Source organism: Micromonospora sp. NPDC050980 (genome assembly GCF_040653835.1).
GTDB lineage: Bacteria > Actinomycetota > Actinomycetes > Mycobacteriales > Micromonosporaceae > Micromonospora.
In genome coordinates this window covers 1-57,671 of sequence record NZ_JBFAGS010000026.1, presented here as the reverse complement: position 1 = coordinate 57,671, position 57,671 = coordinate 1, and the positions used below count along the sequence as shown (strand labels likewise).

General features: G+C 69.5%; 47 protein-coding genes (1 of these 47 running past the window's edge). 22 read left to right on the top strand and 25 right to left on the bottom strand.

The features are described from left to right. On the bottom strand, positions 1-455 hold the 5' end (the start) of the coding sequence (locus tag AB0H28_RS26650) for an LLM class F420-dependent oxidoreductase (protein ID WP_358045662.1). Its footprint begins 505 nt before the window's first position; 455 of the gene's 960 nt are visible here — the first part of the coding sequence; the start codon lies at positions 453-455; the stop codon falls past the left edge of the window. A 209-nt stretch (positions 456-664) separates the two neighbouring features. Between AB0H28_RS26650 and AB0H28_RS26645 the strand changes: the two genes are divergently transcribed. The 4 genes from AB0H28_RS26645 to AB0H28_RS26630 are packed head-to-tail and all read left to right on the top strand — an operon-like array spanning position 665 to position 3,835. Then, positions 665-1,084 carry a helix-turn-helix domain-containing protein gene (locus AB0H28_RS26645; protein WP_358045660.1) on the top strand — a complete coding sequence of 140 codons (420 nt, stop codon included), beginning with the start codon at positions 665-667 and terminating at the stop codon, positions 1,082-1,084. Positions 1,085-1,121: 37 nt separating this feature from the next. After that, entirely contained in the window at positions 1,122-1,922 is an 801-nt protein-coding gene (gene modA, locus AB0H28_RS26640; protein ID WP_358045657.1) for a molybdate ABC transporter substrate-binding protein, read from the top strand. A gap of 6 nt (positions 1,923-1,928) precedes the next feature. Continuing rightward, positions 1,929-2,780, top strand: a complete 852-nt coding sequence (locus AB0H28_RS26635) for an ABC transporter permease (protein ID WP_358045654.1) — start codon at positions 1,929-1,931, stop codon at positions 2,778-2,780. Beyond that, positions 2,777-3,835: an ABC transporter ATP-binding protein gene (locus AB0H28_RS26630; protein WP_358045651.1), complete on the top strand. Its 1,059-nt coding sequence runs from the start codon at positions 2,777-2,779 to the stop codon at positions 3,833-3,835. Before AB0H28_RS26635 ends, AB0H28_RS26630 begins: the two co-directional genes overlap by 4 nt. Positions 3,836-3,899: 64 nt before the next feature. Here the strand turns inward: AB0H28_RS26630 and AB0H28_RS26625 are convergent, their stop codons facing one another. The 3 genes from AB0H28_RS26625 to AB0H28_RS26615 form a co-directional block, all read right to left on the bottom strand. Continuing rightward, positions 3,900-5,438 (bottom strand): non-reducing end alpha-L-arabinofuranosidase family hydrolase, encoded by a 1,539-nt coding sequence (locus AB0H28_RS26625; protein ID WP_358045649.1) that lies wholly within the window; start codon positions 5,436-5,438, stop codon positions 3,900-3,902. A gap of 362 nt (positions 5,439-5,800) precedes the next feature. After that, entirely contained in the window at positions 5,801-8,071 is a 2,271-nt protein-coding gene (locus AB0H28_RS26620; protein ID WP_358045647.1) for a glycoside hydrolase family 44 protein, read from the bottom strand. Between the two features lie 143 nt (positions 8,072-8,214). Further along, the gene (locus AB0H28_RS26615; protein WP_358045644.1) at positions 8,215-8,442 is read right to left on the bottom strand and encodes a hypothetical protein; all 228 of its coding nucleotides are present in this window, start codon (positions 8,440-8,442) and stop codon (positions 8,215-8,217) included. 372 nt (positions 8,443-8,814) lie between these two features. Here AB0H28_RS26615 and AB0H28_RS26610 point away from each other — a divergent pair, with 372 nt between their 5' ends. Together AB0H28_RS26610 and AB0H28_RS26605 are read left to right on the top strand one after the other, a co-directional pair. After that, positions 8,815-9,795 (top strand): alpha/beta hydrolase, encoded by a 981-nt coding sequence (locus tag AB0H28_RS26610; protein ID WP_358045641.1) that lies wholly within the window; start codon positions 8,815-8,817, stop codon positions 9,793-9,795. A gap of 36 nt (positions 9,796-9,831) precedes the next feature. Then, a complete protein-coding gene (locus AB0H28_RS26605) occupies positions 9,832-9,975 on the top strand; it encodes a hypothetical protein (RefSeq protein WP_358045638.1) in 144 nt (47 codons plus the stop codon). Between the two features lie 114 nt (positions 9,976-10,089). Here AB0H28_RS26605 and AB0H28_RS26600 read toward each other — a convergent pair whose 3' ends face one another. The 9 genes from AB0H28_RS26600 to AB0H28_RS26560 form a co-directional block, all read right to left on the bottom strand. Next, positions 10,090-10,815 carry a DUF6008 family protein gene (locus AB0H28_RS26600; protein ID WP_358045635.1) on the bottom strand — a complete coding sequence of 242 codons (726 nt, stop codon included), beginning with the start codon at positions 10,813-10,815 and terminating at the stop codon, positions 10,090-10,092. A 52-nt stretch (positions 10,816-10,867) separates the two neighbouring features. Continuing rightward, entirely contained in the window at positions 10,868-11,116 is a 249-nt protein-coding gene (locus AB0H28_RS26595; RefSeq protein WP_358045632.1) for a hypothetical protein, read from the bottom strand. A gap of 11 nt (positions 11,117-11,127) precedes the next feature. After that, a complete protein-coding gene (locus AB0H28_RS26590) occupies positions 11,128-14,061 on the bottom strand; it encodes a CHAT domain-containing protein (protein WP_358045629.1) in 2,934 nt (977 codons plus the stop codon). A gap of 22 nt (positions 14,062-14,083) precedes the next feature. Continuing rightward, positions 14,084-16,486 carry a CHAT domain-containing protein gene (locus AB0H28_RS26585; protein WP_358045626.1) on the bottom strand — a complete coding sequence of 801 codons (2,403 nt, stop codon included), beginning with the start codon at positions 16,484-16,486 and terminating at the stop codon, positions 14,084-14,086. Between the two features lie 45 nt (positions 16,487-16,531). Next, positions 16,532-17,527: a hypothetical protein gene (locus AB0H28_RS26580; protein WP_358045623.1), complete on the bottom strand. Its 996-nt coding sequence runs from the start codon at positions 17,525-17,527 to the stop codon at positions 16,532-16,534. A 129-nt stretch (positions 17,528-17,656) separates the two neighbouring features. After that, positions 17,657-17,881, bottom strand: a complete 225-nt coding sequence (locus AB0H28_RS26575; RefSeq protein ID WP_358045621.1) for a hypothetical protein — start codon at positions 17,879-17,881, stop codon at positions 17,657-17,659. 38 nt (positions 17,882-17,919) lie between these two features. Beyond that, the gene (locus AB0H28_RS26570; protein ID WP_358045618.1) at positions 17,920-20,406 is read right to left on the bottom strand and encodes a caspase family protein; all 2,487 of its coding nucleotides are present in this window, start codon (positions 20,404-20,406) and stop codon (positions 17,920-17,922) included. Positions 20,407-20,433: 27 nt separating this feature from the next. Next, positions 20,434-23,295, bottom strand: a complete 2,862-nt coding sequence (locus AB0H28_RS26565; RefSeq protein WP_358045615.1) for an AAA family ATPase — start codon at positions 23,293-23,295, stop codon at positions 20,434-20,436. Then, on the bottom strand, positions 23,292-24,191 hold the full coding sequence (locus tag AB0H28_RS26560) for a hypothetical protein (RefSeq protein WP_358045612.1): 900 nt from the start codon (positions 24,189-24,191) through the stop codon (positions 23,292-23,294). The genes AB0H28_RS26565 and AB0H28_RS26560 overlap by 4 nt, the downstream gene beginning before the upstream one ends. A 419-nt stretch (positions 24,192-24,610) precedes the next feature. On the opposite strand from AB0H28_RS26560, the gene AB0H28_RS26555 reads away from it, so the two are divergent. After that, positions 24,611-24,805: a hypothetical protein gene (locus tag AB0H28_RS26555; RefSeq protein ID WP_358045609.1), complete on the top strand. Its 195-nt coding sequence runs from the start codon at positions 24,611-24,613 to the stop codon at positions 24,803-24,805. On the opposite strand, the gene AB0H28_RS26550 is transcribed toward AB0H28_RS26555, so the two are convergent. Genes AB0H28_RS26550 through AB0H28_RS26535 form a run of 4 tightly spaced genes read right to left on the bottom strand, consistent with a single transcriptional unit; the run spans position 24,768 to position 30,932 of the window. Continuing rightward, positions 24,768-25,343, bottom strand: a complete 576-nt coding sequence (locus tag AB0H28_RS26550) for an FHA domain-containing protein (protein ID WP_358045606.1) — start codon at positions 25,341-25,343, stop codon at positions 24,768-24,770. The genes AB0H28_RS26555 and AB0H28_RS26550 overlap by 38 nt on opposite strands. Next, positions 25,343-27,292, bottom strand: a complete 1,950-nt coding sequence (locus AB0H28_RS26545) for an AAA family ATPase (RefSeq protein ID WP_358045603.1) — start codon at positions 27,290-27,292, stop codon at positions 25,343-25,345. Before AB0H28_RS26545 ends, AB0H28_RS26550 begins: the two co-directional genes overlap by 1 nt. After that, complete coding sequence (locus AB0H28_RS26540) at positions 27,292-28,656, bottom strand: hypothetical protein (protein ID WP_358045600.1); 1,365 nt, start codon at positions 28,654-28,656, stop codon at positions 27,292-27,294. Before AB0H28_RS26540 ends, AB0H28_RS26545 begins: the two co-directional genes overlap by 1 nt. Next, the gene (locus tag AB0H28_RS26535) at positions 28,653-30,932 is read right to left on the bottom strand and encodes a protein kinase (RefSeq protein ID WP_358045597.1); all 2,280 of its coding nucleotides are present in this window, start codon (positions 30,930-30,932) and stop codon (positions 28,653-28,655) included. The genes AB0H28_RS26540 and AB0H28_RS26535 overlap by 4 nt, the downstream gene beginning before the upstream one ends. A gap of 81 nt (positions 30,933-31,013) precedes the next feature. On the opposite strand from AB0H28_RS26535, the gene AB0H28_RS26530 reads away from it, so the two are divergent. Beyond that, complete coding sequence (locus AB0H28_RS26530; protein ID WP_358045594.1) at positions 31,014-32,276, top strand: hypothetical protein; 1,263 nt, start codon at positions 31,014-31,016, stop codon at positions 32,274-32,276. Positions 32,277-32,307: 31 nt separating this feature from the next. Further along, positions 32,308-32,931 carry a 4Fe-4S single cluster domain-containing protein gene (locus AB0H28_RS26525; RefSeq protein ID WP_358045591.1) on the top strand — a complete coding sequence of 208 codons (624 nt, stop codon included), beginning with the start codon at positions 32,308-32,310 and terminating at the stop codon, positions 32,929-32,931. 127 nt (positions 32,932-33,058) lie between these two features. Here the strand turns inward: AB0H28_RS26525 and AB0H28_RS26520 are convergent, their stop codons facing one another. The 3 genes from AB0H28_RS26520 to AB0H28_RS26510 form a co-directional block, all read right to left on the bottom strand. Continuing rightward, positions 33,059-33,364, bottom strand: coding sequence for a transposase (locus AB0H28_RS26520; protein WP_358045588.1), 306 nt, complete (start codon positions 33,362-33,364; stop codon positions 33,059-33,061). Between the two features lie 283 nt (positions 33,365-33,647). Then, on the bottom strand, positions 33,648-34,931 hold the full coding sequence (locus tag AB0H28_RS26515) for a hypothetical protein (protein ID WP_358045585.1): 1,284 nt from the start codon (positions 34,929-34,931) through the stop codon (positions 33,648-33,650). Next, on the bottom strand, positions 34,928-35,677 hold the full coding sequence (locus AB0H28_RS26510) for a hypothetical protein (RefSeq protein ID WP_358045582.1): 750 nt from the start codon (positions 35,675-35,677) through the stop codon (positions 34,928-34,930). The genes AB0H28_RS26515 and AB0H28_RS26510 overlap by 4 nt, the downstream gene beginning before the upstream one ends. On the opposite strand from AB0H28_RS26510, the gene AB0H28_RS26505 reads away from it, so the two are divergent. From AB0H28_RS26505 to AB0H28_RS26490, 4 genes are all read left to right on the top strand, one after another. Further along, a complete protein-coding gene (locus AB0H28_RS26505) occupies positions 35,653-36,837 on the top strand; it encodes a hypothetical protein (protein ID WP_358045579.1) in 1,185 nt (394 codons plus the stop codon). The genes AB0H28_RS26510 and AB0H28_RS26505 overlap by 25 nt on opposite strands. A 461-nt stretch (positions 36,838-37,298) precedes the next feature. Next, on the top strand, positions 37,299-37,742 hold the full coding sequence (locus AB0H28_RS26500; protein WP_358045576.1) for a hypothetical protein: 444 nt from the start codon (positions 37,299-37,301) through the stop codon (positions 37,740-37,742). Then, complete coding sequence (locus tag AB0H28_RS26495; RefSeq protein ID WP_358045574.1) at positions 37,739-38,566, top strand: AAA family ATPase; 828 nt, start codon at positions 37,739-37,741, stop codon at positions 38,564-38,566. The genes AB0H28_RS26500 and AB0H28_RS26495 overlap by 4 nt, the downstream gene beginning before the upstream one ends. Before the next feature lie 53 nt (positions 38,567-38,619). Next, a complete protein-coding gene (locus tag AB0H28_RS26490; RefSeq protein ID WP_358045571.1) occupies positions 38,620-39,144 on the top strand; it encodes a hypothetical protein in 525 nt (174 codons plus the stop codon). Positions 39,145-39,385: 241 nt separating this feature from the next. On the opposite strand, the gene AB0H28_RS26485 is transcribed toward AB0H28_RS26490, so the two are convergent. Next, positions 39,386-39,697, bottom strand: coding sequence for a hypothetical protein (locus AB0H28_RS26485; protein ID WP_358045568.1), 312 nt, complete (start codon positions 39,695-39,697; stop codon positions 39,386-39,388). A gap of 150 nt (positions 39,698-39,847) precedes the next feature. On the opposite strand from AB0H28_RS26485, the gene AB0H28_RS26480 reads away from it, so the two are divergent. Together AB0H28_RS26480 and AB0H28_RS26475 are read left to right on the top strand one after the other, a co-directional pair. Then, entirely contained in the window at positions 39,848-40,072 is a 225-nt protein-coding gene (locus tag AB0H28_RS26480; protein WP_358045565.1) for a hypothetical protein, read from the top strand. Then, a complete protein-coding gene (locus AB0H28_RS26475) occupies positions 40,069-40,479 on the top strand; it encodes a PIN domain nuclease (RefSeq protein WP_358045562.1) in 411 nt (136 codons plus the stop codon). The genes AB0H28_RS26480 and AB0H28_RS26475 overlap by 4 nt, the downstream gene beginning before the upstream one ends. Before the next feature lie 145 nt (positions 40,480-40,624). Here the strand turns inward: AB0H28_RS26475 and AB0H28_RS26470 are convergent, their stop codons facing one another. Further along, entirely contained in the window at positions 40,625-40,867 is a 243-nt protein-coding gene (locus AB0H28_RS26470) for a hypothetical protein (RefSeq protein WP_358045559.1), read from the bottom strand. A gap of 96 nt (positions 40,868-40,963) precedes the next feature. On the opposite strand from AB0H28_RS26470, the gene AB0H28_RS26465 reads away from it, so the two are divergent. Both AB0H28_RS26465 and AB0H28_RS26460 read left to right on the top strand, forming a co-directional pair. After that, a complete protein-coding gene (locus tag AB0H28_RS26465; protein WP_358045556.1) occupies positions 40,964-41,623 on the top strand; it encodes a site-specific integrase in 660 nt (219 codons plus the stop codon). 733 nt (positions 41,624-42,356) lie between these two features. Continuing rightward, complete coding sequence (locus AB0H28_RS26460; protein WP_358045553.1) at positions 42,357-45,062, top strand: tetratricopeptide repeat protein; 2,706 nt, start codon at positions 42,357-42,359, stop codon at positions 45,060-45,062. A 14-nt stretch (positions 45,063-45,076) separates the two neighbouring features. On the opposite strand, the gene AB0H28_RS26455 is transcribed toward AB0H28_RS26460, so the two are convergent. Then, a complete protein-coding gene (locus AB0H28_RS26455) occupies positions 45,077-45,994 on the bottom strand; it encodes a serine/threonine-protein kinase (RefSeq protein ID WP_358045550.1) in 918 nt (305 codons plus the stop codon). Here AB0H28_RS26455 and AB0H28_RS26450 point away from each other — a divergent pair. From AB0H28_RS26450 to AB0H28_RS26430, 5 genes are all read left to right on the top strand, one after another. After that, positions 45,993-47,609, top strand: coding sequence for a PD-(D/E)XK nuclease family protein (locus AB0H28_RS26450; protein WP_358045547.1), 1,617 nt, complete (start codon positions 45,993-45,995; stop codon positions 47,607-47,609). The genes AB0H28_RS26455 and AB0H28_RS26450 overlap by 2 nt on opposite strands. Further along, positions 47,606-48,646, top strand: coding sequence for a hypothetical protein (locus tag AB0H28_RS26445; RefSeq protein WP_358045544.1), 1,041 nt, complete (start codon positions 47,606-47,608; stop codon positions 48,644-48,646). Before AB0H28_RS26450 ends, AB0H28_RS26445 begins: the two co-directional genes overlap by 4 nt. Next, on the top strand, positions 48,639-52,037 hold the full coding sequence (locus tag AB0H28_RS26440) for a signal recognition particle (RefSeq protein ID WP_358045541.1): 3,399 nt from the start codon (positions 48,639-48,641) through the stop codon (positions 52,035-52,037). Before AB0H28_RS26445 ends, AB0H28_RS26440 begins: the two co-directional genes overlap by 8 nt. Further along, positions 52,025-54,730, top strand: a complete 2,706-nt coding sequence (locus AB0H28_RS26435; protein WP_358045538.1) for a DUF3962 domain-containing protein — start codon at positions 52,025-52,027, stop codon at positions 54,728-54,730. The genes AB0H28_RS26440 and AB0H28_RS26435 overlap by 13 nt, the downstream gene beginning before the upstream one ends. A 124-nt stretch (positions 54,731-54,854) precedes the next feature. Further along, on the top strand, positions 54,855-55,334 hold the full coding sequence (locus AB0H28_RS26430; protein WP_358045535.1) for a hypothetical protein: 480 nt from the start codon (positions 54,855-54,857) through the stop codon (positions 55,332-55,334). A gap of 66 nt (positions 55,335-55,400) precedes the next feature. Here the strand turns inward: AB0H28_RS26430 and AB0H28_RS26425 are convergent, their stop codons facing one another. Together AB0H28_RS26425 and AB0H28_RS26420 are read right to left on the bottom strand one after the other, a co-directional pair. After that, a complete protein-coding gene (locus AB0H28_RS26425) occupies positions 55,401-56,318 on the bottom strand; it encodes a hypothetical protein (protein ID WP_358045533.1) in 918 nt (305 codons plus the stop codon). A 9-nt stretch (positions 56,319-56,327) separates the two neighbouring features. Further along, a complete protein-coding gene (locus tag AB0H28_RS26420; protein ID WP_358045530.1) occupies positions 56,328-57,413 on the bottom strand; it encodes a helix-turn-helix domain-containing protein in 1,086 nt (361 codons plus the stop codon). Between the last annotated feature and the right edge of the window lie 258 nt (positions 57,414-57,671).

The following is a 57,671-nucleotide window of genomic DNA, read 5'->3' as shown; positions in this document are numbered from 1 at the left end:
AGCTGCAGGTGTTTGCCCTCGTAGGACCGGTAGCCGCCCCGCCAGAGCAGCCGGATGATCTCCAGCGCCTCGCGCAGCCGCTCGTGCCGCACCCGCACGCCCGGGAAGCCCTGGCCGACCACGTGCTCGTTGAGCCGCTCCCCCGCGCCCACGCCGAGCGTGAACCGGCCGTCGGAGACGATGGCCAGGGTCGCGGCGGCCTGCGCGATGATCGCCGGGTGGTAGCGCACGCTCGGGCAGGTGACGCCGGTGGCGAGGCCGATCCGCTCGGTCTTCGCGGCGATCGCGCCGAACACGGTCCAGGTGAACGGCGAGTGGCCCTGCGTGTCGAGCCAGGGGTGGAAGTGGTCGCTCATCTCGACGAAGTCGAACCCGGCCTCTTCGGCCCGCACAGCCTGCCGGATGAGTTCCTGCGGCCCGAATCCCTCGCTGGACAGCTTGTAACCGATCTTCATGGTGTGTGTCCCGTCTCTGACAACGTGGCTCCTCGCTCCCACTTTCCCCCCAGGCCCGCCCGAAACCGGCGGAACGGAAAACCTGCCCGACAAGCCGGCCCGCCGCTCGGCTGCCACCGCAGGTGCGGCCCGGATCAGCATTCAGGCATTGCATCAGCAGTGACGAAGGGTAGCTTCTGATTGCAGATGCGTGCCGGTAGGCTGCCCGTGTGGCGGTGTTTCAGATCGGTGAGGCGGCGACTCTGCTCGGCGTCAGCACGGACACGGTGCGCCGCTGGGTGGACGCGGGCCGGTTGCCGGCCACCCGCGACGAGCAGGGTCACCGGGTGATCGACGGCGTCGAGCTGGCCGCGTTCGTCCGCGCGCAGGCGGCCGAGCCGGACGGCCGGTCGGAGGAGTCGTCGGCCCGCAACCGGCTCCGCGGGATCGTGACAGCGGTGGCCAAGGACACGGTGATGGCCCAGGTGGACATCCAGGCCGGGCCGTTCCGGATCGTCTCGCTGATGAGCCGCGAGGCGGTCGAGGAACTGGACCTGCGGGTCGGTTCGGTAGCGGTCGCGGTGATCAAGTCGACCACTGTGGTGGTCGAACGGTCCGCCCCGGCCCACCGGACACGTGCCGGCGGATGAATCCGGGCACCGGAACCCACGAGAAAGGAGTGAGCCGATGGGTGCACGTCTCGTGCGCGCCGCGCTGGCCGGGATGACGGCCCTGGCGATGGCGGGGACGGCCGGCTGCGGCGGCGGCACCGACGAGGCGGGTTCCGCGCCGGCCGGGTCGGCGTCCGGCGTGACCGGAACCGTGACGGTGTTCGCGGCGGCGTCGCTGACCGAGTCGTTCACCCGGATCGGCAGGGACTTCGAGGCGGCCAACCCGGGCGTGACGGTGACGTTCAACTTCGCCGGCAGTTCCGCGCTGGCCAACCAGATCGACCAGGGCGCACCGGCGGACGTGTTCGCCTCCGCCGCCCCGAAGAACATGCAGTCCGTGGTCGACGCCGGCAACGCCGACGGTTCCCCGACCACGTTCGCGCGCAACCAGCTCGTCATCGCGGTGCCGGAGGGCAACCCGAAGGGCGTCAAGGCGCTGGCGGACCTCACCCGGCCCGGCCTGAAGGTGGCGCTCTGCGCCGAGCAGGTGCCCTGCGGCGCGGCGGCGACCAAGGCGCTGACGAGCGCGGGCGTGAAGCTCACCCCGGTCACCCTGGAGCAGGACGTCAAGGGCGCCCTGTCGAAGGTGAAGCTGGGCGAGGTCGACGCCGCGCTGGTCTACCGCACCGACACCCGGGCCGCCGACGACGACGTCGACGGCGTCGAGTTCGCAGAATCCGCCGGCGCGATCAACGACTATCCCATCGTCGTGTTGCGGAACGCGCCGAACAAGCCCGCCGCCCGGGCCTTCGTCGCCCACGTCCGGTCCGACCGGGGCGCCGCCGCCCTGACCGCCGCCGGCTTCCAGGGACCCTGACCGGCGATGACCCCGACCGGCACACACGACCCGGCGGTACGCCCCGGACCGGGCGGGCCGCCGCGTCGCCGTCGGGCGCAACGGGTGCCGGCGGCCCTGCTGGCGCCGGCGCTGCTCGGCCTGCTGTTCCTGGTGCTGCCGCTGGCCGGCCTGGTGGCCCGGGCACCGTGGACCAGCCTGCCGCAGCGGCTCACCGAGCCCGGCGCGCTGACCGCGCTGCGACTGTCGTTGCAGACCGCCACCGTCGCCACCGGCGTGTGCCTGCTGCTGGGCGTACCCCTGGCCTGGCTGCTGGCCCGCGCCCGGTTTCCCGGCCGCCGGCTGGTCCGGGCGCTGGTCACGGTCCCGCTGGTGCTGCCGCCGGTGGTCGGCGGCGTGGCGCTGCTGTTGGTGTTCGGCCGCCGGGGCCTGCTCGGCGCTTGGCTGGACGGCACGTTCGGCTTCACGCTGCCGTTCACCACCACAGGCGTGGTGGTCGCGGAGGCGTTCGTCGCCATGCCGTTCCTGGTCATCGCCGTCGAAGGCGCGCTGCGCGGGGCCGACGCCCGCTTCGAGGAGGCCGCCGCCACCCTCGGTGCCAGCCGTTGGACCACGTTCACCCACGTCACGCTGCCCCTGGTGGCACCGGGTGTGGCCGCGGGAGCGGTGCTGTGCTGGGCGCGGGCGTTGGGCGAGTTCGGTGCCACGATCACGTTCGCCGGCAACTATCCCAGGGTCACCCAGACCATGCCCCTGGCGGTCTACCAGACGATCGAGGGCGGCGACCTGGACGGTGCGGTGGTGCTCAGCCTGGTCCTGCTGACCGTGTCGGTGGCCGTCCTCGCCGGCCTGCGGGACAAGTGGATCACCAGCGCATGAGCCCGGTCGTGGACGCCCACCTGGTCGTCGACCGGGCCACCTTCCGCCTGGACGTGTCGCTGCGCATCGGCGCCGGGGAGGTGGTCGCGCTGCTCGGTCCCAACGGCGCCGGCAAGACCACCGCGCTACGCGCCCTCGCCGGCCTGCAACCGCTGACCGCCGGCCACCTGGTCCTCGCCGGGCGGGACGTCGACCGACCCGACCAGCGCCGCTGGAGCCCACCCGAGCACCGGCCGATCGGTGTCGTCTTCCAGAACTACCTGCTCTTTCCGCACCTGAGCGCGCTGGACAACGTCGCGTTCGGGCCGCGGCGGCACGGCGCCGACCGGCGCGAGGCACGCCGTCGGGCCGCCGACTGGCTGGACCGGGTCGGCCTGGCCGCCCAGGCGCGCAGCCGGCCGGGACGGCTTTCCGGCGGGCAGGCCCAGCGGGTCGCGCTCGCCCGGGCCCTGGCCGTCGACCCGGTGCTGCTGCTGCTCGACGAGCCCCTCGCCGCCCTCGACGCCCGCACCCGGCTCGACACCCGCGCCGAACTGCACCGGCACCTGGCCGCCCATCCCGGCGCGACCCTGCTGGTCACCCACGATCCGCTGGACGCCCTGGTGCTGGCCGACCGGCTCGTCATCGTCGAGGAGGGCCGGGTCGTGCAGGAAGGCGACGCCGCCGCCGTCACCGCCCGGCCGCGCACCGACTACGTCGCCCGTCTCGTCGGCCTCAACCTCTACCGCGGCGTCGCCGACGGCGACGCCGTACGGGTCGACGGCCGGCTCACCCTGACCGTCGCCGACGCCCTGCACGGCGACGCGTTCGTCGCGTTCCCGCCGTCGGCCGTCGCCCTGCACCCACGTCGGCCGGACGGCAGTCCGCGCAACACCTGGCCCGCCGTCATCGCGGGGCTGCAACGCCACGGCGACAACCTGCGCGTGCAACTGGACGGCCCGGTCGCGGTCGCCGCGGACATCACCCCGGCCGCCGCCAGTCACCTGGACCTGGCCCCGGGCCGGGCCGTGTGGGCGGCCGTCAAGGCGGCCGAGACCCGCGCCTACCCCGCCTGAAGGGGCCGGCCTCCCCGAAGTGGGGAGGCCGGCTCGATCCGATCTCAGGTGTCGGGCGACGTCGTCAGCGCTGCAGGGTGAGCAGGCCGGGGCGGTAGGGCAGTTTGCCGTAGTCGCCGCCGGAGTTGGGGGAGCGGCCCTGGTAGAGCAGTTGCAGGTTGCAGGGGTCGACGGTGAAGGTCTGGTCGGCGGTGGTGCGGATGAGTTCGCCGTGGCTGATGTCGTTGGTCCAGGTGGCGCCGCTGTTGGCCTTGCCGGCGAAGGGGTTGCTCTCGGTGGCGGCGTTGGGGGTCCAGGAGCCGCTGAGGCTGGTGGCGGTGAAGGAGCGGAAGTAGCGGCCCTGGGAGCCGATGGCTTCGACGATCATGAGGTAGCGGGTTTGGCCCTGCAGTTTGTAGACCTGCACGGCTTCGAAGAGGTTGTTGGTGCTGTCGCTCATGATGGTGGTGTAGGTGGAGCCGAAGTTGCCGGGGAAATTGCCGATCGGCATGCTGGCTCGGTAGATCTTGCCGTTGTCGCCGGCGAAGAACAGGTACATGTTCTGGTCGTCGGCGATGAGGGTCTGGTCGATCGGGCCGGTGCCGGAGCCGGAGATGCTGCCGGTGAACAGGGGTTGCGCGGAGGACCAGCCGTTGGGGTTGGTGGGGTCGGTGGAGGTTTTGTAGGAGAACGCGGTGGGGCCCCACTGGTAGGCCAGGACCCAGATGTTGCGGGGGGCGAAGTAGAACAGCGTCGGCGCGACGGTGCCCTGGGACATGCCGTTCTGGCTGGCCGAGGCCATGTCCGACCAGTTGGAGAACAGGCCGAAGTTCATCGAGCCCCAGGACGAGCCGTTGTCGTGCGTGGTGGCGTAGACCAGGTGCCGGCCGTTGTACGGCGCGACGGTGAAGTCCTTCAGCGACACCCAGCCCGACTTCGGCTGGGCCAGCGCGCCGGTGGAGGACCACCGGTACGACGACGGCAGGTTGCACGTGCCACCCGGCGGCGGCGTGGTCGGCGGTGGGGTGGGGTTACCCCCGCCGTCGACGCGGACGAGCTGCCACTGCTGGTTGCTGCCGTTCCAGTCGTCGTACTGGACGATGCTGCCGCCGTCGGCGGTCGAGGCGCCCTGCACCTCCATCACCTTGTTGCTGTTCCGGTTGATCATCCGGACGTAGCCGCTGTCGGAGTCGGCCAGCCGGAACTGCTGGTTCGTCCCGTTGTGGTCGGCCCACTGCACGATGTTGGCGCCGTTGGCGGTGGAGAAGTTGTAGACGTCGAGCACCTTGCCGGAGAGCCGCGACCGCAGCCGGTAGTAGCCGCCGCCCGAGTCGACGAACTGCCACTGCTGCTGGTTGCCGTTGTTGCGCGCCCACTGCACGATCCGCGCGCCGTCGTTCGTGGCCAGGTTGTAGACGTCCAGCGCCTTGCCGCTGTTGCGGTTGACCAGCACGTACCAGGCGCTCGTGTCGACCGAGGCCGCGGCGGCCGGGGTGGACAGCACCGCCGTGGCGCCGACGCCGGCCACCACAGCCGTCACGCCGGCCGCGACGACCCGCGGCAACCAGGCCCGCCGCCGCGACGGCGGCGAGATGACCGATGGGGACCTACCGAAGCCAAACATGATCCTCCTCGAATGGCCTGAACCCGGACGGGGGGCCCGTCGGGTGTTAGCGCTAACAAGATGTCGTCCGCGCGGTCGCGCACAACATCTCGACAAGGCAGACCCGCCCGGTAAGCCGCAGCCTCGTCCTTGACCATCGAATGTGGGCGATAACATGGCGTTCGTCAAGTCGTAACTTTCCCGAATCATCGACCAGCTCGTTCCCCGACCCAACCTGCGGGTCGCCGACCCGGCTGCCGCGCGCCCAAACCGGGCCAGCCCCGGTGATGATGGCGCTAACATCGACAAGCATCGCCTGACCCGGAGGTTGACGCGGCTACGTCGCCGGGCCGGGGCGTCGCCGCCGCCGGCCCGGCGATGACTCAACCGCAGCGGCGGCCGTTGAGGCTGAACGCGGTGGGCGCCGGGTTGGTGCCGCTCCACGTGCCGTTGAAGCCGATGCTGGTGGACGCACCGGGGGCCAGCCGGCCGTTCCAGCTCAGGTTCGTCGCGGTCACCGCCGCCCCGTCCTGCTTCCAGGTGGCCGACCAGCCCTGACCGACCTTCTGGGTGCCGGTGGGGAAGTCGAAGGCCAACGTCCAGCCGTCGACAGCGGTGCTTCCGGTGTTCCTGATCGTCACGGTCGCGGTGAAGCCACCGGGCCAACTGTTCGCCGCCCAACCGACCGCGCAGCCGCCGGCCGGGGTGGTGGGCGCGGTCCGCACGGCCAGCCCGGGCGAGGCCGCCGAGACGTTGCCCGCCGCGTCCCGGGCGGTCACCACGAACGTGTACGGGGAGTCCGGGCTCAGCCCGGTCACCGTGTACGAGGTGCCGGTCGCGCTGCCCACCTTCACCGTGCCGCTGGCGTCGACCCGGTGCACGTCGTAGCCGGTCACGCCGGTGTCGTCGGTGGACGGTGCCCAGCTCAGCGCGACGCTGTCGGCGGTGACCGTGCCGGCGGTCGGCCGGCCCGGCGCGGTCGGCGGCTTCGTGTCACCGGGGGTGGTCCCGCGCGGCAGCACCAGGTGGGTGATGGAGTTGGCCGGGAAGATGGCGGTGAAGCCGTCGGCGGTGACCGGCTGGTCGGCCTCCCGGACGATCCCGGCCAGGTTCGCCGCGCTGTAGCGGTAGACCTCGGCGCTGCCAGCGGGGGCGCCGGTGAGCGACACCGGGCTGGTCAGGTCGTCGCCGCTCTTGTTGACCACGACCAGGGTCAACGCCTTGTCGGCGGCCCGCTCGGCCGCGTACACGGCCAGTTTGCCCTGGTCGGCGCTGGTGGCCCGGACGGAGGTCTCGCCGAACGCGCCGCCCGCGCCGTCGTAGTTCCGGTAGATCCGGAAGGCGTCGGCCACCGGCTGGTCGGCGGCCGGCGCGGTCCACAGGCTGGCCAGGTCGAGCCCTTCGCGGCCGAAGACGCCGAGCACATCCGCCTGGGCGAGCGCGCCGTTGAGCGAGCCGTACCCGCCCCAGCTGTACTCGGTCATCGCGATCTTCGTGCCCGGGTAGTGCTCGTCGGCCAGCTCCCGCATCCGCGGAATGAACCGGACCGGCTGGTTGATCCAACTCTCGTCGGTGTACGTCGGGTCCCAGAGCTGGCGCGTCGAGCGCAGCCGCAGCGCCTGGGTGGCGGCGTCGCCGGCGTCCGACCCGCTCACGCCGGACTGCTGGGGATAGAGGTGCACGTCGAAGTAGTCGAGGATCCTCCTGCCGTGCTGCTGCTCGTACTCGCGCATCCGGTCCAGATACCACGGGCCGAGGTCCTGACCGCCGTGCGCGGCCTTGTCCGGCGGGTTCGACCAGCAGCCGGTCCGGGAGCAGGTGTCCTGGTCGAGCCCGGAATAGAAGATCGAGTTCAGACCCCAGCCGACCGGGCCGAGCGTCTTCGCGCCGGGGTCGGCCGCCTTGATCGCGGCGGCGTACGCGTAGGTGCGGTCGCGCAGTTCGTCGTAGCCCAGCCCGACCGGGCGGACGTCGCGGTGGGTGGAGTGCCACAGGTCCGGCTCGTTGTCCAGGTTGTAGAACCGGACCCCACCGGCGCCGGCGGCACCGAACCGCTCCTTCAGGTGGGTGACGAAGTCGCCGGCGTACTCCGGCCCGGCCGCCACGCTGGTGTCCTCCGGGTCGTTGCCGGTGATCAGGCTGCCGTCCGGCTTCTTGCCGTTGCCGCAGTCCGGCGCCCACTGGTCGGTGGACTCCTGCGGCCCGTACTTGGCGACGCTGAAGCCGCACGCCCGGGCCCGGTCCTTGGCGACCCAGCCGATCATCGGCACCGTCATGATCGTGTCCGTGCCGGTGGCCTTGTTCCGCTGCACGAAGCGGTCACTCTCCGAGCCGTCCGGCAGGCTGGCCGGATCCGGGTTGTCGTTCGGGATGTTCTCGAAGTACCAGTCCGAGGCCCGGTTGGTGGTGTCGGTCCGGAAGTTGTAGCGGGTGGTGGCGTTGCCCCCGTACCGGTGCACCGGCAGCCGCAGCTCACGGGCGAGCGCCTCGTCGGCGAAGTTCATCCCGTAGACGTACGGGCTGATCGCGTGCCGGCCGGCGGTGACGTCGACGGCCAGCGCCGGACCGGCTGCGGCCTGGGCGGGCGTGGGCAGGGCCAGGCCGCCGAGGGTGGCGGCCAGCACGACCGGAAGCAGTGCTGTGGTGGGACGCACGAGCTCTTCCTTCCTGAGGAAATCGAAGCTCGCCGTTGGGAGCGCTGCCACAGCCTGCCCCGATTCGCGGACCGCGTCAACACACGGGGCGTCGGGACGCACCGCGTCGACCTCCCCACACCGCCGCCGGCGTCGGCAATGGGTTACGGGGTGACCACCCGGGCGAAGGACCAGCCGAGGGCGCCGGAGTACTGGGCGCACCGGGATCCGTTGCTGCCGGACCAGAACTGGTTCGAGCTGTCTGAGTTGCCGACGATCCGGTCGTTCGGGCCGCCGTAGCACGAGGTGTCGTTCCGGAACACCGAAGAACCGCCGTCGAAGGTGAAGTTGCGCTCGGTGTTGCCGAGGCTGGCGTTGTTCGGCACCGTCATCGAGCCGAAAAATGCGGCTCCGCCCACCTCGACCACGAACGCCGACCGGGTAGCGGCCAGTTATGCACCGACCTGCGCTGATGCCTGGTGCACCCAACGGCGGGCCGGCCACAACCGGACAACATCGACTCGGTGAATCAAGAGATCAACTCGAAGCACGTCCACGAATGTGGTTAAGATCGTCGTCTGTCCCGTTGACGGCATTCCCGTTGATGGCAATCCCGACCATCGGACGCAGGCGCAGGAAATTAGGTCTCATCAGTCATTTCCCATCGACCATCAGGCATGAGTGGCCTTGTCACGAGCCTGCACTTACCGAAGTCGGTAAAGATCCTTGGCACCGTCTAGAGAACTGGAGCATGCGTGTCTTCCATGAACAGAAGGAAGCTGATCGCGCTCGGGGCCGGCGCGGTCACCGCGGCGGCGACCGGCACCGCGGCACAGGCCGCACCGTCAACCGACGGCGCGCGGATCGCCGCTCCGTCCGCCGGCGACCTCGCAGCCGCCCTTCCCGGGGGGTTCACGAGCAGGTACGCGGACGTCAACGGAATCCGGCTGCACTACGTCGCCGGCGGGCGCGGGGAACCCCTGATCCTGCTGCACGGCTGGCCGCAGACGTGGTGGGAGTACCACAAGGTGATGCCCGCGCTGGCCACCCGGTACCGCGTGATCGCCGTCGACCTGCGCGGCGCCGGCAACTCCAGCAAGCCCGCGTCCGGGTACGACAAGAAGACCATGGCGGCGGACATCGCGGCGTTGGCCGGGGCGCTGGGTTACGCCAAGGTGAACGTCGTGGGTCACGACATGGGGTCGATGGTCGCCTACAGCATGGCGGCGAACCACCCCTCGGTCATCAACAAGATCGCCATGCTGGACGTGGCCCACCCGAACAGCAGCTACTACGAGTTCCGCATGCTGCCGGCGCCGGGTGCCCCGTTCCACCCCTGGTGGTTCGCCTTCAACCAGGTGTCGCAACTGCCGGAGCAGCTCATCACCGGCCGGTCCCGGTTCCTCATCGACTGGATGTTCGACAATCTCCTGGTCAACAAGGCCGCGATCAATGATTTCGACCGGGCCGTCTACGCCCTGGCCTATTCGACCCCGGACGCCATTCGGGGCGGCAACGGCTGGTACAAGGCGCTGGGTCAGGACATTCTCGATAACGAGACGTACTCGCCGATCACCGTCCCGGTCCTGGGTATCGCCCACGACATCTTCTACCCGGGCTTCGCCGCGACGCTGAGCCAGCAGGCCACCAACCCGCAACTGGTCCAGATCGACAACACCGGGCACTACTTCGTGGACGAGCAGCCCCAGGTGCTCGTCCAGCACCTGCGGGCGTTCTTCGGCTGAGCGGGTCGAACTGAGCCGGGCTGCGGCTCCGGCCGGGTGGGCGACGGACATCGCGCCGTCGCCCACCCGGCCTGTCAGCTCGCCGCGCAGGTCAACGACGGTACGCCGTGGGTGCCGCTCGACGAGTCCAGGAAGCCGAAGGTCGTGCTGCCGCCGGCACTGAGCGAGCGTCGTAGCTGACGTTGCGGGCGGTGACGGTCGAGCCATCCTGACCGGCACCACCGCGGTGCTGCTGATCATCGCCCTAGCGGCGTTCAACCGCCGCGACCTGACCAGCTGAACCGCTCCGGACTTTCACGACGAGGCAGCGCCGACCATCCGATCGTCGATCACCCTGGTCGCGGTCGGGTGGACGGCAGGCTGGTAGGCGGCTCGGACGACTTTTCGCTCACGCCACAGGTGATAGAGCGCGATCGCGAAGATGACCGAACCCACGAGGTTGGCAAGCGCATGCCACCAGATCCGGTACGTCCACAGGCCCGGCCCGGGTTGCAGCGTACCGAACCAGGTGGACAGGCCGATCGCCTGTTTGGCTCCGAACGCCACCGACAACGTCAGCAACAGGTGCTCAAGGCCGTGGATGCCCTGCATCCACACCCCCATCCGAGCCCACCTGCGCGACACCGTCGACGCCGCCCGCTTGGTTATCAACATGATCCCGGCCAGGCCGGCCAGGAAGATGAAGTTGCCGGTGAGATGCAGGACCTCCATGCCCAATGAGGGCTTTGTCGGGTCCACCTGCCCGAACCCATTGGCCAGTCCGTCGCCCCAGGGCGTCATCCACGGTTTCGCGTTCGGGTGGGCCACCCAGTAACCGGCCTGGGCGATGTGCTCCTGCACGTGGCCGATCTGCCCGAGGACCCCCAGGCCGATCACCCCCGTCGCCCCGGTGAACACCCACGGACGCACGGGACCATGGTTCGCGTACGCAAGAACGCCGACCGCGGCCCACATGACAACTGCCCACAGGCCCAGGACGACCGCTCCCGCCGTATCCCAGAAGGAAACTGAACCACCCACGACCGCCTCCGGATTCTGCTACCGATCCACCTCTGCCACTGTCATCACTTGATCACTCCCTGCAATCCTTACGCGCGGCACGAATCCTGGCTTCTTCGAACTTGCGGCCACCAGCACGACCCTCGGTGCTGTTCCAAGCACAGCTCCCCGACCTGGCCGCATCCTCCTGCAACTGCTTGATCCGGCGCAGCCGCCGGGCCAGTCCGGCCGCGATCTCGTCCGGGTGGATGCCGCCCGTGATCCGGTCCGCCACCGCGCACCGAAGCTCCCGAACCAGCAGATCTCGCACGTCCTCGGCCATCTCGGCCCCGATCAGCGGCCGCTGTACGCCAACGCGGCCCACAGGGTCGGTCGGGTCAGGTCAGTCGCATTGACGGTGTTCAGACAAGCGCCGGGCAGGTATGGCGGAACGGTTCGATCGGGGTCGAGCATCCACCGTTGCACCATGCCGACCGCCTCGGCCGGTGGTCTCCGGTTGTCGACCAGTTCCAGATGGACGAGGAAGAGTGCGAGCGCGGCGAACGGTGCCGGCACTGCCCAGCGCCAGCCGATCACCCCTGCGAACCCGGCGTCGAGCAGCGCTGGCACAAGATCCCACGCAACCGGCGCGGAAAGGACGACCATGCCGCGGGCGCCGCTTACCGACGCCAGGTCGAACAACTCCTCGCCGGCCAGTTGCAGGGCCGTCCCGTCCAGTCCGCACGCGAGATGCAGGACCGACGCTCTGGCCAGATGCTTGCGTACGTCCTCCGGCCCACCCACCCCGTCAACCGGCTCCAGTGCTCGGCCGAGACAGACCGACCTCGGGTAGAACAGCCTCCGCAGAATCATGACCTCGGCCATCGCGTCGTTCCGGTCACCGCGTGGGTTGACCACGAACACCGGCTCGTCCGTCAGCGGCGGAATGGACCGCGCCGCCAACCGGACGACGTGCGTGCCGGACGGAACGTCGGTTATGCCGACCTGCTGGCCCAGCCGACGCCCGTCTCCGGTGCACACCGCAACCAGGCCCACGCGGCTCAGCTCGCCCGTGGCGGCCACCAGGAGGCGCCCTGCAGTCCACCGACCGAGGATCGCCGGCCAACCCGGGTCGTCCGCGACGAGCGGATCGGTGACCGGGAGGTTCGCGAGCACATCGAGCTGACCGGTCGCCGGATCGAGGCAGAGCACCCCGGCGGTCAGCCCGGCATCGTCGGTCGGGTGCACATAGAGCAGGGCAGCCGCACCGATAGCACGGACCGCGGCGGCGACCTCGGCCGGAGTGGGCACGCTCGCGATGGGCGCCTCGGCCGGCACGACTCCGACGAGGACCGCCAGCACGTCGTGGGTCAGCGAGTCGACCCCGGCCCGCTTCGGTGCGACCGCAGCGATCTCCAGCGCGGCGAACGCCTCCGCCCCCCGGCCCTCCGCCAGCATCCATCCGGCGAAGCGCGCTGCGTCGCCCGGGTCGACGTCCGCGCCGTCCAGCGCGTTCCGGCCGGCGTTGCGGCACCGTTCGGTGTCGCCGGCGGCACCCCGCCGCCGGTACGCCTCGGCGAGCCGCCACCAGGTCCGGGTGCGCAGGCCACCCTCGTCGAGCAGCCCGACGACATCGGCCAGCAGGGTGATCGCGCGGTCGAGATCGTCGCCCAAGCGCAGGCGAGCCCCGGCGAGAACGGCCCGGGTCGGCGGTGACGACCGGTCTGCGGCGGCGTCGAGAGCCGATCGGAGATCGGTCGGATCGTGGCGAAGCAGCGCGTCGAGAACCGCGGTGAGATCCCCGCCACTGCCCGCACTGCCCGCAGCCGGGAGGCAGTTGTGCACCGCTACGGCGAGCCGGGCGTGTGCGGCGGCCGTGTCGAGCGGGCCCCGCCAGGCGTGACCGGTCGGCACGGCGGCCACGGCGGCGAGCGGGTCCGGATGGCTCAGGCTACCGGAGTGCAGCGCGATCACCGTACGGCACAGCTCGGCGAGCGCGCTCACCACGGGCGGCCGCGATTCCATCCGTTCTGCGTACCGCAGCAGGTCGTCCGCGATCTCGGCAACGGCGCCCGACAGCGGCCGGGTCTCGTCCAGCAGCCCACCGGCCGCCTCCACGATCGTGACTGCGGCGGGATGGTCGGGTGGTATGCACCTCGTCGCGGCCAGCAGGTCTCGCGCGGCGGCCCGGCGGGCGTCGCCGCCGGCGTCCTCGTCGTCCCAGCCGCTGCCGTCGCGCCGCTGCCGAAGGCACAGTCCGACCACCGACAGCAGCCGGTCGAGGCCGCGTTCGACCGAGTCACCACCATCCGGCGTGTCCACCGCGCTGGCCGCTGCCCCGACGAAAGCATCCAGGTCACCGGGCCCGATCCCGTCCGGACCGGCCAGCAGCATCGTCAGGGCCTGCTCCCAGACCGGCCGTTCGCGGTCAGCGGCCAGAGCAGCGAGTTGCTCCCTGGCGATCCGGCGGGCCGCGGTTGGCTGGGTGCCCGTAGCCGCTGCGGTTGCCGCTGGCGTGGGACTTCGTGGCGGCACCACCGGGGCGGACCGCCCGTCGCCGCGCATGACGGTGACCGGATAGTCAAGGGGATCGGCCATGTTTGCCTGGTTCCACAGGTTGATCGGCAGCCCATTGCGCTGCACGTCCTGAAGCCGCGACATGGCGTCGATGATCCTGCCCAGGTCGAAGTTGGCGAGGTCACCGCTGAGCAGCGGATGGATCGACTCGGCCACGGCCAGCATGGCGCGGACCATGCTTGTGAGATCGGTGCTCAGTACCGGCCCGGCGAGCAGTTCCCGGAACAGTCGCGCCGCCTCGTCGGCGTCTTGGGCCGCACCCGACGACCCCCCACCGAGAAAGCCACTCCGCGCGGCAGCCGGGCTCATCGCCTCCGTGGCCCGGGCCAGGTGTAGTTGACCCAACGCGATGCGAGCCATGGCTGCCTGCATCGGTGGCAGGTTGGTGAACTTGGTGGCCTCGGTGAGCACGAAGATGCCGCTGTCCCGGTCCCTCGGCCCGCTGCCGTGTGCACTGTGCCGGGCCGACAGAAGCCAGCCGAGCTGGACGGCCACCTGGCCGCGGGCCGGGTCACCGGGGTCGACCAGCCGGTAGGCCTCGTCCCACGCCTCGATCGCGGCGGACAGGAGACCGAGTGCCGCGGGCCGCCCCGGTCCGGCCCGCCAGTAGTCCGTGGCCAGCGCCTGCCCGAGCTGGGTCAGCTTCGGCAGCCGGGCCGGGCCGGTCAGCCGGGACAGCTCCTCCCGGAGCCGCTCGATGGGGTCCTGCATGGCGCTCCCGCCCTTCCGTCGGTCACTGTCCCCAGTGGGTGAAGCCGGCCCACGCCACCACCCGCGCCGGATCGGTGTCGGCGAGCATGCGACGCAACGGGCTCGGCATGGTCCGGGGCGGCCGCCGGTCGCCGTCGAGCATCCACATCTGCGCCCGGCGCAGTGCGTCCCAGACAGCGCGGTGCTCGGCCGTCAAGAAGTGGTGAAACATGTACATCAGCAGCGAGGTGTCCTGATCGGGAATGCTCCACTGGGTGGAGAGCACCGAGCGGGCACCCGCGGCCAGGAACATCGTGCCCAGGCTGTACGCCTCGTCGTACCCGTGGATCGAGCGGCCGGTGTGGCAGGCGGCGAGCACGACCAGCGCGATCGGATGCCGGTTCGGACCGGCCAGTAGTGCGATCAACTCGTCCGCGGTGAGGTCCCCGCCGGCCAGCAGCAGACGCGACGACGCCGAGGCACGAGCCGTCTCGATCACCCCGTGCGACGCGAGGTGGAGCACCGTACCGGCCTGGGCGCCGTCGGCGAGCAGCCAGGCGCGTACGTCGTCGGGGGTGCCCGCCCCGGAGGGGCTGACCTTTCCGTTCGGCCACCGGCCGACGTAGGTGGCGGCGGGATAGAACGACTGGTGGATCCCATACGCCTCGAGGCGCGCCGATCGCAGGTCGGCCGCGCGCCGGCCGGTGTCCGGGTCGGCCAGCACCATGCCGCCCGAGGTCAACCGGACCGGCTCGGCCGCGGCCGTGTCGCAGAACATCCGGGCGGACGCGGCCTGGGCGAGCGCGACCCGCTCCACCACGTAGGTCCCGTCCGGGTCGCGGGCCGCCTGCCACGGCACCCGGGCCAGGTCGCCCATCGGGATGAGCACGAGACGCGGCACGTGGTCGGTGCCGAGGAACGGCTTGACCAGTGGCCCCATCGCGGCCTTCCACGCCCAGCCGCACAGCGCGTCGACCCGGTCCGCGAACTCGGCCGGATCGTCCGCTCCGACCTCACGCGTCGTCAGCTCGGGCGAGCGGCTGGCCACGGCAGACAGGTACCGCTCGACGTCGGTACCTTCACCGATGGTGAGGTTCGGCAGTGCCAGGAACCACGGTTCACCCTCGGCCGGCGCGATCACCGCCCAGCCCGGCGCCGGCGGGTCAGCCGGTACGAGATAGGCCAGCGCGTCCACGCCGAGCCGGCGTAGGGCGTCCCGGATCTCGTCGAGGCCGAGCGGGTCGAGCAGCCCTGTATCGCGCGCCAGGACCTGCAGGACGTCCTCCCGTAGCCGGGGGTCCGGAGTCTCGGTCGCCCGCCATCGGGCGGCCAGTTCCGGGTGACCGGCCGCGGTGAGCCGAGTGCCCGGGTCGCGCAGTTCGGTCGCGGCGAAAAGCATCAGTGCGCGTCCGCCGTCCAGTGCCCGGAGCGCGTCCTCGGGCTGCTGGTCCACCAGGCATCGGCCGGCGGCGGCGATCGCCTCGACGGCCGCCTGCCGGGCGACGTCACGCGCGGTCGCCGAGTCGGGTTCCAGCAGCACCCGCCAGGCGTATCCGCGCAGCCCCTCGAGCATGGCGAGCCGGGCGGGCGACGCCTCGCCGCTTCGGCGCCGCAGTTGGCCGAGCATGCCGGTGAGGTACGACCAGTAGGGATTTTCCGGACCACCGGCCAGTTCCCGCGCCCGCTCCAGTAGCGTGACCGCCTCGCTCACGTCCGACAGCGAACCGGTGACCTCCGAGCGGTGGTTCAGGCCCAGCGCCAGCGACGCCAGGTGGAAGACGTGATCCGGATGGTGGTCGGGGGTGAGGGCCACCGCCTCGCGCAGGTCGCCGATCGCCGCAGCGATCCTCGCCGGGTCCCGTTCGTCGCCCATCCGCAGGGTCGTGCCGCCCCGAGTGTTCAGGTACACGGCCCGTTCCGCGTCGGAGGACCCTGCGTGCGGCAGCGGCATCGAGCTCACCTCGCCACGCGATGCCGCCTGCAGCGCCTGCAGCATCGGCATGACCTCGGCCACCGACTCGCGCAGCAGATTTCCCTGCGGCAGCTCGTTCATCCGGCCCGCCAGGTCGACGAGCATCGCCATGGCGGTCTCGGTGTCCCCGCCCTGTTGGGCCTGTAACGCGTCCAGGTAGTCCGGCATCAGCCCGAGAAGCTGGTCGCCCTCCGGGTGGCCGGCGAGCATCCCGCCCAGCTCGGTCAGCGACGCCCGGAGCCGGCTCCCGTCGCCGACCGAGTATCCGGCGGCCAGTTCCAGGCCGTTGCGGGCGGCCTCGGCCAGCGCTTCGACGTGGGGGTCTCCGCGATGTTCCGCGATCACCGCGTCGATCTCCGCCATGGCCGCCCGGGGGTCGGTCATGGTCCGGTCCGCGGCGGTCCTCAGCACCTGCTGGACACGGGCGACCCCGCGCATCCGCCGGGCGACGTCCGTCTCCTCCGGCCGACTCATCGATGTCCCCTCCCTCCGTCTGTCTCTTACGGTTCTGACGGACGATTACGCCCGACCGAGCAGGTCCACGACGGTCGCGACGATGTGGTCCAACCGCTTGCGGTCACTGATGAGGGCGGCCACCCGGTCCGGGTCGACCGGGTCCTCGCCTGGGGAACGGCTCAGGTCATGCTCAGTGGTCAGCTCGCCGAAGACCGTGGTCAGCACGTCGGTTACCAGGGCGTGCAGGTCCTCACCGGCCGTCATCCGCCGTTCCACGAGATCGATCGCGCGCGCGGCCAACTCCTGCAGGAGCGAGTCGTCCCTCTCGTGCTGGGCCACCAGAGCGAGCGGCTCGGACTCGGGGTGACCGGCCGAGAACGAAACCGGTGCCTGCTTCCGGCCGAGCGGTGCCTCCACCGTCCGCTCGTACCACCCCGGCCGGCGCCGCATCGCGGCCAGGACGGTCTCCACCTCGGCGGAGACCGTCGACTCGCCGCCGTGCTGGTCGCCGGTAAACCTGGCACGCCGCTCGGCCCAGACGGCCAGCGGCCACAGTGACCCACCGGCGGTGGCGTCGGTGCCGACCCAGTCGAGGATCAGCCTGGCCAACTCGACCATCCACGGCTCGCCGCCGAGCGCGGCGATCAGGCTCTTGGGTACCCGCGGACGCTGCGGAGCCCCGCGCTCGCCGCGGCGCCGGCGGTAGCCGTCGACGGTGGCACGCTGCATCCACCGGACCAGCCAGCCTTCGAGGTTCTCGATCGGCACGTCGGCGTGGGCGAAGAGGTCGTCCAGGACCGCCTCGACGTCGTGGTGAAACCGGTCGAGGCAGTCCGGGGCGAGCCAGGGCACGCCCTTGGCGCACAGGTGGCGACGCCTGCGCTCGAGCGGCTGGGTGATCCGCAGGAAGACGAGCTGCCAAACGATCTCGAAGGCGCCACTGCGGAGCAGCCGGCGTTCCTCGACGGACGCGTGCCGGAAGCACTGGGCCAACCGTCCCTGCCGGGCCAGCCCGCGGACCCGGTCCGCGTCGGCGGACTGCTTCTGGGAATCTGCCACGACAACCCTCCTACCTCGACCTTCGCGTCGATGGTCGAGGTAGGAGCGCGGTACGGGCAGGGGCCGGCGGCGGAATACCGGAGATTACGTACGGCGGCCCGCACGATACGTACGGGCCGCCGGCGAAACTCAGGACATCTGGCTGGGACGCGGATCTCCGTGCGGGTCGAACACCACGAAGGCCGCGGCGGCGCCGTTGAGGTAGACCGTGACCGGGCGTCGCTCCTTGTCGTAGAGGCGTAGCTGGACCGTGGTGCGGTTGACCATCGCCTGCTCGACGGCCTCGGCCACGGCGAGCGCGTCCTCGTCGGCTACCGACCACTCGAACTGGTTGATGATGAGCTTCTTGTCCATGCGGTTCGGATCCCTTCGGTGATGTGGATGGTGGACGGTCAGGCCACCCCGTCCACGGTGAACGTGAACGAGAAGTCCTGCGGACGCCGCTCGTGGCGGCCGATACCGAACTGCTCCTGAGCCAGCAGTGAGGTGCGGTACAGCCCGATGCTCGGGCCCACCACGCCGGTGAGCAGCTCGTAGGCGGTGTTGACCAGGACCGCTCCGGCACCCGCCACGGCGACCGCCACGGCCGCGTGCGGGGCGGTCAGCGCCAGCTCGGCCACCCGAAGACCGGCACCCTGCACCGCCGGACTGGTGAGCCGCTGCTCGAGCAGCGCGCTGAGAGCAAGGCTGCCGCTGGTGTCGCGGGAGACCCAGACCGCGAGGTCGAGAAAATCGACCGCCGGACCGTGGTAGATCAGCACGTTGTCGAGCGGCAGCCGCTCGCCGTCCCGTACGTTGGCGAACCGCATCGTCGCCGCCCGGTAGACCGGCTGCGTTCCCGATCCGCCGGTGAGCACAACCGCGTCCACCCGGACGTCGGCGCTGCCCAGGGCCCGGTTGCGGTGCACGGTCAGCTCAGCGATGCGGACCGCCACCTGCATCGGTGTCGTGCCGCGCGACCCCAACAACCGGATCGGCTGGGCTGGGCGGTCGTCGACGAGGAACGTCGCCCGCTCGGCGATGGGTGGAGCAGTCGGGCTGACGGTGAAGTCGATCGGCTGGATCGTGTAGCGGACCTGGGACGCCGGTGCGTCACCGATCTCGCGGCTCCCCCCTTGGGCGATCTGGGCGAGCAGGTTCTCCAGCCCCGACCGGACGCGGCCGTCGCGCAGCCCTCCCTGCTGGAGCACCGAGACGTCCACCGGACCGTCACTGATCAGCACCAGAACGGTCTCGGGCCGGGGTACCGCCGGGTCGATGCCGGGCGGCCAGATCATCGGCACACCGGTCAACAGCCGCCGGTCCTCGTTCCACCCGTGGGTGTAGGACCCGCCCGGTGCCAACCTGATGCCGCCGGGATCGGAGTGGGTCAGAACGGCGATCCGGGAGGAGATGCCGATGTCGATCAGCGACACGTACACCGCGCGGTCGCCCTCGTTGCGCAGCCGGAACCAGATGCGCTCGTCGGCGTGAGCGAACAGCAGGCTCCCGGTGAGTTCGAGCTGTTCCTCCCGCCCGTCGCGCACCCGCCCCCACTCGACGCGTAGGTCGTGCCGAAGCGGCCGGTCCGGGTCGGCGGTCAGCCGCCGCAGCGCGCTGGCCTGGGCGATCCGCTGAAGGTTGGTGGCGATCGCGGCGATGTCGGCGCGGGTCGCCGGTCGGGGCGCGTGAAGGGGGCCGTAGTCGTCCCGGATGACGAGCCGGCCCTGCCCGTCCGCTACCACCTGGACGGCCGGCCGGGTGTCCGGGTCGGCCGGCCGCAGCATGGTCCGGGCGGCCAGCGCCTTGAGGAGATCGGCGGTCGCCGGGTGGTCAGCCGGCAGGCGTACCGGCATGGCGGGCGCGGCCGCGACGACCCGGCGTGCCCGCGTGGCGGGCGGCAGGGACTGCCCGGCGATCTCGGGCGGCAGCTCGGCGACCGCTGCGGTGGGCAGCAGCCGGGTGACCGCGACCGTTCCCAAGTCCGTGCCGTCGGCGCCGATCGCGAACTCGTCGCCGACCTCGACCCCGAGCAGCGGTGCGCCGAGAAGCTGGATTCGGGTCGCACCGTCGGCCGTCACCGGCAGCGCGTCCAGCGGATCGACCTCCGTCACCTCGAACGGCACCCGGCTCGATGGCCCCTCGGCCTCGGGCCGCTGGGTGAAGGCGATCGCCTGCACCTGGCGACGCACGGCTTCCATCAGCGTCGACCAGTTGACCCGTAGCTTGTCCGTCTCCCGCAACGACCGGGTCAGCGCGTCGGTGAGCAGCCCCATCTGGACGCCGTCTCGGTTGGCGTCCTCGAATGCCGCCTCCGTCGGCGCGCACGCGACCACTCGGACCGCCCGGTCGCTGCCGATCAGCGGGCGTCGGTCGATCGGTAGGCCGCCGGCGATGAGTCCGTGGACGTGCCGCTCGACGCACTCGTACGTCGGCTGCCACTGTCCCGGCGTCGGCCGGAGCAGCGCACGCACCCGTGGCCCGGACTGACGTGACATGTGGGCGGCGTGACAACAGTCCAGCACCACGGTGACGTTCGGCGCGCGTTCGGTCAACCGGGCGAGCAGCACGGACAGTTCCGGGTCGGTGATGCCCCGGAAATCGTCATCGGTGGAGTCCGAGTAGTCGTCCGGGACGATGAATTGGATGGTTCGTCCGTCCGGCCCCTGGATGCGGCCGCCGTGGCCGCTGTAGTAGACGACGTGCGCCTCGTCAGGGGCGGCATCGGCGATGAGTTTCTCGTACGCGTCGAGGATTCCCGCCCGGGTGGCGCGCGGCGTCACCAGCGGCTGAACGGAGAAGCCGCGCGCCCGCAGGGTCTGCGCCATCGCCTCGACATCGTTGCGGACTCCGCTGAGACCATGGGTCGCTGCGCCGATCAGGAGTGCCTTACCCGTCATACCCCTTTCTGACGGACGGCCCGGTGCTCAGTCGAAGAGGTGCTTCTCGCGGGCCCGGGTGACCGCCTCGACGGCGGTGTGCACGTCGAGCTTCTTGTAGGCCCGGGCCAGCTGGGTCTCGACCGTCCGTTTGGCCACGCCCCGCTGGCGGGCGATCTGGGACACATCACTGCCCTGATAGAGCAGGCGGAGAGTGTGCAGCTCGGCGGGTGTCAGATTGAAGGGGAGCTGTGCGGGCACGGGGCGATCGGCCAGGTCCAGGTCGGCTTTGCGGGCCAGCGTCCGCACCCGGTCGCGCAACGGGACGGCACCGAGTTCCTTCGCCGTCTGGTAGGCGATGCGGGCGGGTTCCCGGGCTGCGGACCGATCGTCGGCCCGCAGCGCGGCCTCGGCCTGGCGCCACCGGGCATACGCCGCCGGGAACCGTCGGTCCAGCGCCGCCCACCCGTCGGCCACCCGGCCCCAGGCTCGGGCGGTGTCGGTCCTGCGGATGCGCCGCCGTTCCGCCGTCAGCAGCTCCACCAGTTGCGCGGGTTCCTTCTCCACCGGTGCGCGCCGCACCGCCTCGCCCGCCAGTAGGGCGAGGCGGTCACCGGCATCCGCCGCCTCCTGCTCTGCCGCGCAGCGCATACCGACCGCGCACAATCGCAGCAGCTCCAGGGTGTTCTCATCCTTGCGCACCGCGGCCAGACCCCGGGCCACCTCCACCGCCGCGCGGGTCAGCTCGCCCTCCTCGATCGCCAGCTCGGCGCGGATCGCGTGCAGCGGCCCGAGGAATCGCGGGTCGACACTGTGCTCCACGTCGTCGATCGAGGCGAGCAACTCGCGCGCTCGCCGCAAATCACCACGGTGCACCTGAATCTCGGCGAGCGTGAGGCGGGGATAGAGGCTTTCCGCCGGGCGCAGGTCCTGGATCGCCTCCGTGATGATTCGTTCGGCGTCGTCCCACTCGCCCAGCAGCACCAGCGCCGCGCTCGCGTTGTTGGCGACGATGGTGCTTTGCCGGCTACCGGTCAGGCCGAGCCGGCGTGCCTCGTCCAACCCGTCCCGCGTCACCTCGGCGGAATCACGCAGCCTCCCCGCGTGCTCCAGGACCAACCCCAGATTCCCGTATGCCCGGAGAAGATCCTCGATGTGCGCGGCCGACCGGGCGATCTCGATGGACCGCCGGAGCCGGATCTCGCCCTCCGGGTCACCCAGCATCCCGCGGGCGAGCCCGGAGACGTTGAGCGCTCGACCCTCCTCGGCCTGCGCCCTCACCTCGACCGCCATGCGCAGCGCCTCGTCGGCGGTCTCCTTTCCCTCCTCGTAGCGGCCGGCCTGCAAATGGGCGAGAGCGATGCCGGCCAGCACCCGAGCTTGCACGGCCGACGGCGGTCGGTCAACCAACAGGTCCGCCGCGTCGCGGAACGCCGCTCCGGAGTCGGCCCACCTGCCCACCTCGACCAGGTAGTTGGCCCGCCGCTCGTGCAGCTCGCCAAGTCGCCCCGCGTCGCCGCTGTGGTCCGGGGCGTTGATGGCCTGCTCGACCAGATCGAGCGCCCGGTCGACGCGCCCGGACCAGCGGGCGGCCGCGGCCGCCTCGGCGAGCAGTCGTGATCGGGTGATCCCGGCCTGGGACTCGGCACCGTCGACCCGATGCCACAGTTGCAGGGCCCGCTCGAATTGCAGGTCGGCGGAGGAGAACGCCAGCGTGCGGACGGCGGCCTGACCAGCCGCTACCGCGTACGTCAGTGCCTGCGGCCACACTTTCGCCTGATACCAGTGGATCGCCTGCTCGGCCGCGGCCGACCCTTCGGTCACGCACAACCGGGAGTCGGCGGCCAGCGCCTCCGCCATCGCGACGTGCAGCTCGACACGGACGTCGGGGGCGGTCTCCTGCAGGACCGTCTCGCGCAGTAGCGCGTGCTGGAACCGGTACGCCCCCTGGCCGGCACTGAGGATCTGCTGGTCGACGCACTCGTGCAGCGCATCCCGCAACGTCTCGGGTGGCATGCCGCTGACCGTGCGCAGCAGTTGCCGGCTCATCGCGCGACCGGCCACGGCCGCCGTCTGCAGCACCCGGAACCCGTCCTCGGTCAACTGGCTGAGCCGGCCCAGCATCATCGACCGGATGTCGGGCGGCAGCACGATGTCCTCGTCTCCACCGGCCAGCGCGCCGGTGGCCATCAACTGATCGGCATAGAACGGAATCCCGTCCGACAGCCGCAGACACCGCTCGGCCAGTCGGCGGTCCACCTCGCCGAGCAGTTCACGCATCTCGTCGAGGGTGAAGGGCCGTAGCTCGAAGCGGTCCGTGCGGCGCATGAAGGTTGCGCCACCGAACAGCTGCCACAACGGGTGGGCCCGCCCCACCGGCCGGTAGGTGCCGACCAGCAGCACCCGGCGATCCTCCGCACGGGCCTGGGCGAGGTGCCGCACCAGGTCGAGCGTGGACGGGTCGGCCCAGTGCAGATCCTCCAGGATCAACACCACCGGGGCGTCCGTCGCGATGTGGTCCAGCATCCGGCGCACCGCGAGGAAGACCTGCACGGGTACGCCCATCGAATCGTTGCCGAGGTCGAAGAAGGCGGTCAATCTCCCGTACGCCGGGCCACCCAGTTCGTTGGCCTTGCCCTCGCCGTACTCCAGGCCGAAGGTCTCCAGTGCCTCGATCAGCGGCCCGTACGGCATGGGATCACCGAAGTGTTCCTCGCACGCCCCGGACAACACATGGATGCCGGCCGCCGGCGCCGCGCGCAGAAACTCGCTCAGTAGCCGCGTCTTGCCGAGGCCCGGCCCGCCGCCGACCAGCACCGTCCGGGCAGTGCCGTCGCGGACCTCGGACAGCCTCCGCGTCAACCGATCCAGCTCGTTCGGGCGGCCAACGAACGGCGATTCCTCGGTCACCTTTCACCTCCCGAGCCGGGACCATCCATTGTGCCTGCCGGCAGCATGTCCCGGACCACCGTCGCGATCCGGTCCAGCTCGCCCGCGTCGCGCAGCACCAGCGCGAGCCGGTCGTCATAGGCCCGTCCGATCGGGCCACCCCCGACGTCGGTGCCGAACACCGCGTTCAGCACCGCGGCCACCACCGCGCGTGCCGGCTCTCCCCGGGCCAGGCGGGCCCGGATCAGCTCGACGGCGCTGTGCGCCAGGTCGATCAGGAGCCGCTCGCGCTCGGCGCACGCGTCGTAAGGCGCCTCGGCCCGGCCGTCGACCTGATCCACCGAGGCGACCGGGGCCTGTTTGTGGCCGAGTGGCGTCTCGACGTACCGCTCGAACCATCGCGGCCGCCGGCCCATCGCCCGCAGCACGGCCCGGATGTCGGCCTGCACATCGGCCTCCCCGTACGATCCGCCGGCGTGTCGCTCGCAGCGCCGCGCCACCCAGCTTTCGGTCGGCCACAGATCGTGGCCGGCGGTGACCGGCGTGCCTACCCAGACGAGGATCTGGGTGGCCAGGTCGATCAGCCACGCATCCCCGTTCAACTCGGCGGCGAGCCAGGTCGGCACCCGAGGCCGTTGAAGCGCGCCGTACGCGCCGCGCCGGCGACGATGTCCGTCGACGGTGGCCGGAACCAGGCGGCCGACGATCCAGCCTTCCAAGTTCTCGATCCGCGTACTCGCCCTGCGGGGCACGTCGTCGACGACGGCCTCGACGTCGTTCTCGAAGCGGTCCAGGCATTCGTCGCGCAGCCGCGTCACCGATGCCGCACAGCCGGCGTGGCCACGCCTCAGCTCGAGCCGCTGGGTGAGCCGCCGATAGACCACCGGCCACGCGATCGAGTACGTCGCGCCGGTCAACCGCGACCGGTGCGGTCCGGTTGCCGCCGCGATCGTGGTGGCCAGCAGCCCACGGCGGGCCAGGTCCCGAACCTCGTCGACGCCCTCGGTGTGGCTCGATCCGAGCACGCGCCCTCCTAGAGTCGGACCAACGAAGGTGACTCACTCTGACCTGAGAGGTAGCGCAGCGTGAACGGCGGGACGATCGGTTTGTGTCACCGGTCAGCCGAGCCGGCGCGCGGCTCAGCCGGACCGAGCGGGCCGGTCGGTCCACAGGGGAGAGTAGTAGGACGACGCTTACTGATGAACGGGGTAGCCCGAAGGTCATCGACCTCGCCCGAAAGCGTGATGCCGTCCTGACCGCAAGCGGCTCCCGATGGAGCCGTGTTCAGGGCATCCTGACGAAGAGACACCCGAGATCGGCTGACAGGACGGCGACCATGGCGGCTTCTGACGAGTTGCGTGAGTATCTCGCGTCGGAGCTGCGTGAGGCCGCCTCGGCCGCCGTCCGCGCCGGGGCGACCCCCGACGCGGTGACGGCCGATCTTGAGGAACGGTTGCGCAGGCTGCGGCTGATGCTCGCCGACCTGACGGAGGCTACCGATCCAGGCCCGGTTGACGGATCGACTCGCTGATCGGGCCGACGTGCGGTTCCTGGTCGGTGGCGAAGCGGATCTGGTCGCCGGGGCGCACCCGGGTGCGATCGTGGATCTCGGTGCCGTTGACGAAGGTGCCGTTCGGCGCCTCCGGAAACGGGGTGATCCAGGCGATTCCCTCCTCGTCCACCCGCACCGTGGCATGCCGTCGCGAGACGTTGGGATAGCGGGCGAAAAGGTGGCCGTACTCGCCCGCCCGGCCCAGCTCGACGGAGCCGGGCCGGGCGGGCAGGACCACCGGGCCGGACGGAAAGCTGATCACCAGGGCCGGCGGGACGAGCGACTGGTGGCATACCGTGCACCGGTCGTTGCGGAAGTCCGTCGCCCGGGCACCGCAGGACCAGCATTCCGGAGCTGGCGCTCCGCCCGTGGTCGCCTCAGGCACGGCCTCGGACGCCACCGGCTCGGTGGCGTCCGGCACGGGCATGAGCTCCTCCCCCGCATGCCGTGGGCAGAAATAGCCGGTTTCCGCCGGATAGTTACTCCCGCAGCGGGGACAGTGCAGCTCGGTATCCATCAGTCGTGCCTCGCATACAGCGTCACCACGCCGTCCGTGGCGACGATGTCGTCAATCCGTACCTTGCCCGACCGTACGTTGGCGTCGAACAGGTAGCGGGCCAGCGGATTGATCAATTTGCTCTCCACCTCGTTGCCGATCCCCCGCCCGCCGTTGGTCAGCGTCTCGGGAGCGGTGCACCATTCCTCCAGACGCTGCCGGGCGGCGGGGGCCAGGTCCAGGTCCACGTCGTGCTCCCGGGCCAGCCGGTCCTGGACGTTCCGCAACTGCCGGTAGAGGATGTCGCGAGCCGTCGGTTCATCGATGAAATCGAACACCACGATGTTGTCGCCGAATCGGTTGAGCAGCTCGGGACGGCCCAGCTCACGGGTGAAGTGGTCCTTGATCGCCGCCTTGACGGTCCGCTCCAGTTCGTCGTACCGGGCTCCCGGGTGAACGAGCTGGATCTTCTCGCCGGTCTGCGGATCGTTGCGGAAGATGCCCAGGTTGGAGGTGAAGATCAGCATACACTCGGTGAAGTACGTGGTGACGCCCTGCCCGTCGGTGAGCCGGCCGTCGTCCAGGATCTGCAGGAACTTGTCGAAGATCTGCCGGTTCGCCTTCTCGAACTCGTCGAACAGGACCACCGAGAAGGGCTTGCGGCGGATCGCCCCGGTCAGCTCGCCGCCCGCCTCGTAGCCGATGTAGCCGGGCGGTGCGCCGGTCAGCCGATCGGCCGAGTGGCTCGCCGAGAACTCCGACATGTCGAACCGCAGATATGCGTCCGGGTCGCCGAACAGCATGGTGGCCAACTGCTTGGCCAACTCGGTCTTGCCGACGCCGGTCGGCCCGGCCAGGAACAGCACCCCGCGGGGCCGGTTGGCCGAGCTGGTCGCCTGTGCGCCGGACAGGCCCAGGGCGGCGCGCTTGAGGATGTCGAACGCCTTCACCACGGCCGCCTCCTGACCGAAGATCTGGCCCGGGACCTCCCGTTCGCCGCGGGTGATCTGCTCCCGGACGGTCTCCTGCCGCCACGGGTTCTCGTCCACGCCGATGCGGTAGATCCGGATCGCCTCGTCGATGCGGGTGAACGGAATCTTCCGGTCACCGCCCAGCCGGGCGATCTCCCGCATCGAGTGCAGTGTCATGTCGTCCGTGCGCTGCGCGAACCGGACCACCCCCGGGTCGGTCGCCGCGGGCGGATGAGAGCTGCCGGTGATGATCGGCGCGAAGTACCGGGCGGCCTTGATCCGGTCGGCCAGGCCGGGATTGGGCACGGCGATGGTGCGGACCCGTTCCATCCCTACGGTCAGCCAGGCCGGCAGGTCACGCTCGCCCTCGGACAACCAGATGATCGGGTTGTACAGGTCGGTCGGCCGTTCCGGCGGGCCGCCGAGGTGGGTTTCGGCGGTGGCCGCCAGCTTCTGGGCGAACAGGAAGAAGTCGCGCTCGACCCCCTCCAGGCCGGTCTGGCTACGCGGGATCCGGGCCGCGTAGTCGATGACCAGAGCGGCCCGGGCGCCGGACGGATCCGCTGCCGGGGTCTCCGCGGGCTGCTGGTCGGCGGGAATGGCGTCGGCGTCGATCGGCGGCGGATCCGTCGCCCCGGCCACCCGCGCCATGCAGGTGCGCAACCGCTCAAGGGTCTGTTTCCGCCCGATCACGCGCCGGCCGAGGATCTGCTCGGCCACCGCACGCGCGTTCCGGTCGTCGGACGGGTAGACGGTGACGCCGTCGACCTGGTCGGAGACGATCAGACAGCGGTAACCGGACGGTCGCAACGCCTGCCAGAGCACCTCGAGCAGCGGCACCGGACGGACGCCGTCCGGGGTGGGACGTCGGCTCTCCGGCACCAGATAGAGATCGCGCACGTTGCCGTACAGGACGTACTGGGAGTGCACGGCGAGAGTCCCGGCCAGTTCCTGGGCGAACGACGGGAAGTTGGGCAGGAACTCCGACGAAGTGCTCATCACATCTCCCGGGTGGGGTCGATCCGTCGCAGGACGGGTTCGATCATCTGGGCCGGTGGGGGTGTGGCGGCGGACCGGGGATCAATGTCCACCAGCGCGCGAACCGGCTCGTCGGGCACGTGCACCCGGGCGGCGATCCCGCGCCGGTCCAACTCCTCGCCGACGCGCCGCAGGCCGTCGTTGAGTTCCGCGCAGCGGACGGCTTCCCCGCCGGCTCCGGCGGCCACCTGCACCAGTTGCGAGTGCACCCGGCCGGCCTCGTCGAGCCACACGTCGGCGACGTGACCACCCCGCCAGTCCGGCCGGGCCACCAACAGCGCGGCATGACGCCGCACCTGCATGCCGGTGGTGACCGAGTAGCCCAGCTCGCCGAACGCCTCGGCCACCCCCTCCAGCAGCCGTCGGCGGTCCAGCTCCACCTGCACCCGGTTCAACGCGTTCTGCGCGTCCCGGCGGTCGGCCGAGGTGAGATCCGCCTCGCCGAGGACCACGCCCCGCAGCCGTTCGATCGCGTCGAAGCAGGGTGGCCGCGGCGTACCGAGATCGTTGATCACCTCGGTGACGAGCGGCTGCTCCAGTGCGGTCAGCAGGTTCGCTGCCTCGCGGCGGCGGGCGATGCGCGGGTTGAGATCCGCGTCCACGGTCCGGGCGAAGGACTCCACGAAAGTTTGCCCCATCGGGGAGTGCTTCTTCCGTTCTGCCTTCGCCGCCGCCTCCAGCGCCTGGATCCGATCCTCCGACATGGCGTCGCCGTCCAGACGGCTCAGGATGGCGTCGATGTCGGCCTGCAACCGACTTCCGTCAATTTTTGTCGGCGCTGGCGGTGTCCCATTTCCTTGAAGCCCCCTTGAGGCGAGCACCGCCTGATGGCGGGCGAGCAGTTCGGCGGCGTCCGGCTCTTCCGCAGCACCGGCGGCCATCCGCACCAACAACTGCTGTCGCTCCCGCGCCGCCTCGGCCCGCTCGACGACGGCAAGCGCTGCGGCCAGCGCCTCCTGGGCCTGTGCCACCAGGCCCGGGGCGCCGGCCAACTGGCATCCGGTCAGATCTACCGGCCGAGGCAGGGCCAACCGGATGCCCGCCTGCGCGGCACGGGCGGACAGCAGACGCAGATCCTCATTGGTCCGGGCCACGGAGCCTGCGGCCAGATCCCAGAGTTGGGCCCGGATCTGCACGTCGTCCTGCGCGTCCGCCCTGCGCTCCATCTCGTCACCGAACCGCTCCAACGCCCGGCCGGTGGCCTCAGTGCCCGCCTGCGCCGCCCGGATCGCCAGCATCGCGGCCGCACCGGCCCCCGCGGCGGCCAGGGCCACCGGCGCGATGATGAGGCCCACCGGCAGCACCGCGATCTCTCCACCACTCATGAATCCGCTCCTTCTGCGGCCCGGTCCGGGCCGTCGTCGTGGTCTGACGGTCGCCGTCGCTCCGCCGCGGCGATCTGCTCCTGTTCGGTGGCCACCCTGCGACGCCACGCCATCCAGCGGCGTGACACCCACGCCAGTTGACCGATCGTCGTGGCGATCACCAGGTACTGCGGGAACAGGCTCGCCACCAGAGCGACCGCGGTCAGCACCCCCAGCAGCGCCAACGCGGCCGACGCCCAGGACCGCTGCATCCACCGGCCCAACCGGCGCAGCGCGATCGCACCCGCGCCAGGGATCGAATAGCGGTTGTGGAACCGGCCACCGATCTGGACTGCGAGGAGACCCTCGGCGAGCAGCGAGACGGCGAGGCAGCAGGACGCGGCCACCCAGGCCAGGCCGATCACCCGGTCGTCGGCCCGGCCGGCGGCGTCGGCGCCCGTAACCGTCGCGACCCAGCCCACGGCGATCAGGCAGACGCCGGTCACCGCCCAGCCCAGGGCCGCCGGCCGGTTCTGCCGGCGTGACCACTCCCGGAAGGCGGCGATCGCGCGCGTGGACTCCTCGCCCAGCTCACGAACCTGAACCCGGTCGGCGATGGTTCGAGCCTGCGCGGTGGCGAAATCGGCCAACAGCAACGCCGCCCAGACCGTCGCGGGGTCGTGGGCCAGGTCTGTGAACCACGGCACCTCCCAGGGGAGCTCCGCATCGGTTCGCCGCATCTGCTCCAGCACGGCTCGCAGATCGTCCGGCTGGCGCAATGCCACGCGCAGGCACACCGCCACCCGGTCCTGGTCGGTGACGGTGTCTCGCAGATGCCGCTGCGCCTGCGGGTCGGTCACCCGCCGCACCAGTTCGGGCCACTCCCGATAGGCACGGCGCCAGGCCCGGTCCAGGTCGGTGAGGGCCTGACCGCCCCGCTCGCCGTCCACCGGGGCCGACGTGTCGAACTCCCGTAGCAGCCGGCCGTGCCACAGGTCCCTGAGCACCTCCGCGTTGTCGCCCTCGCTCGCCAGCGCCCGCTGGGCGATGGCGAGCAGGCCGAGGCGCGAGATGACGTGGTTGCGATAGACCGCCGGCCGGGCCGGATCGAGCGCGCGCAGGATCCGGAGCAGCCGCAGATGCCCGGACTCCGTGGCCCCTGCGACCGCGGCCACCAACCGGCGTGCCTCGGTCGCGTCGTCGTCGCTGAACTGGTCGAGCCAGACAACCAACCCGTCGAGCCCACCGTCGCGCTCCACGATCGTCCGCACAGAGTGGTTCCAGGCGGTCGTCATCGCCGTCGCCAGTTCGTCACGCAGGTGGTACGAGGTGCCGCGGAACCGGTACGGTTGCTCCGCCGCGTGCGGCGTCGACCTGGCCGAGGGTGCGGTGCGAGGCGGCGCCGGCGCCCGGCGGGCCAGCCACAACCCGACCTCGGTGCCGCCCCATCGATCCGCCGGATCGGTGACCAGAAGCCCCTGGCACAACGCGCGCAGCCGGTCGTCCGGCACACCGGAGACATCTACCGGACGGGTCTGCCCGAAATGGCGCCGCACGTCCTCGTCGCTCAGCCCCTCGAACGGGTGCTCACCCGCGGCCAGTTCGAGGACCGTCATCCCCAGTCCCCACCAGTCGGTCGCCGTGCCGACCTGCCTCAGGTTGCTCCACTCCGGCGGCTGATAGAAGCTGCTGATCGGCTCGGGCCACTCGGCCGCACCGATCGGCCCGGCAACGCCGAAGTCGACGAGGGTCGTCTCCGTCCCGTCGAGCATGATGTTGGCCGGCTTGACATCGCGGTGCACATACCCGGAACGATGCAGGTCGATCAGCGCCGCCGCGATCTGCCGCACCACGGCGGTGAGCCGGGCCAACCCGAAACCGCCGGAATCGGCACGCTGCCGCTCCCGCAGCGTCTGACCCGGGACGAAGGCCATCACGCTGTACTCGGCCTCGAACTCGAGGTGCCGGACCACACGACGGTGCCGGCCGGCGAGGTAGGCAGCCAGCTCGGGATCGGGCCGGCGGGCCGGCTGATGGCGCTTGACGATCGCCTCGGTGCCGTCCGCGCGGACCCGTACGACAAACAGTCCCGGCCGCGCCAACCGCCGGAGCAGTTCGTAACGGGCGGCCAACCACCCCGGCAGCCCGTCGGCGGGCCAGTTGTCCGGGCGACTCCGACCGATATCCAGCAGCGTCTCGTCCAGCATGTCGCCGCCCCGCGCCGGCGGGAACAACCGGGTTCGCCCCGCGTCCAGCAGGGTCTCGTCCAGCACGGCCGGTCGATCGGGCTGGCTCATCCGCCGCTCACACCTCCCCGCTCCGGTCCGCCAGAACTCTGGTGACCCACCAATCCCCGCCATAGAGGGAGTGACGGACCAGTGAGCTACGTGCAGCTGTGGGGCCGGCGTTTCGGTCAGGCCCTCACCGTTCTCCGCGACCCCGACGCGGGTCTGCTCGATCCGTTGCCCAGGCCCGCCGTCAACCCACGGGTCGACGCCGAACAGCTCGTTGCGCGAGCCCGGGAGAAGGGCCTGAGCGACGGCCAGCGAACCCTGTACGACGGGTGGTCGTTCGGGCACGAGGGCGACCCACCGAACGCGGTGGGCGAGCCGAAGTACGTCGAGACCCTGCGCCGGCTGCGCGACTCAGCCCTCAACGAACTCCGTGATCGACAGCAGAAGACCGCCGACCGGTTGGTCGACCTGCACCACACCGTGCGGGAGGCGGACCGGGCGATGCGGGCGGCGCGCGACCGGATGGCCCGGATCGCCACCCGGGACCAACACGACCAGGACGAATCGCTGAGCGCCCACCTGCGCCGACGGAACATCGACACCGATCGGCTGCAACTACCGCCGCTGAACAGTGAGGTGTGGGAGGGCGACGCGCCGCCGATGCGTCTGATCTGGCGGATCCTCGTCCTGCTCTTCCTCGTGGCGGTGGTCTTCGAGATCGAGCACTACGTCGCCGGGGCATACCTGCCGATGACCGATCTGGGACGGACGACAGGTCTGCTGCTCACCGGCGCGATCGCCGCCCTGACTGTGATCGCACCGCTGATGGCCGGGCAACTGTTCCGCAACCGGCACGCGACCGCGTTCGACCGGCTGCTGGCCCCGCTGACCTTCGTCCTGCTGCTGCCGACCATGGCTGTCATTCTGGGCTTCGGACTGCTCGCCGCGAGACTGTTCGACCGTGGCGTCACCGGCGGGGGCTCGTTCGGCACCGCCACCGACCCGTCCCGGACGGCCGCGCTCGGGCTCACCCCGGCGACGCTGATCGTCGTCTTCGACGTGGTGCTGTTCCTGGCGTGCGTGATGGCGTACCTGTTGGGGCTCGCTCAGCCGCATCCGTTCCAGCAGGCGTTCGCCCGAAGCCGGCAGGTACGCAACCGCACTCTCGCGGTGACCCAGCGGATGGGTAACCGCATCAACCCGGACTACCGGGCGATGACCACCACGGATGACGGGCCGGACGATCCGGACCCGGCGGTTGCGCCGGAGCAGGAAGCGGCGATCCGGAACGCCTACCGTGCGGCCGAGGAGGCGTACTACCAGGGCCTGGTCGAGGCGGTGGCGGACCCGACGTTCACCGAGGCCGTGATGCGGCACCGGCGGGAGCCGGAGCCGGCCGGTGAGTGAGCACCTGCGGTTGGCCCGTGCCCACTTCCCGGTGACGTCGCTGGGCTACGGCCACCGCCTGGCGCTCTGGGTGCAGGGTTGTCCACTGGCGTGCCCCGGGTGCATCGCGAAGGACACCTGGGATCCGAAGGGCGGCGTCGCGGTCGATGTCGCGGACCTGCTCGAGGATGTCCGCCGGGCAGTCCTGGCCGGCGCCGACGGGCTGACCATCAGCGGCGGCGAGCCACTGCGGCAGGCCGCCGCGGTCGGGTCGCTGCTTCGCGGCGTACGGGAGCTGGGTGCCGCCTTCGACGTGCTCGTCTACACCGGTTTCGAGCTGGAGGAGCTGGACGCCGCGCAGCGGGAAACGGCCGAACTCGCCGACGTGCTGATCACCGGACGGTACGTCGCCACCGCCCCTACCGGGCTCATCTGGCGCGGCTCGGCAAACCAGCAGATGCACCTGCGTACGCCGTTGGCGCGCGACCGCTACACGGACTTCGTCGAATACGAACCGGAACACCCGCCCATCCAGATCGAGGCCGACCGGGAAGGCCGGCTGTGGTGGGCGGGTGTCCCTAACCGTCCCGAAACCAAGCGTGCTCTCGACCGAGGGCTGGCGGCGCTCGGCTACTCCGTCGAATCGGCGAGCTGGCGCCGCGATTACAGACCTTGAATGGTCAGGCTGTGCCGGATTCGAGGGTCAGGCCGCGGTGAGCGAGGAAGCCTTCGAGTAGGTCGGTGCGGTAACTGGATGCCCTTGAGTCGGTTCTTGATGATCGCGAGGAGGTGGTCGACGCCGGTCATGGGAGGTTGCCGATGCTGCGTTTGCGGTGTGACCACACGGCCTCGGTCGGGTTCAGGTCCGGGGCGTAGGCTGGTAGCCGAATGACGTGGAGTCCGCCCCGGGCGTCGATCATCTGCCGCGTGGCGGCGCTGACGTGGGTGTTCAGACGCGTCCGGATCCCTTGCCCGACACCGGGGCCACCGGCGTGTGTCCACGTCGTCCCCAGGTGCGTGCCTTCGGTGGGCTGAGCGTCTGGCCGGCCTCGTCTTCGAAGACCAGCCCACGCCTGCCGCTGCGCCGCTACCGCTTTCCCGTCGGCCACGTCTCCCGCCGCCAGGTGACGATCGCGGCTGTGTACCGGATGCGGAACATCCGAGCGATCAGGCGCCGCAACCGGCCATCATTCAACCGGCACCGACACACCCTCGCCGAACCACCCAGCCGCCTGCCGTCGTACCGCCTCACGCTTCGCCCGCCCCGCGCGGACAACCCACCCCCATCGGGATACCTCATCACCCCGACCTACAACGACCACCAACGGAAATTACGCCGACACGTCGAGCCACAGTGGACGACCCTGACCATTCAAGATCTGTAGCGGCTCCTCAGGCCGGCTGGCCCGGCTCCTGCTCCGGGCTCGGCTCCTGCTCCGGGCTCGGCTCCTGCTCCGGGCTCACGGCCGGGCCCGGCCCGGCGGGCTCGGTCGGCAGCCGGCGCGGGCGGATCAGCCGACGCCAGCCCGACGCCGGCGGCGCCTGGAACCGGCGCACGAGCATCGCCGCCTCGGCTCGGACTCGCCGGGCCGCGGACTCGCACCGCTCGACCTCGACGACGTACTGCCCTGTGCGGCTGCCCCGCAACTGGTCGAGTTGCTGGTTGAGCGTCCTCGCCTCGGCGACGTCGCGCAGCAGCGCTCCATGCCGCGGCCGGGCGCGCCGGAGGCGACGATCACTACGCTTGACCTGTCCGATTTCGTCACGAGGCCGGCGGTACCCCGCCGTGAAGGCGATGGCCCCGGTGAGCAGATAGAGCAGAAGCAGCACCATGGCGCCCAGGCCCGAGTGGGAGTCCGTGGGCGGCGCCGCGCCACTGATGAAGGAAGCCTGCGCGTCGTTGCCGGGCAGCGGGGGTGCGAAAAGCCGGATGGCGAACGCGCCCAGACCCATCGAGAGCCACAGGCCGAGAAGTGACCAGCCGGACACCGCGCGCCGGACGTGCCGTCGCTGCTCTTTGACGCGCTTGAATCCCTCACCGGCCCAATGCGCGACGTAGGTCGTGGTCACCGCCAGAGCGGCCACCAGCGGCCACACCCGCGCGTCGTTGAGAATCCGCTCGACGACCTGGTTGAAGGTGATGAGATCCGCCACCATGGCGAACAACAGCACGATGTAGAGGATCAGCTGACCGATCCACCCGCGGCCGGCCAACTCGCCGACCCTGCCGGTCTGGTAGCCCGGCCCCGACTCCTCCTTGCCATCGGGACCGGCTGGCTCCGGGGTGTCACGCTCCTCGACGGCGCGGATCGCCCGCTGCTTCACGTACTCCAGCTCTTTGATCTTGCCGCTTCGGCCCTCCGATTCGTGATCGAACTGGGTGATGAGGCCGTCGATCCGGGCTTGCAGATCGCCCAGCTCGACCTCCTCGGCCGTGTGATGGCGCAAGATCGTGGCTTTCATCTCAATCACGTGCGACTCGATGACCTCGTCGATCGCCCTCATCACACCATCGTCGATGCCGAACGGCGCGACGGCCGCGAGGTGTCGCCTGACCCGGGCCCTGAGTCGATCTTCGCCGTCCATCGCCGGGACACGATGCAGGCTCAGTTGCCTGAGCCGCCTGGCGGTCCGACGCAGCTCGATACGGCGCTTCCATTCCTTCGGCATCTTCACGATGAGCTCCCGGTGTCGGCGGAAGGGGACGATGTCTCGAGAACCCAGGTGGGAAGTTCGACCGGAGGCAGGGAGAGCAGCGGGTAGAGCGTTCGCCCGTGCGGATGGGCCTGCGCCAGCGCGGCCAGGTATTCGGCGACACGCCGCTGGTACAGCTCCACCAAGCCTCGGGCCCGGGTGCCTGGCCCGGAGGCCGCCGCCTGGTGCTGACGCACCGCCGCGACCCGTTCGGCCCGCCTGCGGTCGACCTGGTCACGGGCATGCTCAAGCTCTTCCTGCGCACACATGACCCGCCGGGAGCGGGCCACCTCCCGACGGTGCCGCAACATCGCGTCCGACCAGCGCTGCTCCTCCCGGTTACGGGGTAACAGCTCCTCGGGAGTCAGCGGAACACGTGCCGCCTCGACGCGCTGCTCCCACCGCAGGACGTCCTCGCGAGCCCGTTCGATTCGCTCGTCACACCGATCGAGCTCGAGCCCCGCGGTCCGACTCATCTGAAGGAACTGAGCGTGCAGTTCGGTGAGCTTCTCGTGCAGTTCGGCGAGCAGGACGAGTTGGTAACCGACGGTGACGCTTTTCCCGGTCCCGGCCAGCTCCGCCTGGCGGCGCCGCACCTCGGCCAGGGCCGGGATGCCTTGCTCGCCGTCTTGTGTTCCCCGGTCCCGATCGGCGCGGCGCAGCGCGGCAGAGTAGGACGTGTCGCTCGTGGCCACCATGTCCTGTGCTGACGGACGGTCCGTCAGCACAGGACATGATGATTCGCAGGTCTGCCCGGATCGCCGCACTGGCGCTGTGTGCGCCGCTGGTCGGCACGATCACCGGCTGCATCCCGCTGATTGGCGACAAGTTCACGTTCAACTGTCCGCAACCTGCTGCTGCGGGCCTCGCCATCGCGGTCGGCGCCCGGGCCAACAGCCCCGCCCCGGCCCTGCCCACCGACGTACGCAAGCTGATCGTCGACACGATGAACGGCTGCGGCAAGATCACCGCGATCCGGGTGGACGGGCGTCCCAGCATCGTCGACGCTGCGGTTTTCGGCACCCAGGCGCGGACCAAGTCCAATTTCGCCATCGACCAGAAGGCGTTTCTGGACCGGGTCAGCGCGATGATCGCGAACGCGAAGGCCGGCGCACCCGAGGCGAACGTGCTGAAGGCGCTGAGCGTCGCGTCGGACGTGGCCGGCGCGGGCGGCACGGTGGTGCTCGTCGACTCCGGCGTGCAGACCACCGCCCCGCTCGACTTCCGCAGGAACGACCTGCTGTCGCGGCGCCCGGAGGCTGTCGCCAAGCTGCTCAAGCAGCAGCGTCTGCTGCCCAATCTCAAGGGCCGGAAGGTCATCATGACCGGGCTCGGCTACACGGCGATGCCGCAGGAGCCGCTCGACGACCGTAACCGGTCGACCCTGATGAACCTGTGGCGTGAGATCGTCCTGTCCGCCGGTGCAACCGACCCGGTGATCGACTCGAATGCAAACACGGCGGATTCTGCGGTAACCAGCCCAACTGTGAGCGTGGTGAAGTTCGCGGTCGGCGACATCGAGCCCGACTGTGACACGCTTGCGGTCTTCCCGGATGGCGGTGCCGTCGGCTTCGTCCCCAACCAGGCGGAATTTCGCGACCCGGCGGGTGCCCGCAAGGTTCTCGCCACGTTTGTCGCGTTCCTCGGCAAAAACTCCACTGCGCAGGTCGTGGTCAGGGGATACGTGGCCCACTACGGCGACGGCAACCTCTCTCAACGCCGCGCCGACCGGGTGAAGCAGGAGTTCGCTGCCCTGGGCGCCAACAACAGGATCGCCGCGAAGGGAATGGGCTGGGGCCCGTACCCGAGCGTGAGCGCGCCCCCCGACGAACGGTACGACCAGAAGAACCGCATGGTCACGATCGAGGTGAGCTGCGCGGTGCGCTGATCCGGCACGGCGAGCCGACGCGCCCGGAACGCGCCCCGATCGACGAGGACGTGCGCCGGGGCACGCCGACCTGCCTGTTCTCGACACGCCCGGTGCTGGGGTACTGCCGCTGCATCAGGTCGAACAACGCGTCAGCCCGAGCGATCAGACACTCGCCGCACTCGCCGGAACCTGCCCAGCTCCCCGACGACATCGGCCCGGCCGCAGTCATGCACACCGGCCACCAGAACAGCGCTTGGTTATTGAGGCCCTGCCCCAGAAAAGAACATCATCGACCGAGAGCTGTTTTTCGTGATCGGCCAAGCCCCCACAGGATCCATGCGGTTTGAGATCGACTTAGTCATTACATTTCACCGCATAGTACGAACGGTAGGTGACTGTCCGGCTGGTACCAGCCGGGCGCGAGGGATCTACACTGCCACGAAGTCGAAATTCGGCGCTAGACCGTTTCGGGCAGGGGCATGGACAAATCCACCGTCGTGGCTCTTATCGTTGCTTTTATCGGAGCTATCGGAGCCATCATCGCAGCGTTCATTCAGCGGGGTGTCCGGGCGCATCGCGCCAACACTCCGCCCGTGGGCTGGGAGAACCCCCCGCCACCGCTGGTGACGCCGCCCGCGTTCGAGATGAGTCACGACGCGGGGATCGTCGACGACGGTCAAATCGGTCTCCGTCCAGCCGAGCCGACGCAGGCAACGAGTGTTCCAGTCGCCAGCGAGGACTCTGCTGGACAGGACGGGGCTGCTCGACCCGAGTCACCGCTCCCCGAACCACCTCGCGACACGCGGTACGACGGGCTGTCGGATTCGGACCGGCTGGCGCAGTTCCTCGCCGAGGCGGCGCTGGAAGCCACTGAGGACGACCGGTTGACGGTCCGCGAGCACCCCCGAGAGGATGGTCGATGACCGCCATACCAGAGCGGTTTAAGCGTCGGGTCCTCACCCACGCCATCTCCGCTTCGTGCAGCAGCAACTACCCACTCATCCTGCTTATTCAGGGGCACCCGGGTGACGGGAAGTCTTTCCAGGCATATGAGACGTTGCGGGGTAGCAACTTCGCGGTCATGAGGTTTTCCTCGGCCGAACTGAGCGGCACGTACGAGTCTGAGTCGGTGTCAAGATTCAAGGACTACTACGCCAGAGCCGCGGAAAGCGCCGAGACCTTCCCCGAAGCCCTGCCAGTGCTGCTCGTGGAGGACTTCGATCTGAGCCCGGCGGGCCGGCAGGAAAGAAGCTTCTACACGGTGAACTCGCAACTGCTGTCCGGGTTCTTGATGAATCTTGCCGACGATGTCGCACTGTGTGGGATGAACACGACGCGGCGGATCCCGCTCATCGTCACGGGCAACGACATGTCCGTCGTCCACGGCCCGCTCCTGCGGCCGGGCCGGGTCGACATCTTCACTTGGCGGCCGACTGAGCAGGAGCGGGCCATCATGATCCATTCCGCTCTCGCCGGCACCGTGCCATCCTTGGATTTCAAGCAGGCTATGAAGCTCACTCGGGCGTTCTCAGAACTACCCATCTCGGCCTTCTCCGCCGCGCTGAACTTCTGCGTCGGCCGGCGGGCGATGGAGGCCGCTGAAGCTGCCGGCTATATCGATCCAGTGGCCATACGCGAGGCGTTCAACTCCACCTCGAAAATCACAGTGGACGAGTTGGTCGCGGCATTGAGAGAACGGGATGGTCCGGACGGTCGTCCTGGAGACTACCGGTGGAGACGTCGATGAGCACGGGAGGGGTCCGCGCCCGCGTCAGTGTGGAGGTCGTTACAAAGACGCGTGTGCAACTGTTGGGCAGCGTGGCACGGAAGCTTGCCGCCTCGGTCGGCCTTCCTGAACGGAACCTCGTGATCATCGAACAGGGGATCGTCAAGCGGCTCTTGGCCGGGTTCGAGGTTGTCCTGCACGGCGAACCGGAAGAGCCGGGCGCTGACACGGAAGTGGGCTACCTCCAGGTCAAGATCGACTGGGAACGGTATGCCGCCACCCTGCTCAGCCCGCAAGAGACAAACACCTTCGAGATCGACCTTGGTCGGGAGCTGACGAGCCAGGTTTCAAAGATTCTTGGCCACCTCAACGCGTACATCGAGGCCACCTGCGCGAGACTGCCGGTTGCCCGCAGGCAGGTGGTCTTCACCCCTCGCCGTGGGATGGGCGACGCCTTCGACAAGGAGTTCGGGACCAAGGACCTCTCAGAAAAGGAGACAGCCAGGCTGCGCGAGATCCGGGGCGGCACGGTGATCGATTTCAGACCACGGCAGCTCAGCGAACTCACGGTCGTGTTTGGCCATAAACGCTTGGACTGAGCGGCAGAGCATCTCGATGACTCGGGCGTGGCGGCGCCAACCGCTGCCCAGCAGGTTTTGGCGTCGTTACATAATGGCTAGAGGTTACACGTGCGCTGTGAGACGGGCCGCCCGCGGCCTTTGGAGCGGGCGGCCGACGCCCCACCATGGCCATGCCATAGAGAGTGGTCTATATTTTCCCAGCGCCGACCGCCGCACACAATGCCGTGGCTCCCGCGAGAGAGTCTACGGGTAGATTCGTTTAGTCCCACGTCTCGGTGTAGCCGTCCTCGCGGGTCGAGTGCATTCGCTTGCGGCCGTTGCGCAGGCCGCGGGCGACCAGAACCTTGAGGAACGCCTGCTCCTGTTCGCGTGCGACGACCCCACCCAATGCCTGCGAAACTTCGATCGGCTTCCACCCGAACCGGCGGACTTTCGCAAACCGGTCCTTGGGGATATCGGTGATGCCGATCTTGCGCTGCTCGCAGCCGTCGAAGGCGTAGATTCCGTGTTTGACCTGGGTGTGGTCCTTCCCGGACAGGACGTCGATCCTGTCCGGGAAGGACCACGTCATGGCAGACAAGAAGAACGCTGTTCAGCTTCCGCAGTTGACGGCGGCTGAGGTGGAGTTCGCGCAGCAGTTGGTCGAGCGGGCCAAGGCCGACGGAGTCTCGTTGGTCGGGCCGGCGTGATATCGTGATAGCACCGCCTGTGGAGGTGTCATATGGCCAACATCCTCATCCGCGATCTCAGTCAAGAAGCGGTCGACCGCGTCGACGCGGCAGCCGCCAGCCTCGGGCTGTCCCGCAACGAGTACCTACGCCGGAAGTTCGAGGAGAACATCATCCCCGCTGGCGACCGGACGGTCACCGCCGAGGACTGGCAACGGTCCGCAGAGGCATTCGCCGACCTCGCCGACCCCACGGTCATGGACGCCGCGTGGCGGTGACCAGCTGGCTGATCGATAAGTCCGCGTACGTCCGGCTCCAACTCGGCCAAACGGCGAACCGTGACCAGTGGAGCGCACGCATCAGCCGGGGGCTGGTCCGACTCTCCACCATCACGCGCTTCGAACTCGGCTACTCGGCGCGCTCCGGAGAAGCGGGACGCCGGCAGTTCGCCGCCCCACCGCTGTCCCTGATGCCGGTAGAACACCTCACACCCGCCATCGAGGACCGGGCGCTGGAAGTGCAGATGCTGCTCGCCGACCGCGGCCAGCACCGCGCGCCGTCAATCCCCGACCTGCTGATCGCGGCGACCGCCGAGAAGACCGGGCTGACCGTCCTGGCCGTCGACAAGGACTTCGACCTCATCGCCGCGCTAACCGGCCAGCCGATCGAAACCCTGCCCGGCTGAGCAGGGCCCGTCGCGTTCGGCGCAAGCATGATCGATTCCGGCTTGTCCGGGGCGTGGTCTGCCACGCCGGTGCGGGATTGAGCGGCTCTCGTCCGTCTCGGGTCACCGCCGGTGGTGGTCACCCGGCTCTGCTCCTTGCGGTGGTTCAGTCGCACGGCGCGCAGCACGACGTCGTCGACGTGGTATGTGCTGCTCGCCCCGGTGGGCGCGGGCGGGTCTCGTTGACGTCGACGCGCCAGTCTTTCGAGGCCGTGGTGGCGGCGGCGATCTCGGCGATGCCGACATGCGCCTGCGGGTCGTACATGCGGGTCTGCTCGCCGGGGTCCGACGGCTGCTGCAGCCAGGTCAGGTCGTGGCCGACGACGAGCAGGATCCCGCCGACGGCCACGGCGTCGAGGACATTGCGTAGTCCGCGCTGCTCGGGGGTGCGCTGGAACGAGCCGTACTGCAGGGAGACGAGGTCGTAGCTCTCATCCGCGAAGGCGTGGGTCGTTGGCCTCGCGGTGCAGCGTACGCATGGCCAGCCTGCCGCGTCGGCTCCCTCATCCGCGCCGACGTCGAGCGCCCGCCCGGGAGGGCGCTACCAGACGTCTTCACCCGGCCAGACGGCAAACCGATCAACCCGAACTACGCCACCACCCGCTTCCGGATCCTCGTCCGCCGGGCCGGGCTGCCCCCGGTACGCCTGCACGATCTGCGCCACGGCGCCGCGTCCCTCGCCCATGAAGCCGGCGCCGACCTCAAAACGCTGCAGGACCTCCTCGGGCACTCCAGCATCGTGGTCACCGCCGACACCTACACCAGCGTCCTACCGCAGATCCAACGCCGCTGCGCCGACGCCCCCGCCCAACTGGTCCTCAACGCCGCCCGCCGCGCCCGCAAGAAGATCAAAGCCAGCGCCCGGAAGAACCGGCCCGACCGCAAACCCACCACGAGCGCCCCCGCCCCGGCGAGACCGAAAACAGGCGCTCCGGCCCAACCAAGCGCAAGCAGGCCGCAAAGCCGCAGGTCATGTCCCAACAAACCCACGAGAACGCGGTCTCCGGGGCTGCACCCACGTCGCACCCACCTGACACCCACCGTCAGGTGGGCCAGACAGCACAAAGGGCCTGAACCGCGTTTCCGCAGTTCAGACCCTTCATGATCTTGTGCGCCCGAAGGGACTCGAACCCCAAACCTTCTGATCCGTAGATCTTCCAAGGTGAGGAGCGGCCGCGCAGGCCGCGTTGGGCTGGTTTAGTTCCAACCGTGCTGGTCATACGCCGAACATCCGAGCACCAACGGAGCACCATCACGGCTGGTAACCACCGACAGCGGGCCACGTCCTTCTACAGCCATATATGGCGTGACGAGGCCCTCCGAGCACCGAGCCACCCAGGGCGACGAAGGGTGGCTCAGACATGTCCTCGCTGGCAGTGGCGCCAGGCTGGTCTCAGGGCACTCCTCCCCCGCTCACTACTCCTGCCGCCAGGACCGCTGGCTGAGGTAGCGCCGATGCCGCGCGAGACTTCGCGGCGTCCCGGGCTTCGGTGCCTTGGGAGCGATAGGCGGCTTGCTCGCTCCGCGTCGCTTGCGCGGCGGATAGGTACGCCCCGGCCCGCCGCCCGACATCGGGCGGACAGGATCGCCGGGCCGAACGGCACCGCACACAGACTTTTCCAAGATCTACTCCTCCGACATGAGCAACTGCGCCAAGGATCCCCTCAGACGGGGGTTCCCTGCTTGTGGTGATCTTTGCCGACAAAAGTCTGCCACAGCGACCGGCCCGGACGAATCGGAGCGTGAGCGCAGCGTGAGCAGTAAGCCAGAGGGGATGAGAAGCTTCCCTGGCGCAGTGACGTGAGTGCCTGCTCGCAATGAACCGGTGGGAGGGAAACATGCAGTTCGAGCTCTTGGGCGACTTTCACGCCTTCGAGGGCGACCGACGCATTCAGATCAGGTCCATGCAGGTCCGCGCCCTCCTGGCAACCCTTCTGCTCGCGCCCGGGCAACGCGCATCGCACGAGTACATCGCGGACCGCCTCTGGCCAAAGGGCGACTACAATCCGACCAGGGTGCGTTCGTGCTGCCGAAAGCTGCGCAGTTACTTCCCGGACGTCATGCCTGACAGCAATGAGCGGCGCTATTGCAGCCTCCGTGTCGACCGGACTGTTGTTGACTACTTTCGATTCGAGGACAAGCTCGAACTGGCCCGACTTCGGCAGGGCGCGGACCGGATCGGCACCTTGCGCGACGCCCTCGCCGAATGGAGAGGCGAGCCTCTGGGCGAGATCACTGGCGCGGACCTGAGCGACGAGAGGCAGCGCCTCGATCAGAGCCGCCTGCGCGCCACCTTCCTCCTTCTCGATGAGCTGTTGAAGGTCGATACGTCGGGCTTCAACCGTGAGCTGCGGCCAGCACTGCGTCGGTGGCCAGCGGATCAACCGCTTCTCAGCCTCGAACTACGGTTCCTTGCCAGCACAGACGGCCCGTCGCGGGTCCGCCAGCGATACCAGGAGTGGACGAGACTGCACGGTGCCCCGGACGCCAAGCTGGAGAGGTACGTCGACCAGCTGACCCGCCGTTCCGTCACCAAGCCGGCGCAACCTGGCGTACCGCGCCAGCTTCCGCCCCACCGGGCACCCCTTGCGGGACGGCAGGCGGAGCTCAGCGCTTTGTCGGAGGCGTTGCTGGCGGACGCCCCGGCGAACACCGGGCTGGCTGTGGTCACCGGGATGGCCGGCGTCGGGAAGACGCAGCTCGCGCAACACTGGGCGGCTTCGGTGGAGGGCGACTTCCCAGACGGCACGCTCTACGTGGATCTCAACGGCTACACGGCCAACGGGTCTCCGGAGCAGCCGGCCCAGCTCCTGGCCCGGATCCTCAACGACCTCGGCGTCCGGCCCCGCACCCCAACTGTCGATGGGATGAGCACGGAATACCGCACGGAGCTCGCGCGCCGCAAGACCATCGTGCTGCTCGACAACGCCCGTGACGTCCATCAGGTGCGGCCGCTGCTGCCCGGCACCGGCTCGTCGGTAGCCATCGTGACGAGCCGGGACCGTCTCATGCAGATGATCGTCCGCGAGCACGCCCATGAGGTCAGGCTCGGCCCGCTCGGTCACGAGGACGCGGTCGCCCTGCTGACCAGCAAACTCGGTGCCGCGCGGATGCGGGCCGGTGCCGAGCACGTCAGCGAGATCGTCGCGCTGTGCGGCGGACTACCGCTCGCACTCTCGATCGTCGCGGCCCAGGCCCGCTCGAGACCCCCCGAGGCCCTCGAGGAGATCACGGCGGCGCTGCGGGAAGAGGGGACACGCCTGGACTCGCTCGGACACCGATCCGCCGAGCTGAACGTGCGGGCGGCCCTAAGCAGCTCCTACGGCACGCTCAGCGCACCGGCGGCCGAGCTCTTCGCCCGGCTCGCGGTCCACCCCGGCCCCACCATCAGCCGTCGGGCAGTCGGCTCTCTCGCCGAAGACACGCCGGCCGTGGCGATCGACGAGTTGATCGAGGCCAGCCTGCTGGATGAGCCGGCGGTCGGCCGGTTTGCCTTCCATGACCTCGTACGGATCTTCGCCGCCGACCTAACCGCCGCGATGCGGCCGGAGGACTACGACCGCGTCGACCGCCGGGTCTCGGATTTCCTCCTGCGCAACACCTGGGCCTGCGACCGGGTGCTCGCCCCGGATCGCGGGCTGCCCATCGCCGGTCCGGACGACATCGATGTCGTCGCGCCGGCCTCTTCGCGAGAGGCGATGGCTTGGCTGCACGCGGAATATGCCACCGTCACGGCGGCGATCAGGCGGGCCCATGCCCGGCAGGAGGACCGGTACACGTGGCTGTTGAGCATGTCGCTGGTGACCTACCAGTGGCGCACCCACCGGTACGCCGACGCCGAGCGCTACCTGTCGTACGCGGCGGTCGCTGCCGGCCGCGTCGCCGGCCCTGCCGACCAGGCCATGGTGTACCGCATGTTGGCCGGCTCCCGCCGTGGGCTCGGCGACCTGGAGAACGCGAAGGCTGACCTGCGGCGAGCGATCTCGCTCAGTGAGGCAGCGGGCCACCCGCTCAGCGTCGCTCACAGCCGGCACTCGCTCGGACTGCTGCATCGGGAGAGCGGCGAGCCGCAGACGGCAACCGAGTTGTTCGAGTTGGCGCTGTCTGCATATCGCCGGCTCGGCGACGTCCTGGGCGAAGCCGGCACCCTCCGGGGACTCGGCACGGTGCGGTTCGACCTCGGTGACCACGAGGGCGCACTGCGGCGCGGCCAGGAGGCACTGCGGCTCTTCCTGACGACCGCCGACGTCAACAGCCAGGCGAGCACCTTCATGGATCTCGGGCGCGTGCACACCGCCCGCCGGGACGGGCACTTCGCGCTGGACAGCTTTGCGTCGGCTGCCGACCGGTACGCCCAGTTGACGTATCCCCGCCGGGAGGCGACGGCGCTTCTGGAGATGTCCGAGGTGCTGAACACGTTAAACCGTGTCCCGGAGGCCCGCACCGCGCTTCGGGAGGCGGTTGACCTCCTTCGAGAACTGGACCCGGTCGCCGCCGACGAGGCAGAGTCCCGGCTCGCCGCCCTCTCGGAGTCGCCGCGATGAGGCTGGGACGGCGCTCAGCGTGTATCCGACGGCACGCGGTACCAGGCGGCGGGGTCGGGCCGGGGCGCCTTCGGGTGCGGTGGGGTGCCGGAAGTGGGAAGCAACGGCCGCAGCCTGGCCAGGATGTCGGACACCGACTTGGGACGGTCTGCCGGATCGAAGGCGACCATGGCCGTGCCCAGCGTCCGCAGCACGGCCGGCATCCCGGTCAACGAGCCCGGCGGGAACTGTTCGGTCTGCTCCTCCGGCCGCCCGCTGTGTTCCTGGTAGGGCAACCGCAGCGCGCTCATTTCGAACAGCATTGCGCCGAGACTGTAGACATCGACCTGGGGCTGGTGGTGCTGCCGGTGATACTGCTCCGGCGCGGCGTAGCCCGGCGTGCCACAACCGGTGTACTCCTCGTCCTCACAGGTCGAGACGATGCCGAAGTCGAACAGCCAGATCCGTCCGTCGTGGCCGACCATGATGTTGTCGGGCTTTATGTCGTGGTGCACGATCCCCCGGCCGTGAACCTCGGAAAGGATCTCGCAGAGCTGCGCGAGCACCGAGACAACGGTCTCCGTGTAGAGCGGTCGACTCCGCTCGATCAGCTCGCGCAGCAGGATTCCGTCGACGAAATCCATCGCCAGGTAGGCCCTCTCCCCATGCGACCCGCGTCGGATGTGGGCCGGCACCCCTGGAATGCCACGCAACGTATCGCCGAGGCCGCCCTCGTCGACGATCAGTTCGCCACCCCGCGCGAAGGTGGCGGTTGACTCGAACCCGCGGGGCGGCTGGAGCTTAATTGCCACCTCTCGCTCGCTTTCCATGTCCCAAGCCCGATAGACCTCGGCCGAAGCACCCTCGCCCGCCAGACGGACGACGCGGAACCGGTCGTCGATGACAACGCCACCCCGAAGCACTGACACCCCTGTGAGGAATGAGAACGACATGAGTCACGTGCAGATGTCAGGAATCCCGACCGCCGCGACCGCCGGCATCAAAGTATCGCTGAGCATGTTGGCCTCGAGTGCCCACCGATGTCCCGCCCATGATGCCATGGCGGCACGCCGAGTCCGGTCAGCCGCCGGTTCGGCGAGGCGCAAGGTCGAGGCACTGGAGAGCTTCGCCCAGGGACCGTTCATGGCGATCCTCGACATGGTCGAGGGCGAGGGAGTCGACGTCGACGAGGCGTTCCGGGAGCTGGACCGGCGAATTGCCGCAGGGCGGAACCGGCCCGTTCACGAGGGCGTCCGCGCGTGGACGGCCCACGCGGTCCGCACCTACCTGCGAGCCTTCGGCCAAACGGACGACGCCATGGTCCCGGTGCTGCAGAAGTGGGAGTACCGACGGCACCTGTCACGGCGCGACGATCGCGGTGCCACCGATTATGCGATCACGGCATGGGGGCGCTGCTACGCCTCAGCCGATGGGCGGATGCGGGAGCTGCGCCTCATCAAGAATCGCCTGGGGGCCGGAAAGCGGACGGTTGCCGAGATATCCGTGGCGGCCCTGGTCGTCGCCGCCGGTGAACCCGGCCCGCCTCCGGAACGCGTCCGCATCCTGCAGGTCGCACTTGTCGACGGCGCAGTGGAGACGCTTTTCGACGACAACGTCGAGTCGGCTCTCAGGCTTTACCAAGCCCAGGGAAAGGCCACGTTGGGTGAGCTGGTCGACAACGTCGAGTACCGACCCGGAGGCACCTGTGCCGGCTGCGCGCTCGCGCCCCGCTGCCCGGCGCTACTTCGGGCACCGGGCCTGCTGGGGATCGCGGATCGAAGCCGGCCGCGCCGCACCTGGTCGGCTACCAACGCCCGCCAGTACCGCGACTGCCCGGCCCGGGAGTACCTGCGACGCCAGTGGCTGCCGATCGACACCGACATCGAGTACGGTCCGGCGGCCGAGCGTGGCCGCGCGGTGCACGCGTACCTCGAAGGCCGGCACGCCGCCCTGCCCACCGCGCCTTGCACCACCGACGTGCCGCGCACGTGGGAGAACGACGGCCGTCGGCTGTCGGAAGAGGATCTGGCACTGGGCCGCAAGCTTATCCGGCACCACGCGGAGGTCTGCCCGCTTCAGCACGTGCACGACGCCTCACACGTACGCGTCGAACCCGACCTGGTGTTCGACGACGCCGACGCCGACCTCGTCGTCCTCGTGAAGCCCGACCTGCTCTACAAGGAGCACGGCGCCTGGGTGTGGCGTGAGACGAAGACCGTCGGTAGCGACCGCCGACGGAACCGCGACCCGCTGGTGGAATACCCGCAGCTGGCCCTAGCCGTAGCGCTGATCGGTGCCGGACGGTTGGGTGGCGGGCATGGTCGGGTCGAGTTGGAGACGCTGCGTCCCGGCGGACCGGACTTGGTCATCATCGACCCGTTCACCGCCGAGGTCCGCGCAGCCGCGAGCCGTGCCCTCACGGATCACGTCCGCGCCTGGCACGCCGACGACCGGTTCCTGCCGTCCCCTGGCCCGCAGTGCGCACGGTGCGAGGTCGCCCGCTGGTGCCCGTCAGGCCCAGGCACCCCCGCCGGGGCGGGGCCGATCATGCCGGGACGGGCGCGGTGATCCATGCGGACCTGCACGGGCGCGCTAATCTTACAATTCTGCCGCAGCTCGCCCGCGGCCTCATCGATCTGGGCGATGCCGCCCGGCGGGGCTCACTGGACCTTCCCTATCCACCGTCGATACAGCGCGTGCTGGACCGGATCGTGCTCGCCTGCCTGCGTGAGGGGCGCACACCACCGTCCAGCGTCCCCGAACTCATCGCCTGGTGCACTGCTCCCCTGGGTGCCCGCTGGCCGTCCTCCGCCCTGCCGGGGTTCCTCAGTGCCGAGGTGACCCTGCTCGATCTACGGCGACGCCTTCCGACCCGCTCGTGCGCGGAACTCGCCGCATACGGGTCGGGCAACTCCGCCGAACAGAGTGTCGTGCGCAAGCTGGACGAGTTCGCGCAGGCCGCCTCCACGCCGGCGCTCTTCACACAATGCCGGGACTTCCTGATCGACCGGGTCGCCATCACCAATGACGACACACGTGGCACGTCCTGGAAGCCCCAGATCTGGAAGCTCGTACAGGATCTTTACCGACCTCCGGTATCGGCTTACGCCCACGGCGGACTGACCACCTGCCCGACGTGCGGTCTTCTCGCCACCGTGGAGCACGGGCGCATCGCCTGGTGCGAAGGCGAGATCTGCGAACGGGGGCCGGCTCCGGGCCCGGATTACAAGAAGGGCAAGGTGCGGGTGCTCGATTTCCCGCTGCGCCTGTTTCTGTCACTGCCAGGGCGGACGGAGCGAGCGGTCATGCGACGGCTCGCGGAGCGCGGCGTGACTGGAACGCTTCTTCCCGGCGAGCTCGGCGCGTACCAGCTCAGCGAGCCAGTCCTTGGCCGGAGCAACGTGCAGGTGTTCGACAGGGTGGAGCCACTGCTGCTGGCCGCCCAGCTGAGCGGACGCTCCGATCTGCTGGCCGTTATCCCCGATCATCTGGCGCGGGCGCGCCCCGCACTCCTGAAGTCGGTGCGTGACGCGCTGCCCCCGGAACTCGACGTCGTGGTGACCACACAAACTGCCGCATCGGAAGGAGCACCGCAGCATGCGTAGCACGGCGCAAGGGTTCGCCCCGGTCATCCAGGCACTGCGCCAGGCGGGCGAGCTGCGGTCGAGAGAGTTGGTCAGGCTCTGCGAGGTGGAGCTGGGGCTTCGTCTCCAGCAACACCTGGCCCCGGAATCCCCCGCCACGGACGCCTGGGTGCTGTTCAGCGGCTACCCCTTCGCCCACGCCCGGGGGCTGGTCGCGGATCAACAGGGTGAGCAGATGCTCCGCGTTGCCCGCTATAGCCTCTGGACACTTCGCCGCAAGACCGCCTGGGAGGAGGCACTGCGCTCGTACGACCAGACTGATCCCTCCCTACGCGGCTACGACGTGCCGGACATCTCGCGCCCGGCGACCGAGCGACTGTCTGCCTTCGCGCCGGACCGCTGGGACACCTACGACCTCCTACTGAGGTGTGCGCCACCGTTCAGGCGCACGGAAATGCCGGTGGCGGGAGACGGCCCGGCCGAGTTCCCCGTCGGCCGCCACTCGGTGACCATCCGGCTGTCCGGAACGGGGAACATGCCGGCTCCGACAGCACACGACCTCGGCCTTCTTCCGGCAGGTGGTGGCGCGCCGATCTGCCTGCGCTGGCGGGACCTGCTGGAGACCGCAGCGGAGATGGACGAAATTCTGTCCCAGAACTGGGTGGACAGGCTGTCGCGTACGCACCTGTTCACCAGTTCCGGTGGAGCATTCGCGCCGGACGAGGAGTTCTCCGTCGCCGGGGTGCAGCACCTGCTCGGCATTGTCGGTGCCGGAAAGAGCACGCTGCGCGACGTGATCACCGTGTACCTCGTGAACCGGCACGGTTTCTGCATCACGGTGGTTGTGGGTGACGTGGCCGAGTCGCTCAAACTGGTGAGCCTCTACAACACCTACCTGACGGCGGGTCGCACTGCCGCCCCGATCATCGGCGCGTCTGGTCGGGAACGGCACGCGCAGCGGCTGCACCGCCGGTTGGCCAGCCGGGGAGAGCAGAACATCCTGAGTCACACCGACCCGAGCTTCACTTATCTGAGCACGTCCTGTGCGATCAATGCGCTGCTCCCCGAGGATGACGACATACTTCCCTACGGTGCCGCGCCGTGCGCCCGGCTTCAGGGGCGGTCCCGACGAGAGCGACGCGAAGAGGAGAGCGGCCGGTCCGGGAAGAGGCATGCCTGCCCATACTGGTCGGGGTGCCCCCGCCACCATGGCGCCCGGGAACTCGTGGACGCCCACGTCTGGGTCGCCACGCCGCCGAGTCTGATCGACGCTGCGGTACCCCGCGTGCAGAACGCCGAGCACCTGCACTACCTCGAGTTAGCCTGCCGACGTAGTGACCTCGTCATCGTGGACGAGGCGGACCGGGTCCAGATGCAGCTGGACCGGATGTTCGCGCCGGCTACGAAACTGGTCGCCGGAGTAGGTGACCGTTCCCTGCTCGACGAGCTCAACGCTCACAAGATCCGTGAGCTGGCCGACGGAGAGCGTCTGCAACTTTCGAACCGCGACGTCGAGGTCTGGAACGCCGCCGTCAACACGATCACGGCAGCGACGGATCGCCTGTACGCGATGCTGGTTGGTGACCACGCACTACGCACCTGGGTGCGGATCGGATACTTCAACGCCTGGACACTCCAGCTCCAACTCCTCGACGAACGCTACCCGGAGGCTGGCGAGCCGGACCGCGTGGAGCTTGAGCAACGGCTCGACGAGTTCCGGGACAACCCGCTCGGAGACCGGCGTCCGGAGTTGCGCAGAGGCTTGGTCGACCTGGTCACCGAGCTGCTGCACACGAGCTACCAGGAACACACCCGCCTGCGGCTCGTCGCGTTCGTGGTCGATCTGTTCAACCTGCCGCCATTCCTCGCCGACAAGCAGTGCGTTTTCGAGAAGGCGTCTGAAGCGCCGCGCCGGAAGAGGGCGAAGCCGCCGCAGAGCCCGGACGACTGGTTGTCCGAATGGACACGCCGCTTCGAATTCACGCTGCTGCTCGCCGCACTGGAATCGAAGCTGTCACTGATGAACGCCATGTGGCCTCGCGTTGAGGCGACACTGAAGCTCGGCTTCAACGAGATGTATCGCAGCCCCTTGTCCTACGGGCCGGTCATTCCGGAAGCGCCCATGGGCAATGTTCTCGGCTTCCAGTTCCTGGTGAACGGCCCGGACTCGGGCGGTGTCCGCAGCGGCGAGCTCCGGTACTTCCGGTGCAACGGCATTGGCCGGGAACTGCTGCACGCGATGCCCGACATCCCACTGGCCGACGGCAGGCCGCCGACGAACGTACTCCTCATGTCCGGCAGTAGCTGGGCCGGGAAATCCAGTCGTTACCACCTCCGATTTCCGGTCGGCGTGCTCCTCAAGCCGGACCCCGAAGAGTTCGAGGCCCTGGTGGCCGGCACGGAGATCCGGCTTGAGCTGCTCGGGGAGGACGCTCCGCAGCTCCGCGTGTCCGGCGCGAGACCGGAGGCGCGAACACAGATTCTCACTCAGATGGCGCTCCGGCTCGGTGAGACGCAAGACGGGGAAGCCAGCATGCTGGAGAAGGAGTTGCTGAGGCTACCGGAGGCTCGCCGTCACCTGCTGCTCCTGGTTGGCAGTTACGACGAGGCCGGGGCCGTCGCCGACACCCTGCACACCCTCGGAAACCGGTGGCGGGGCCGGGTGCTGCGCCTGGTGGCCGACGACTTCGATGAAGAGTTCGACACGGACCCCTTCGACGACGACGAGCAACACGCCGGGATTCTGCGTCGTGGCGACGTGGACACCCTGAGAAACACATCCGCGGAGGTCCTCGTCGCACCGTTGCTCGCCGTTGAACGGGGACACAACATCCTGAACAGCGACGGCCAGGCCGCGATCGGCACCGTCTACTTCCTCGCGCGGCCGAATCCGCGTCCGGACGACATCGGCCTCGCGGTCCACGCCGTCAACGACTGGATGATCAGGTCGATCGACTCCGGCGAGTTCGACGACTGGGTACGCAGCGCCGCCACGCTTAGCGCCGGAGCGCGGGAGGTACGCCGACAGGCAAGGCAGACGTGGTACCGGGTGCTACGTCGTTCCCTGGCGTGGAGCCGACTCAAGGAGGACCGGCCGGCGGTCACCTGGGACATGCTCGTACTGATCTGGCAGGTCATCGGCCGCCTCGTCCGCGGCGGCGTGCACGCCCGAGTGGTCTTCGTCGACGCCGCGTTCATGCCGAACCTGGGGGGTGGGACAAAGCTTCCGGACACTGCCGAAACCAGCCTCTTGTACAGCATCGCCGAGGTGCTGGCGCCGTACTTCCTTACGGACAGCGAGGTCTCACCGCTCGACCGGGACATTGTCCAGTCGCTGTACCGGCCTCTCTGGGACGCCCTTGACCGGTTCCTCCCGCCAACTGAGGAGAAGAACGAAACGTGTATACGCTGATTCGCCCCACCGCCTACGAGCCCGATCCCGCGGCCGGCCCCTGGCTGGAGCAGTACCACGTCATCCGGTTCGTCGAGCGCTGGCGCACAGGCCTCGAAGAGGTGTATCGCCTCGGCTGGAAGCGCAGGCAGAACCATGTCGGACTGCCGTTGCGCCAACTCAACGGGCTGTTCCGCGCGGTTGCCCCGGGCGTGACGGCGACCGGGCGCGGTGCTGGAAGCGACGCCACAGTGCCGTGGATTTACGCGCGCGAGCCGGTACCCGCCGACGTGATCCGGCCCGTGATCTCCTCCTGGGTCACAGGCTTTCCGATTCCCGATGAGCACCAGCAGCGCCTGGCCGACGTCGTGGAGACGGCCCACAAGGGCATCCCCGAGTGGGACGTGGCGCAGGTCGACCTGACCACCGTCCAGCCCTCGCCGGAAGGCACGGCGGATCCCTCGCGTCAGTTATACGCACTGGTGCCGGAGATCCTGGCGGCCCGGCTCGCGGCACGCCCGCTGCGCCTACCCGGCGTCGGGCGCGACCTGTGGTTCCGGGTGGTCGACCGGGAGCAGGGGGCCGAGTTGGTGTCGTGGCCACCGCAGGAATTCGTGACGAACCGTCGCACCTGGTTCTACTCAGCCGTCCTGACCATCACGGTGCAGACCGTGCCGTTCGTGCCGACGTACCGGGTGCATGTGTCGTCCGGGATTCGCCGGTGGATGACCTCCGGGACGGATATGTCGCACAACCAGACGGCTCGGGTCCTCCTCGATGTTCCGCTTCCCTGGTCCGACCTCACCGAGAAGGGAACGTCTCGGCTGATTGCCAACCGCGTGGGGTGGAGCCGGGACCGGCGGCGCATCGACTGGCGGGACCACAGTGTGGCAGGTCTTCTGCCCGACCTTGACATCGTCCGGACCTATCCGAGGGCGGACGAGGTAGTCGCGCAGGCCCCGACCTGGATAAAAGGCCGGGGCGGGATCTCGGCTGGGATCGTGCACCAGAACCGGTACGGGACCCACGGGGTTGAGACCGGGCTGCTCTCCGGCGAGCGGTCACTCATCGACGGGTGGGTCGAGGAAGGGCTTCGGCCACTGTTCCGCCGGGCACCCGAACTGCACAGGGTTCGCGAGGCCAACAAGCCCACCCTGATCTCCAAGCCTGCCGCGAAGACCAATCCGGCCGGTCACGCCGAGGCGGTGCGGAAAGCCGTCGCCGCCCGCCGCGAGGCACTGAAGACAAGCCTCGCCGACGAGCCCCTAGGTGTGGATCTCCTCTGGCAGTTCCCGGAGACCCGGCACGCGCTCCTGTCCGAACTCGCCGAGTTGCTCGGCTTTCCGACCGACGTTGCCAGCACTCAGCCGGACCAGGAGTGGCGGTTTGATGGCCTACGGGTGTGCGTGCGTACCGCTGAGCTCGGGGCGCTCGGGGCGCCGCTCGACGTCTCCCGGCGGGCGGGAGTGACGCGGTCCGGCGCCTTCGACGAGGCACTTCGCGCGCGCCGGGTCGCTGTCGCGGCGCGGCTGCGCCAACGGTCCGGGCCACCTGGGCTCGCCATCGTCGAGATCGGTGGGGAGCAGCGGTTCACCGCTCAGGACTCTGACCCCAAGTTCGCGGTCCGCTTGGGCCTTGCCGACACCGGCCGACTCAGCCAGTTCATCACCGTGCCGACCGACGCCACGGCTGACGTCAGCATGCGGGCGCGTGCCGCATGGCTGGACGGCCTGCGGCAGCTCGGCGCGACGACCATCCCCAGCCCTCGAGTCAGCGACGGGGTGCCGCAGGCCGTCCAGTACCTGGCGCTGTGGGTAGTGCGCCGACGCGCCAACGGGCCGACCAGGCGGGCGGGGCAGAAGCTGGTAGCGCTGCTGATCCGGCCGCACGACGACCACCACCGTGTCTGCGGGTGGGACGAATTAAGCCGGGAGTGGGTACCTTACCCCGTGCTGCTGCTGCGACTCGCTCAGCGGGTGGAGTCGGTCGAAGTTCGGGACACGGAGAGCGACGAACACGCCAAGCCGCAGGCCCTCTCCCCGGACGAACAACGCGAGGACATCGAGCGGCAGATCCGTTCCGTCCTCTACCAGGCTCGCCACCGACCGACGCTACTGCTGGCGAACGCGGGCAACCTCCGCAGCGCCTGGCGGTGGCTCCGCAACCCCTCACTCACCGTCGACAGAATCGGCTTCTCCGCCGACGAACCACAACGGCTGGCCGCCTATGGTCCCGATCTCCGCTTCGTCCTTACCCGCGACGGCGCGGGACGGGAGGAGACGCCCCAGTGGTACGCGCCGGCGGCGGACGACGCGGTGGCCGGCCTGGCCAGCGGACTCTGGGCTGCGGAGGACGCGGCGGCCGGGAACCGGGTCTTCGTCAGCATCACCGACAAGCCGGCGAGCGCGGGAAAGGTTCACAAGGGGCTGATGAAGCTCGGCCCGCACCCATCATGGCCAAAGGGTCCGTCTGTGGTCGGGCGGAACCCCCAGTACCTCGAACTCGTCGTCCTCGGCTGCCTCTCAGAGAAGGTGCTGGCCGACGCCGGCGTCGTGGACGGCAAGCCGGACTCGCCCGCGACCTGGGCGGCCCTCACCCACCAACTCCGCTTCCACGACGACTACCCGCCGCTAGCGCGGCCCCTTCCACTGCACCTGGCGAAGCTTGCCGAGGAGTACGTCCTACCGGTCGTGCCCGAGGCGCTAAAGGACTGAGACTCACCGATCGCGACGCGACGCGGCACCTCCCTATACGGAAAGGTGCCGCGCCGCACCGCGTTCGAAGCGGTGGCGTACCCCGCGGGCGGTCGTGGTCTTCCCGCTGCCGGAGCTCCCGCGAATGATCAGCAGCGTGGAGGGCGCGAGTGCCGCCGCACTGTTGCGCGCCCAGGTGGCTGCCGGCCGCAGCTTCCCCTACCGGCTGTCCCGCACCGCACAGGTCGACCTCGCCGACGCATACGTCCGGCAGCCACCCATGCCAGATGGCTCGTCCCAGCGAGACGCGGACCCCGGTGCGCTGGTGGAGTCGGTGGAGTCCGCGCTGGCGCGGCATCGGCATATGGTGGTAACCGGTGGCCCTGGCTGCAACAAGCCAACCATGACATTACGGCTGGTCGACACGACTTCGGCGACGCTTATCGAGAAGAACCGGCGGGCTTCGTTGATGCCGACCCGGGAACTGGCCGAGATGTCCAAGGCGCTTTCACCACAGCACTGTCCGCAGCACTCGCCGCCGAACCCGGGCCAGCCCCAGCCGGTCAGCTATCTTCCCTGGTCACGTTCGGTGCGCCCGAAGGGACTCGAACCCCTAACCTTCTAATCCGAAGACCATCGCCGCAGCGGGAGCCCCATCGGCACCGACCGGGGCCCGAACTGGATGCTTTGATCAACTACTCGATACCTGGGAGCAAGATTCTAAAGAACGCTGCCGATAGGCGCGGAGCATCGTCTCAACGTAGATGGGGGCTAGCCCACGCAGCAATTCCTCGGGAAGCGCTCCGGCTAGCGCCGTGACTGCGAGATCGACGCCAGGGCTGCTTGGCCCGCTGAACTGCGCGACTAAGCGGTCGACGCCGGCGGTGACGCTGGCGCCACATATGGGGTTCATGGCGAGTTCGGCCAGACGGGTGCCGACGGCGTCCGGCGGTGTGGGAGCCCGCATCAGCCGGATGACATCGGCGCAGTCCTTGGGCTTGACGCGATGCGCGCGACCGCGGTCGCCGTCAGTCAGCCGGTCAGCGATCTTGTGGCTCTTGGCGACCAGAAGAGCTGCGGGGCCCGCCACTCTGATCGTGGCTTGCCGGGTGTCGAGGTCTGGTTCGAGGCTGCCGACCGTCATCTCAGTGTTGTCGACGATGGTCGCTTCGAGTCCTGGCGTCCAGCGGGTGGCGTTCTTTCCGTGGTCGGGCAGCCGGGCGTCGCGTTTGCCTCGTCCGGGTGCGAGCGCTTCGGGAACGAGGAGGTCGACGGGGACGAACACGGTCTCTTTTTCGATCTTTGCGGGTGCCAGCCACGTGCCCGGTTCGATGCCGCCGTTGTCGGTCTTCACCTTGAGGGTGAAGCCTGCTTCGGTCATCGCTTCGGCGATGCGCGGGTCGGGGCCGAGCCTGGCCGGATCGATGCTCAGGTCAGCGTCGGCGGTGAACGGGGCGACGCTGACCTCCAGGTCCGCCTCGCCCGCCTGCAGGTAGATCGCCTGCGCGCCCACCAGTACAACGGCGGCGCGGTGCTCGCCAAGAGCGTCCAGGGCGTTGAGGAGGACGCGGCGGGCAGCCACGTACACGAGGGGATCGGGCGCGGTCACCCACCGACGCTACACCGGCTTGGGCAGATGGTCTTGGCGCCAGGCCGCGGGATCGCCCGACATCCAGTCCAGTAGTGCCTCGCCCTCCTCTGGGAGACGGCCGTTGCCCGCCAGGCAATCCAAGACGAGCTGCGATAGTCCAACGTGGAATGTACCGTCTTCGGCCATGCGTGAACGGGCCAGTTGAGATGCGTCGGCTGCGGTGAGCAGGATGACGTTGGCGCCCTGCTGTGTGGGCATGAGCTCAAACCGGGAGGCGGTCGCGGCGATGTCGGGGACGTAGAGGGCGAGCTGCGTCGGGGCGGCAATCTGCACGTACTCGTTTGCGGCATAGCTGCCGGTGATGACGGCCTGGTCATCGTTGCTGAGCCTCCGCAGCAGCGATGGGACGCCGGTTCGTGCGATATAGGTCTGGCTACGGTTGCTCTTGAGCAGGTTGTAGTGCTGCGCTCGGGCACGCAGCAGTTCTCGCCAGTCGACGCGGGTGACAGCCTTGCTGCCCGGGTCGCGCTCGACCAGGCGGTCGTCGACGAGTGCGGTCAGAGTGCGCGAGACGTACGCGTTGCTGAGGCCACTGGCCGCAGCGAGATCCACGAGCCGATACGGCGGTGCGAAGTCGGTGAGCACGCGCACCAGAGCGTTGCTGCCGGGACCTTTGAGCCGGACGGGCGGCTTCGCCGGCGGGTTCGGGTCCTGCTGGGCGCCATCGAGCCTGATGTGAATCGCTGGCCGCGGGATCCGGACTAGCACATTGCCGGTGAGGTCGATGTAGTTGATGTCCCGCTCGCGGAGCACTTCCCTTGAACGCGGGCTGAGCCAGGGCGCGACGACGATGATCGGTTCTCGGACGACCCGGCGCATGAGCCGATGGTTCCCGCCTAGCACACGGTCAACATCGCGCGGGATGAAGCGCCTGAACGCCTGGACGATGAGCGTGCAGTGGTAGTTCGCCGCCTGGATCTCCCACATGGCGTCGTGTCCTGCGTCGCCGTCCTCGAAGGTCCGGCGGTTAACCTTCATGTCGTCGTCCGTGATCAGCTCGGTGAACTGGTCGAACGCGGCGGTCAGCAATTCCTGCTCAGTGGGGCCGTTCATGCGTCAAAGTTTGCCACAAATCTAGAGTTTAGCAGCCATGGGCAAACGCGCGACTCCAGTTAAATCTTGTGGCAGCGCAACTCGGGTGAAACGGACAACTAGCGTGGTAAGGTCCTGCACCGGTGGGCGTTCAGGGTGCGACGGCGTAGTCGGGAGGCGGCGATGTCGGTTCCGCCTGAAAACTGACCATGTGGTTCCGGCTGAATCGGGACCACCTCCTGAAGCATCGGGAGGTGCTGAGCGTGGAGGACTGGGCGG

Bases quoted from the DNA above. Each gene is read 5' to 3' on its own strand.
- AB0H28_RS26625 (WP_358045649.1), bottom strand. From the start codon at position 5,438: ATGTTTGGCTTCGGTAGGTCCCCATCGGTCATCTCGCCGCCGTCGCGG.
- AB0H28_RS26540 (WP_358045600.1), bottom strand. From the start codon at position 28,656: ATGAGTGGTGGAGAGATCGCGGTGCTGCCGGTGGGCCTCATCATCGCG.
- AB0H28_RS26595 (WP_358045632.1), bottom strand. From the start codon at position 11,116: ATGGCCGAGGACGTGCGAGATCTGCTGGTTCGGGAGCTTCGGTGCGCG.
- AB0H28_RS26485 (WP_358045568.1), bottom strand. From the start codon at position 39,697: ATGACGTGGTCCTTCCCGGACAGGATCGACGTCCTGTCCGGGAAGGAC.
- AB0H28_RS26430 (WP_358045535.1), top strand. From the start codon at position 54,855: ATGATCAGCAGCGTGGAGGGCGCGAGTGCCGCCGCACTGTTGCGCGCC.
- AB0H28_RS26585 (WP_358045626.1), bottom strand. From the start codon at position 16,486: ATGAGTCGGCCGGAGGAGACGGACGTCGCCCGGCGGATGCGCGGGGTC.
- AB0H28_RS26460 (WP_358045553.1), top strand. From the start codon at position 42,357: ATGCAGTTCGAGCTCTTGGGCGACTTTCACGCCTTCGAGGGCGACCGA.
- AB0H28_RS26440 (WP_358045541.1), top strand. From the start codon at position 48,639: ATGCGTAGCACGGCGCAAGGGTTCGCCCCGGTCATCCAGGCACTGCGC.
- AB0H28_RS26495 (WP_358045574.1), top strand. From the start codon at position 37,739: ATGACCGCCATACCAGAGCGGTTTAAGCGTCGGGTCCTCACCCACGCC.
- AB0H28_RS26610 (WP_358045641.1), top strand. From the start codon at position 8,815: ATGAACAGAAGGAAGCTGATCGCGCTCGGGGCCGGCGCGGTCACCGCG.
- AB0H28_RS26550 (WP_358045606.1), bottom strand. From the start codon at position 25,343: ATGGATACCGAGCTGCACTGTCCCCGCTGCGGGAGTAACTATCCGGCG.
- AB0H28_RS26630 (WP_358045651.1), top strand. From the start codon at position 2,777: ATGAGCCCGGTCGTGGACGCCCACCTGGTCGTCGACCGGGCCACCTTC.
- AB0H28_RS26420 (WP_358045530.1), bottom strand. From the start codon at position 57,413: ATGAACGGCCCCACTGAGCAGGAATTGCTGACCGCCGCGTTCGACCAG.
- AB0H28_RS26615 (WP_358045644.1), bottom strand. From the start codon at position 8,442: ATGACGGTGCCGAACAACGCCAGCCTCGGCAACACCGAGCGCAACTTC.
- AB0H28_RS26635 (WP_358045654.1), top strand. From the start codon at position 1,929: ATGACCCCGACCGGCACACACGACCCGGCGGTACGCCCCGGACCGGGC.
- AB0H28_RS26455 (WP_358045550.1), bottom strand. From the start codon at position 45,994: ATGTCGTTCTCATTCCTCACAGGGGTGTCAGTGCTTCGGGGTGGCGTT.
- modA (WP_358045657.1), top strand. From the start codon at position 1,122: ATGGGTGCACGTCTCGTGCGCGCCGCGCTGGCCGGGATGACGGCCCTG.
- AB0H28_RS26450 (WP_358045547.1), top strand. From the start codon at position 45,993: ATGAGTCACGTGCAGATGTCAGGAATCCCGACCGCCGCGACCGCCGGC.
- AB0H28_RS26570 (WP_358045618.1), bottom strand. From the start codon at position 20,406: ATGACGGGTAAGGCACTCCTGATCGGCGCAGCGACCCATGGTCTCAGC.
- AB0H28_RS26575 (WP_358045621.1), bottom strand. From the start codon at position 17,881: ATGGACAAGAAGCTCATCATCAACCAGTTCGAGTGGTCGGTAGCCGAC.
- AB0H28_RS26555 (WP_358045609.1), top strand. From the start codon at position 24,611: ATGGCGGCTTCTGACGAGTTGCGTGAGTATCTCGCGTCGGAGCTGCGT.
- AB0H28_RS26480 (WP_358045565.1), top strand. From the start codon at position 39,848: ATGGCCAACATCCTCATCCGCGATCTCAGTCAAGAAGCGGTCGACCGC.
- AB0H28_RS26500 (WP_358045576.1), top strand. From the start codon at position 37,299: ATGGACAAATCCACCGTCGTGGCTCTTATCGTTGCTTTTATCGGAGCT.
- AB0H28_RS26590 (WP_358045629.1), bottom strand. From the start codon at position 14,061: ATGCAGGACCCCATCGAGCGGCTCCGGGAGGAGCTGTCCCGGCTGACC.
- AB0H28_RS26545 (WP_358045603.1), bottom strand. From the start codon at position 27,292: ATGAGCACTTCGTCGGAGTTCCTGCCCAACTTCCCGTCGTTCGCCCAG.
- AB0H28_RS26535 (WP_358045597.1), bottom strand. From the start codon at position 30,932: ATGAGCCAGCCCGATCGACCGGCCGTGCTGGACGAGACCCTGCTGGAC.